At 46.3% G+C, this 56,331-nt stretch carries 37 protein-coding genes and 3 pseudogenes; 12 read left to right on the top strand and 28 right to left on the bottom strand.

Translation table 11 applies throughout. From position 1 onward, the window contains the following. The first annotated feature begins 242 nt into the window (after positions 1-242). Positions 243-2,828, top strand: a complete 2,586-nt coding sequence (gene priA, locus AACV78_RS21185) for a primosomal protein N' (protein WP_194009583.1) — start codon at positions 243-245, stop codon at positions 2,826-2,828. Between the two features lie 363 nt (positions 2,829-3,191). On the opposite strand, the gene AACV78_RS21180 is transcribed toward priA, so the two are convergent. Continuing rightward, positions 3,192-4,652: a 16S rRNA (cytosine(967)-C(5))-methyltransferase gene (locus AACV78_RS21180; protein WP_194009582.1), complete on the bottom strand. Its 1,461-nt coding sequence runs from the start codon at positions 4,650-4,652 to the stop codon at positions 3,192-3,194. 161 nt (positions 4,653-4,813) lie between these two features. Between AACV78_RS21180 and AACV78_RS21175 the strand changes: the two genes are divergently transcribed. Next, positions 4,814-5,548, top strand: a complete 735-nt coding sequence (locus AACV78_RS21175; protein ID WP_194009581.1) for a Uma2 family endonuclease — start codon at positions 4,814-4,816, stop codon at positions 5,546-5,548. 39 nt (positions 5,549-5,587) lie between these two features. On the opposite strand, the gene AACV78_RS21170 is transcribed toward AACV78_RS21175, so the two are convergent. Together AACV78_RS21170 and AACV78_RS21165 are read right to left on the bottom strand one after the other, a co-directional pair. Continuing rightward, positions 5,588-6,304, bottom strand: a complete 717-nt coding sequence (locus AACV78_RS21170; protein ID WP_194009580.1) for a Uma2 family endonuclease — start codon at positions 6,302-6,304, stop codon at positions 5,588-5,590. A gap of 285 nt (positions 6,305-6,589) precedes the next feature. Continuing rightward, the gene (locus AACV78_RS21165; protein WP_194009579.1) at positions 6,590-7,699 is read right to left on the bottom strand and encodes a putative bifunctional lysylphosphatidylglycerol flippase/synthetase; all 1,110 of its coding nucleotides are present in this window, start codon (positions 7,697-7,699) and stop codon (positions 6,590-6,592) included. Positions 7,700-7,802: 103 nt separating this feature from the next. Here AACV78_RS21165 and AACV78_RS21160 point away from each other — a divergent pair, with 103 nt between their 5' ends. After that, positions 7,803-9,848, top strand: coding sequence for a S8 family serine peptidase (locus tag AACV78_RS21160; RefSeq protein WP_194009578.1), 2,046 nt, complete (start codon positions 7,803-7,805; stop codon positions 9,846-9,848). A gap of 152 nt (positions 9,849-10,000) precedes the next feature. Here AACV78_RS21160 and AACV78_RS21155 read toward each other — a convergent pair whose 3' ends face one another. The 10 genes and pseudogenes from AACV78_RS21155 to AACV78_RS21110 all read right to left on the bottom strand — a co-directional run bounded on the left by AACV78_RS21155 (position 10,001) and on the right by AACV78_RS21110 (position 25,534). Next, complete coding sequence (locus tag AACV78_RS21155) at positions 10,001-10,480, bottom strand: hypothetical protein (RefSeq protein WP_194009577.1); 480 nt, start codon at positions 10,478-10,480, stop codon at positions 10,001-10,003. Between the two features lie 150 nt (positions 10,481-10,630). Beyond that, on the bottom strand, positions 10,631-12,271 hold the full coding sequence (locus AACV78_RS21150; protein WP_194009576.1) for a glycosyltransferase family 39 protein: 1,641 nt from the start codon (positions 12,269-12,271) through the stop codon (positions 10,631-10,633). Positions 12,272-12,285: 14 nt separating this feature from the next. Further along, the gene (locus tag AACV78_RS21145; RefSeq protein ID WP_194009575.1) at positions 12,286-13,905 is read right to left on the bottom strand and encodes a glycosyltransferase family 39 protein; all 1,620 of its coding nucleotides are present in this window, start codon (positions 13,903-13,905) and stop codon (positions 12,286-12,288) included. A gap of 470 nt (positions 13,906-14,375) precedes the next feature. Beyond that, complete coding sequence (gene pruA / locus AACV78_RS21140; RefSeq protein ID WP_194009574.1) at positions 14,376-17,351, bottom strand: L-glutamate gamma-semialdehyde dehydrogenase; 2,976 nt, start codon at positions 17,349-17,351, stop codon at positions 14,376-14,378. An 81-nt stretch (positions 17,352-17,432) separates the two neighbouring features. Further along, positions 17,433-18,344: a hypothetical protein gene (locus AACV78_RS21135; RefSeq protein ID WP_194009573.1), complete on the bottom strand. Its 912-nt coding sequence runs from the start codon at positions 18,342-18,344 to the stop codon at positions 17,433-17,435. A gap of 432 nt (positions 18,345-18,776) precedes the next feature. Further along, positions 18,777-21,389 (bottom strand): protein-arginine deiminase family protein, encoded by a 2,613-nt coding sequence (locus AACV78_RS21130; RefSeq protein WP_194009572.1) that lies wholly within the window; start codon positions 21,387-21,389, stop codon positions 18,777-18,779. A gap of 209 nt (positions 21,390-21,598) precedes the next feature. Beyond that, positions 21,599-21,924, bottom strand: a pseudogene (locus AACV78_RS21125) (DUF433 domain-containing protein). A 350-nt stretch (positions 21,925-22,274) separates the two neighbouring features. Beyond that, the gene (locus AACV78_RS21120; RefSeq protein ID WP_194009571.1) at positions 22,275-23,684 is read right to left on the bottom strand and encodes an NAD(P)(+) transhydrogenase (Re/Si-specific) subunit beta; all 1,410 of its coding nucleotides are present in this window, start codon (positions 23,682-23,684) and stop codon (positions 22,275-22,277) included. Next, positions 23,681-23,974, bottom strand: a complete 294-nt coding sequence (locus AACV78_RS21115; RefSeq protein ID WP_106150865.1) for an NAD(P) transhydrogenase subunit alpha part 2 — start codon at positions 23,972-23,974, stop codon at positions 23,681-23,683. Before AACV78_RS21115 ends, AACV78_RS21120 begins: the two co-directional genes overlap by 4 nt. A gap of 405 nt (positions 23,975-24,379) precedes the next feature. Further along, positions 24,380-25,534: a Re/Si-specific NAD(P)(+) transhydrogenase subunit alpha gene (locus tag AACV78_RS21110; RefSeq protein WP_194009570.1), complete on the bottom strand. Its 1,155-nt coding sequence runs from the start codon at positions 25,532-25,534 to the stop codon at positions 24,380-24,382. 546 nt (positions 25,535-26,080) lie between these two features. Here AACV78_RS21110 and AACV78_RS21105 point away from each other — a divergent pair. The 3 genes from AACV78_RS21105 to AACV78_RS21095 all read left to right on the top strand — a co-directional run bounded on the left by AACV78_RS21105 (position 26,081) and on the right by AACV78_RS21095 (position 30,009). Then, complete coding sequence (locus AACV78_RS21105) at positions 26,081-26,593, top strand: DUF2808 domain-containing protein (protein ID WP_194009569.1); 513 nt, start codon at positions 26,081-26,083, stop codon at positions 26,591-26,593. 451 nt (positions 26,594-27,044) lie between these two features. Beyond that, positions 27,045-28,313: an MFS transporter gene (locus AACV78_RS21100; RefSeq protein WP_194009568.1), complete on the top strand. Its 1,269-nt coding sequence runs from the start codon at positions 27,045-27,047 to the stop codon at positions 28,311-28,313. 109 nt (positions 28,314-28,422) lie between these two features. Beyond that, positions 28,423-30,009, top strand: coding sequence for a DHA2 family efflux MFS transporter permease subunit (locus AACV78_RS21095; RefSeq protein ID WP_194009567.1), 1,587 nt, complete (start codon positions 28,423-28,425; stop codon positions 30,007-30,009). 32 nt (positions 30,010-30,041) lie between these two features. On the opposite strand, the gene AACV78_RS21090 is transcribed toward AACV78_RS21095, so the two are convergent. From AACV78_RS21090 to AACV78_RS21080, 3 genes are all read right to left on the bottom strand, one after another. After that, positions 30,042-30,809: an ABC transporter ATP-binding protein gene (locus AACV78_RS21090; RefSeq protein WP_194009566.1), complete on the bottom strand. Its 768-nt coding sequence runs from the start codon at positions 30,807-30,809 to the stop codon at positions 30,042-30,044. A 186-nt stretch (positions 30,810-30,995) separates the two neighbouring features. After that, entirely contained in the window at positions 30,996-31,874 is an 879-nt protein-coding gene (glyQ, locus tag AACV78_RS21085) for a glycine--tRNA ligase subunit alpha (RefSeq protein WP_194009565.1), read from the bottom strand. A 366-nt stretch (positions 31,875-32,240) separates the two neighbouring features. Further along, a complete protein-coding gene (locus AACV78_RS21080; protein ID WP_194009564.1) occupies positions 32,241-32,510 on the bottom strand; it encodes a helix-turn-helix domain-containing protein in 270 nt (89 codons plus the stop codon). A 52-nt stretch (positions 32,511-32,562) separates the two neighbouring features. On the opposite strand from AACV78_RS21080, the pseudogene AACV78_RS21075 reads away from it, so the two are divergent. Further along, positions 32,563-33,471: pseudogene (locus tag AACV78_RS21075) on the top strand (Rpn family recombination-promoting nuclease/putative transposase); the annotation flags it as partial. Between the two features lie 526 nt (positions 33,472-33,997). Here the strand turns inward: AACV78_RS21075 and AACV78_RS21070 are convergent. The 7 genes and pseudogenes from AACV78_RS21070 to purM all read right to left on the bottom strand — a co-directional run bounded on the left by AACV78_RS21070 (position 33,998) and on the right by purM (position 40,526). Continuing rightward, positions 33,998-34,285: an NfeD family protein gene (locus AACV78_RS21070; protein ID WP_194009561.1), complete on the bottom strand. Its 288-nt coding sequence runs from the start codon at positions 34,283-34,285 to the stop codon at positions 33,998-34,000. A 94-nt stretch (positions 34,286-34,379) separates the two neighbouring features. Further along, a complete protein-coding gene (locus AACV78_RS21065; protein ID WP_194009560.1) occupies positions 34,380-34,667 on the bottom strand; it encodes an NfeD family protein in 288 nt (95 codons plus the stop codon). Between the two features lie 926 nt (positions 34,668-35,593). Then, positions 35,594-36,064 carry a GNAT family N-acetyltransferase gene (locus AACV78_RS21060; protein WP_194009559.1) on the bottom strand — a complete coding sequence of 157 codons (471 nt, stop codon included), beginning with the start codon at positions 36,062-36,064 and terminating at the stop codon, positions 35,594-35,596. Then, positions 36,064-36,696, bottom strand: coding sequence for a type I restriction endonuclease (locus AACV78_RS21055; RefSeq protein WP_194009558.1), 633 nt, complete (start codon positions 36,694-36,696; stop codon positions 36,064-36,066). The genes AACV78_RS21060 and AACV78_RS21055 overlap by 1 nt, the downstream gene beginning before the upstream one ends. 19 nt (positions 36,697-36,715) lie before the next feature. Further along, positions 36,716-36,862 (bottom strand): annotated as a pseudogene (locus AACV78_RS21050) (hypothetical protein); the annotation flags it as partial. 1,029 nt (positions 36,863-37,891) lie between these two features. Then, positions 37,892-38,596 carry a hypothetical protein gene (locus tag AACV78_RS21045; RefSeq protein ID WP_194009557.1) on the bottom strand — a complete coding sequence of 235 codons (705 nt, stop codon included), beginning with the start codon at positions 38,594-38,596 and terminating at the stop codon, positions 37,892-37,894. A 901-nt stretch (positions 38,597-39,497) separates the two neighbouring features. Next, positions 39,498-40,526 carry a phosphoribosylformylglycinamidine cyclo-ligase gene (purM, locus tag AACV78_RS21040; RefSeq protein WP_194009556.1) on the bottom strand — a complete coding sequence of 343 codons (1,029 nt, stop codon included), beginning with the start codon at positions 40,524-40,526 and terminating at the stop codon, positions 39,498-39,500. Between the two features lie 582 nt (positions 40,527-41,108). On the opposite strand from purM, the gene AACV78_RS21035 reads away from it, so the two are divergent. The 3 genes from AACV78_RS21035 to AACV78_RS21025 all read left to right on the top strand — a co-directional run bounded on the left by AACV78_RS21035 (position 41,109) and on the right by AACV78_RS21025 (position 46,098). Then, on the top strand, positions 41,109-42,182 hold the full coding sequence (locus AACV78_RS21035) for a septal ring lytic transglycosylase RlpA family protein (protein WP_194009555.1): 1,074 nt from the start codon (positions 41,109-41,111) through the stop codon (positions 42,180-42,182). A gap of 410 nt (positions 42,183-42,592) precedes the next feature. After that, positions 42,593-44,221 carry a bifunctional pantoate--beta-alanine ligase/(d)CMP kinase gene (locus tag AACV78_RS21030; RefSeq protein ID WP_194009554.1) on the top strand — a complete coding sequence of 543 codons (1,629 nt, stop codon included), beginning with the start codon at positions 42,593-42,595 and terminating at the stop codon, positions 44,219-44,221. 941 nt (positions 44,222-45,162) lie between these two features. Then, complete coding sequence (locus AACV78_RS21025; protein WP_194009553.1) at positions 45,163-46,098, top strand: polysaccharide deacetylase family protein; 936 nt, start codon at positions 45,163-45,165, stop codon at positions 46,096-46,098. 228 nt (positions 46,099-46,326) lie between these two features. Here AACV78_RS21025 and AACV78_RS21020 read toward each other — a convergent pair whose 3' ends face one another. Beyond that, positions 46,327-47,391 carry an NAD(P)/FAD-dependent oxidoreductase gene (locus AACV78_RS21020; RefSeq protein ID WP_194009552.1) on the bottom strand — a complete coding sequence of 355 codons (1,065 nt, stop codon included), beginning with the start codon at positions 47,389-47,391 and terminating at the stop codon, positions 46,327-46,329. A 340-nt stretch (positions 47,392-47,731) separates the two neighbouring features. On the opposite strand from AACV78_RS21020, the gene AACV78_RS21015 reads away from it, so the two are divergent. Both AACV78_RS21015 and AACV78_RS21010 read left to right on the top strand, forming a co-directional pair. Next, positions 47,732-48,577 carry a YaaW family protein gene (locus AACV78_RS21015; protein ID WP_194009551.1) on the top strand — a complete coding sequence of 282 codons (846 nt, stop codon included), beginning with the start codon at positions 47,732-47,734 and terminating at the stop codon, positions 48,575-48,577. Between the two features lie 151 nt (positions 48,578-48,728). Beyond that, positions 48,729-50,312, top strand: coding sequence for an O-antigen ligase family protein (locus tag AACV78_RS21010; RefSeq protein ID WP_194012848.1), 1,584 nt, complete (start codon positions 48,729-48,731; stop codon positions 50,310-50,312). A gap of 196 nt (positions 50,313-50,508) precedes the next feature. Here AACV78_RS21010 and glmS read toward each other — a convergent pair whose 3' ends face one another. The 4 genes from glmS to AACV78_RS20990 all read right to left on the bottom strand — a co-directional run bounded on the left by glmS (position 50,509) and on the right by AACV78_RS20990 (position 55,918). Then, positions 50,509-52,452: a glutamine--fructose-6-phosphate transaminase (isomerizing) gene (gene glmS / locus AACV78_RS21005; protein ID WP_194012847.1), complete on the bottom strand. Its 1,944-nt coding sequence runs from the start codon at positions 52,450-52,452 to the stop codon at positions 50,509-50,511. A 161-nt stretch (positions 52,453-52,613) separates the two neighbouring features. After that, positions 52,614-52,859 (bottom strand): photosystem I iron-sulfur center protein PsaC, encoded by a 246-nt coding sequence (gene psaC / locus AACV78_RS21000; RefSeq protein ID WP_015175986.1) that lies wholly within the window; start codon positions 52,857-52,859, stop codon positions 52,614-52,616. A 599-nt stretch (positions 52,860-53,458) separates the two neighbouring features. Beyond that, on the bottom strand, positions 53,459-54,673 hold the full coding sequence (locus AACV78_RS20995) for a chloride channel protein (RefSeq protein ID WP_194012846.1): 1,215 nt from the start codon (positions 54,671-54,673) through the stop codon (positions 53,459-53,461). A 339-nt stretch (positions 54,674-55,012) separates the two neighbouring features. Then, entirely contained in the window at positions 55,013-55,918 is a 906-nt protein-coding gene (locus AACV78_RS20990) for a CoB--CoM heterodisulfide reductase iron-sulfur subunit B family protein (RefSeq protein ID WP_194012845.1), read from the bottom strand. Positions 55,919-56,331 lie beyond the last annotated feature (413 nt).

The raw sequence follows: 56,331 nt of genomic DNA, 5'->3' as shown, positions 1-56,331 counted from the left end.
AGATGGGGAGATGGGGAGTTCACTGGTTCTCTGGCTCTGCTTGGGAACCTATATCTAGAGGCTCTGGCTCGACACAGAGTTAGGGAGACAGAGCCTGCGGATCTGCGTTACCAGGAAGAGCTTGGTAACGAGTAAAACGAGTAAAATATAGGTTCTGCCTAAGTCTCGATCGACTGCGGTAAACTGAGGGATAATCAAAACGCCCTTTGATTGCGGCTCCTCCTAGTTTGATGTACAACCCTATGTCTACTGTCACTTTTGGTTTATCAACCCCTGCAGCCGCAGAGCCGGGGGCCTCCTACGATAGCAACCAAGCGCCCCAGCGCCCCAGCGCGCCTGCAGAGTGGATCGAGGTGTTGGTGGACTCTCCTTTCAGGGGTGCGGGGGACTTGCCGGGGGAGGAAAACAAACTATTTACCTATCGCTTACCAGCCCAATTGAACGTGCAGCCGGGGGATATTTTGAGCGTACCCTTTGGCAGCCAACAGGTAGGGGCGATCGCCATTCGGTTCATCTCTCAACTGCCAACCGACTTAGATCCGGGGCGGGTTAAAGATGTCGAAGATGTTGTCTGTACGGGCTTTTTTCCGCCTACTTACTGGGAATTGCTCGATCGAGTATCCGCCTATTACTGCACGCCATTAATTCAAGTAATTAGAGCTTCGCTGCCGCCCGGTTTATTAAGCCGTTCTGTGCGCCGCATTCGCTTAATTAAAGAAGCTATTTCTCCCAATGCCGAAACATTTCTCAATCCCGCCGCCAGTCAAATATTGCAATTGCTGCAAGCTCAAAAAAACGGCGATTACACTTGGAAATATCTCCAGGGACAAGTCAAGGGAAGCTATCGGGGATTGCGAGATTTGTTGAAACGGGGTTGGGTAGAAAGTTATATAGAACCGCCCAATCCTCCCAAAGCACAATTCAAACCGGCAGTGACATTAATTCCTAGCGCCTTTGTTGTAGATTTAACCAAGCGACAACAAGAAGTATTAGAAGTTTTGCGGCTGGGCGGCGGTGAAATGTGGATGAACGATTTGCTGAGAATTTGCAGTACGAGTTCTTCTGTTGTCAAAAAATTGGCAGAAAAAGGCTGTATTGTGATCGATCAAAGGGAAGTGCTCAGGGCCGATCGCGCAATTGCTCAATTACCGGATACACCGAAAAATTTAACTCATTTTCAAGCTGAGGCTTTAGCGTTTATTAACAGTTTTTCGGGATTCCGTCAAGTGCTGCTGCACGGCGTTACGGGTTCTGGTAAGACTGAAGTGTATTTGCAGGCGATCGCCCCAATCTTGGCCAGCGGCAAATCCGCCCTCGTGCTCGTCCCCGAAATCGGGTTGACACCGCAACTTACAGACAGATTCCGCGCCCGTTTTGGCGAGCAAATTTGCGTGTACCACAGCGCCCTATCCGACGGCGAACGTTACGATACATGGCGGCAGATGCTGACAGGAACCCCGCAAATTGTCATCGGCACGCGATCGGCCATTTTTGCACCATTGCCTCACCTCGGCTTAATTATCCTCGACGAAGAACACGACAGCAGCTTCAAACAAGACCAACCAGCGCCCTGTTACCACGCCCGCACTGTTGCCAAATGGCGCGCGGAATTAGAAAATTGTCCCTTAATTTTAGGTTCTGCAACGCCAGCCTTAGAGACATTAGTGGGGACGCGCCGAGATTATCACTCGTTACCAACTATCCATTATTTATCATTACCAACTCGCATTTATTCCCGCCCGATGCCGCCCGTGGAAGTAGTCGATATGCGGCAAGAATTGCGGCAAGGAAATCGTTCAATTTTCAGCACTTCCCTGCAAAACGCCCTGGAACAATTGCAAGCAAGACAACAGCAAGGCATCCTGTTTATTCACCGCCGAGGACACAGTACCTTTGTCTCTTGTCGGAGTTGCGGCTACGTGATGGAATGCCCGAATTGCGATGTTTCGCTTTCCTATCACCACGTCGGCGAAGGAAGTGCCGAAATTTTGCGCTGTCACTACTGCAACCACACGGAACGACACCCTCAAAACTGTCCAGATTGCAGTTCTCCTTACTTCAAAAACTTCGGCAGCGGCACCCAGCGAGTGGAACAGGAATTAACCAGATTGTTTCCCGAATTGCGGGCGATTCGGTTTGATAGCGACACTACTAGAAATAAGGGCGACCACCGCAGATTGTTAACTCAATTTGCGAATGGGGAAGCTGATATTTTGTTGGGGACGCAAATGCTGACGAAAGGGTTAGATTTAGCAGGAGTCACGTTGGTAGGAGTTGTGTCTGCTGATGGGTTGCTGAATTTATCGGATTATCGGGCCAGCGAACGGGCTTTTCAAACATTAACTCAAGTGGCGGGACGTGCCGGGAGAGGTGACGATCCGGGGCGGGTAATTATCCAAACTTACACTCCCGAACATCGGGTAATTCAAGCGGTGAGGCGGCATGAATATGCGGGTTTTGTGGAGACGGAATTAGCAGAAAGGGCGCTGTTGAATTATCCACCTTCGGGGCGGTTGGTTTTGTTGCGGTTGAGTAGTGTTGATGCGGCGGAAGTTGCGGTGACTGCGGTACAGTTGGCGTCTGTTTGTCAACAGTATATCGATCGACTTTCGGTGACTGGCTGCGAGATGTTGGGGCCTGCACCGGCGGCGATTATGCGGGTGGCGAATCGCTATCGGTGGCAGATTTTGCTGAAGTTACCTGTGGATGAGTCTGTGGATTTGTCGGATTTGATCGGGTTGCGCGATTCCCTTCGGGATAGCTTCGCTTCACGCACGCCGCGTTCTGTTAGTCTAACTATTGATGTCGATCCGTTGAATTTTGGTTGATTGGTGGTGGAAAAAATAAGACGGCGGTTGAAACCTGAAGAAAACAACGTAATTTAAACTGCCGGGTATTCAACCCGCGCACCATCCGGGTTTTGTCTGTATAGATGCGGTTTCAACCGCCCGGTCTTCTTTGCAATACCAGTGCGATCGCCCCTTCATCAAAAATACACGATCTCACAATCCTTCCGGGCAGGGTTCACCAACAATCCTTCATTCCCACCAACAATTGAAAAAAAACGCCCGACCCAACCAACAATTTAAATGTACATTGGATTTATGGCAACAATCTAAATTGTGAATGGTGAACCGCAGATTAACACTGATTAACGCCGATGCAATTGCGAATTTCAATCGTCTTGCAAGTTAATTTTGCTTGAGTTTAACCATAAAGAAGCCGTCCATTTGATATTTGTGCGGCCAAACTTTCACCCATCCTTCGGGTGATGGTTGTACAGGTAAATCAATGGTTGGCGGTTCGATTTGCCAGTGAGGATTGTTGTCTAAGAACGATCGCACAACTTGTTCGTTTTCTAAGGGATGAATCGTGCAAGTTGCATAAACTAATACGCCGCCGGGCTTGACAAATTTCGCTGCATTTGCTAATAATTCTGATTGCAGTTGGGATTGTTGTTGAATGTTTTCAGGTGTGTGCCGCCAGCGGGCGTCGGCGCGGCGGTGGAGGGTTCCGAGGCCGGAACAAGGTGCGTCTAATAAAACTCTGTCTGCTAGGTTGATAAATTCTGGGAATTGGCGGCTGTCTCCGGTATGAATTTTGATAGATTTCATCTGGAGTCTGTCTGCATTTTCTTTAAGTTTTTTGAGTCTGCTGGCGGTTTTGTCGCAGGCGTAAATAGTGCCTGTATCCTGCATTAATTCGGCGCTGTGGGTGGTTTTCCCTCCTGGGGCCGCGCAGGCATCGATGATGATTTCTCCAGGCTGCGGATCGAGTAAATGGGTGACTAATTGAGCGCTGCTGTCTTGGATTGTCCACCAACCTTCTCTATATCCGGGGAGGTTTTTAATTGCGCCGGTGCTGCTATTTAGTCTTAATGCTTGGGGTAAGTTGGGGATTCTGCTAGTTGAGATGTTGCAGGCTGTGAAGGCGGCTTCGATTTGGGCGATCGAGCTTTTTAAGGGATTTATTCTCAGGTCAATTTTGGGGGATTTGTTGAACCATCCACAGAGTTGTTCGGTTTCGGTTTCGCCTATTTGTTCGATCCACAATTTGACAATCCAGTCGGGGAAGCTGTGTAGAATTCCGAGGCGTTCGATTTGATTTTCCGGTAATGTTAGGAAATTCAAACCCCCCCTAGCCCCTTCTTGGTAAGGGGGGGGATTTGATGTGGTTTCAGTCTCTGGTTGCTGAGGGGAATTCGGAGCACTCTTAGCCCCTTCTTGTAGGGGTAATGGATGGTGCGTGCGGGCCCCGCTTGGGGGGGTTAAACGGATGTATTGTCGCAGCAAACCGTTGACAAAACTGCTGAGCCCTGAAAATCCGTTTTCTTTTGCTAGTTGAACGGTGGTGTTGACGGCGGCGGAGGGGGGGATGTGGTTGAGATATTGCAGTTGATATAAGCCTAAATGTAGGATGGTGCGGATGTCTGGCGGTTGTTGGGAGGATTTTTTTGTTGCTAGTTTGTCGATGATAAAGTCGATCGACCGCATTCTCCTGACGCTACCGTAAACTAACTCTGTGACTAAACGCCGATCGAGGTCGTTGAGTTGAGAATTGCCTAAAGTGCGATCGAGGGCGGCATCTGCAAACGCACCTCGGCGGTGGACTTCGCGGAGTGCGAGAAAGGCTATTTGGCGCGGATTTTGCATGGCTGGTTGGTTGATATGTCAAGTTATTATAGGTTGTCTGAGGATTGAAAGCGTTGTTTTCACAAGATAAAACGAGGTTGATGTTAAGTGTATAATGTAAATAACTGCTTATTTATTTGACTATTTCGAGTTTCTATACCTGTAGTAAAAGGTGATTTCTGATGACTCAAATATCTGTAAAAAGTACAAGAAATATTGAGCAACCAACTCCTGCTGATGACGATGCGAGTATTCTGCCGCTGGAAAATGGCGATCGGCTTTCACGACCTGAATTTCACGATCGCTATCTCGCCATGCCGCAGGTCAAGAAAGCCGAATTAATTGAAGGAATTGTGTATATGCCATCCCCAGTACGTCACAGAAGCCACGGTAAACCCCATGCTGCGATTACCGGATTGTTGTTGAATTACCAAGTGGCAACACCAGGGGTAGATTTAGGGATTGAAACTACTGTATTTTTAGATTTAGAAAATGAACCGCAGCCCGACGCTTTGCTGCGAATTGAGAATCGAGGAAATTCGCGAATTACTGATGATGATTACGTGCAAGGTGCGCCAGAATTGATTGTAGAAATAGCTGCAAGTACAGCATCTAAGGATTTGCATGACAAGAAAAATGCTTATCGGCGAAATGGGGTGCAGGAGTATATGGTTTGGCAGATTAACAAACAACGTTTGCATTGGTTTAGGTTGGAAAAAGGCAACTATGTTTCTATCCAACCGGATGATAATGGTGTTATTTGCAGTAGAGTTTTTCCGGGTTTGTGGTTGGCTGTACCGGCTTTGTTGTCGGGAGATTTGGCGCAGGTGATGGCGGTTTTGCAGGAGGGGATTAATTCACCGGAACACGCGGAGTTGGTTGGGATTTTGTCGGGAGAGTCGGGAAAGGGCGATTGAAATCAGTATAGACGTGGTTTCAACCGCTGTCTTGTTTGTTCAAATTTGGTCGGGATTGATGCCCATTTCTCGCAATTTGTCGGAAAGGCGATCGGCTTTTTGCTGTGCTAATTCTTTCTCCTGTCGTTCTTGTTCCATTTGTTGCTGTGTCAGTTCCATTTGTCGTTGTGCTGATTCCATTTGATTTGACAACTCCACATAAGACAAAAACTTTTTTCCATCAGGCCGATAAATTTCTAAATCTCCCGATGCAGTTTGAAAACGGATCTGCAAACGCGGACTCACCCAACCATCAATTAATTCAATATAGTTGAGTTTTCCATCACTTCGCAGCCAACCCATTAATTCATTATCCTCTGGATTGTAGACATAATATTCTTCTACTCCATAATTCTGATAGAAATTAAACAGCTTAAACAGCGATCCCATTCGGTTTCCCGGTGATAGGATTTCAAAGACAACTTGCGGGGCGATATTGTCTTCCAGCCACTGTTGGTAGGAACCTCTGTAACCTTTCGGTCTGCCAAATACTACCATCGTATCAGGTGCTTGGCGAGTTTTGTTATCTCCTTCGACTGGATACCACAGCAAGTCACCTGCTACAAAAATATTTTCGTCTTCTTTGTATAGGGCATCTATTCCGCCTTGAATGGTGACAATTAGTTCAAACTGTTTGGTGTTGTCAGACATGGGTTGGCCGTCGCTGTCTGGGTAGATGATTTCGGCTGAGGTTTTTGTGGGAATTGTTGCCGTCATGGGGATGAGTCCTTTGCTAGTATCATCAATTTCTATTTTACGCTAAAGGCCGAGAAACCGGGTTTTTCGGAAAATACTTCATTATAACTCACAGATTAGGTAAAAACCCGGTTTCTTTGTCGGAGTGCATAAGTCTGCTAGGGTTTAAACCTCTAGTGTTTTTTTGGGTGAAGTTGACACCAACGGTTCTAATCGGTTCCCTACTATATGGCATTATTCCTATTACCTGCAATCTACAGATTCTCCGATATTTTCAGGGGGTAACTGATGCCGAAACAGTTAAATTTACCTTCTTTTAACCTGTCTGCGCTGCCGATCGATCTTTGCCACCGCAGCACCCGCAACATCCGCCAAAATGCTCACTATCCGATACAACGCCACCGCACTCAAGATTATAGCTACAGAAAAGCGATCGGACAGCAGGGCGATCGCCGTTGCTTCAAATACTCCCATCCCTCCGGGCGCACCCGGTACAACTAAACCCACAACAAACGCAAAACAAAAAGCACCGAACAAGTTCGGAATATCAATCAAATTCACCGGATTTAAAGCCATTACCGTTAGCAAAAAACCGCAGCCCCGCAATCCGATAAAACACATTTGTCCGATTAACGGCACTAAAGGATAGCGTTTAATTGGTAAATTAATTGCCGGCGAAGACTTGACACCAGATGTGTTTTTAGCTAGATTGGAGCTAGACCCCAAACGCCAAGTTGGTCGATCGCCCGCAACCTCCTCAATTTCCTCCCCAATCTTCCCAATCTCCTCCCCAATCTCCTCCCCAATTTCCTCCCCAATCTCAGAATTTTCCCCGTTCTTCTTAGATAACTTCAACCGCTCCACAAATAGGACGATCGGATTTAAAATTCGGGGCTGAATCGCCGTTAAAATCGCAGCACAACCGAAAGTCCGCAGAAAACCGTTGAATTTGTCAAAACAAATCAAACCAATCAGCACCCCCGCCGAAGCCATCAGCAGCGGTTCCAACAACACGCTGAGAATAGAAACTTTCGGCGAAATACCAGCCTTTTTTGCCTCCGAAATTCGACCCCAAAAATGCCAAATATTCCCCGGCAAATACTTGGCAATATTAGTTTTGAGAAAAATTTGAATCGCCCACCGGACACTTACAACTTGATTGAATTCCCGCAAAATTAACATCCACACCCAGCCGACAAAAATCAGAGACATTAAAGTAATGCCGAGGGCGATCGCCAGCAAGGGAAAACTTTCGGCTCGAATTTGGATGTTCGCAACTTCTCGCCAGTGAGTGAAAAAAGCTTTCGCAATAAATAAAAACGTCCCGCCCAGAATCACATAGCGAACATAAGGCTTTAAACGCGATTTCGCCAGCTTGAAAAAATTCTGAAGTCGATGCAAGTGTTGTTTTCCCATTTTCCGATCCTGATTAGTGAATTTGGGATTGTAGATTTCTTAACCACAATTTCATGTTTTATATCTAAAATTTAGATCGATCGTACATAAGGAGTAAATTTCTATGGCCAGCCCGAGTCCAGACGGTCTTTCCTATCTTTTAGATGATAGTCCCAACAGTTTCGCATTAACTCCGGGCTTTTTGACTCCTTATCCTAACGGACTTTTTGCCCTCGGAGGTAACGATTTGATTGTCGGTTCCTCGGATGCCGATCGCCTCAACGGTGACAGCGGTAACGACAGACTCCTCGGCGGCAGCAATTCCGATACACTATTCGGTGGTGTCGGAAATGACTTGCTCAACGGCGGTACCGGCAATGACTTCTTATTTGGCAATTCTGGCAGCGATACCCTGCAGGGAGGTAGGGGAGATGATGACCTCTACGGCGGCCGCGGTAACGACGTTTTAGTAGGCGATGGAGGCACAGATACCCTGACAGGGGGTTTGGGCTCCGATACCTTCGTCCTCCGCAGCGACACGGCAGCCTCCGATCCCGCAGCCGCTGACATCATTACAGACTTTAACAGTTTTGTCGATGCGATCGGACTGACTGACAATCTTACCGAAGCTGACTTGATTCTCGAAGAAATCGCGATCGCCCCCGGCATTTCCAATACATTAATTAAAATTCGCCAATCCAATGCTATTTTAGGCTTGGTAGCCAACGCATCTCCACAAGACCTCGCCGATAAATTTATCTCTGCAAGCACCCTATTAGGAAACCAACTCAGCCAAGCCCGCGATTTAGGCGTTTTGGACAGCACTCAAACCATCACCGACTCCGTTAGCAGCGCTCAACCAGACGACATTTACCGCTTTACTTTGCCTGCAACTAGCGACTTTAAATTAACAGTCAACAATTTCACCGGCGATGTTGGCGTTGCGCTGATTAAAGATATTAATGGCGACAATTCTATTGACTTTACCGATATTATTGCTGCTTCTCAAGAACCTGGTTTATCGCCGGAGTCAATCGACCTCAAAATTTTGGCAGCAGGAACTTACTTTATCCGAGTTTCTCAATACCAAGGCAATACAAACTTTACCCTAAATCTGTCTGCAACCCCTCCAACTATTTCTGATAACAATCCAAGCAACGTGCCTGGTTTTGACAGTCGTTTCGGGTTCGGTTTGGTGAATGCGGCGGCAGCAGTTGCTAAGGCTGCGGGTGTTCCAACTTTTCCTGACGTTCCCGACTTGGGCGGCGACGAGTGGGGCCGAGATTTAATCAAAGCTCCAGAAGTTTGGGCCCAAGGCTTGACTGGAGACGGCATTGTAGTAGCAGTTATCGACAGCGGAATTGACTACAATCACCCGGATTTGACCGGGAATGTTTGGAGCAATCCGGGGGAAAGCGGCGTTGATGCGGGTGGTCGCAATAAAGCTAGCAACGGCGTTGATGATGATGGCAATGGCTTTGTGGACGATTTCCGGGGATGGGATTTTGTCAACGGCGATAATGACCCGATGGATGATAACAGTCACGGCACTCATATATCGGGTTTAGTTGCTGCGAAAAAAGATGGAGTGGGAATTACTGGAACGGCTCCGACTGCGAAAATTATGCCTTTAAAAATACTCGATAGCGCCGGAGTGGGGACAATTAACGATGAAATTGAGGCGATTTATTATGCGGTAGCAAATGGAGCAAAAGTGATTAATGTTAGTTTGGGCGGCCAACAGTTGAACGATCGAGAATTGACTGCAATTCAAGCCGCCGAAGCTCGCGGCATACTCGTAGTTTCAGCAGCGGGAAATGATGCTCGCCCGCAGGTAGATTATCCGGCTCGGTTTGCAAACGAGGTAGGAATTGCTGTCGGTGCGGTTAACCGCAACGGCTTGTTTGCAGATTTTTCTAACCGGGCGGGATCGGAGCTAATTAATTACTTTGTTGCTCCGGGTGGTGATGGCGGCAGGGCAGATTCTGGTGATGTTTATTCAACTGTACCGCTTTCTGAACCGGGGATTCCCTATCGATATTTTGCGGGTACTTCAATGGGAGTGCCGCACGTAGCTGGGGTGATAGCTTTGATGTTGCAGGCAAATCCGAGTCTGACTCCTGCTCAAATTAAGCAGATTCTGGCGGAAACTGCCAATCGATCGGTTTAAATTAAATCCGGTTTGTACTGAGGATTGTAGTTCTTTCTCGTTACAATATCAAGAAGGAATAAAGTCATCAATACAAACTTGATCGTAGGTTTGTATTGATGACTTTAATCCTAATTTTGTATAGTTGCAGCGTCAACCATCAACTCCGATCCTTAATAATTGGCGGCGTAAATTAAGTCAAATTTGCGGCACAGAGTGATGCAGCAGTGATTTGGTCGATCGAATACTAAATCGTATTTCATCTCGCCCTCAATTTTGGTAATCGGCTGCTTTAAGGGGATGCCGTGAATGTCGTATTGGCGGCGTTCTAAGGCACTCCAGTCGATAATTTTGATGTCGATTTGGTTCTGCAAGTCACTTGCAATCAGAAATAAGTGCATCTTGTCTTCAGCTTTCCCTGTCAAGGGAATTTTGATTAACACTGACTGAGTGACGATCAGTCTTTGGTCGTTGGGATGCTTCTGGGTGTCGCAGCTTTGGAGTTCGATATCATAAGGTTCTACCTTAAATTTCTCTCCGCTGGCGATCGCCGACGAGTGCAAGTCTTTCAGGCACTTTTCTAGATGAGGGATCAGTCCTAACTCTGGATCGCACAGCAGTTTGCGAATATTGGAGGTTTCAGTTACTGTCATTGTAGATTTTTTATGTTATTTTTAGATGCTTAATTTCTAGCTTACCGCGAAAAGCAGCCATATTCTACTCTACTTGCGACATATAGCAATCCTAAATGATTTTCATTTGTACCTGTAGGGACACGGCACTGCCGTGTCCCTACTTTTAGATTATTTCTTGGTAATTTTCCAGAGATTGAGATCGACATTACTAACCGCCGGATTTATTTGATAGTTTTGTTGGCCAATTGCCGATCGCAAATTTGAGGACGGTCTGTATAAAAACAACTCGCTGAAACCGCCGGGAATTGTCGGGGGTTCAGGTTTTTTTCGTGCCAATTCTTGATTTTTGTAGCAAGAAGTATAACAGCGCGGTTCTATTAGCAGTTTGACTTGTGGTTGCAAGCGATAACTCAAAGCCATAATGTATGCGATATTCGCATCGCTGATTATTAAGGGATTGCTGGCAGAATTGACAATCGCCGCTACTTCCAATTCGGCGCGCAGCCAGCCGCTGCCTTTGTTCCACCAACTATCGGCCCCAGAACTAACTCCACCGGATATGATGCCTGCACAAAACAGTGAAACTATAACTATTTTCCACAATCTTTGCTGTTTTAAATTATCAAATTTGTTGCTAATTTTTGTAGACAGCAGGTAAGCAACTGCTAGCTGAATTCCCACATAACAAGGAACTAAATATCGCGGATTTGCCGATCGCCTGCCGCCTTTAAGTACATCGGGTAAGGCTAAAAATATTGCGGTTGTGGCAATTAATAACAATACCATCAACCACACCCGCTTTGGTGTTTGCCGGCACAGAAAATAAATCGCATAGCCGACTAAAGCTAGAATCGCGATACCAGCGGGAATTATCAAGGCTAGTTGTGTGGCGCTGGCACTTCCATCAATGCCAATATCAAAAAATGCTATGCTGAGGGAACCCACCCACCTGCTAACTAATCTTAAGAGATTTGTCTGTTCTGCCCATACTGTTGTGCTTCTAATTTGATTTAAATTTTCTACAGTATTTACGAGGGTAGGCATGAAGCCGATTAAAGCAATTAAAGCTGCTACATAATAGGCAATAAATGTTTTAATATCGCGCCAGTTGGCAATCAAGGCGACGTAGATTGCATGGGCGGCGGCGACGCAGACAAATAACAAGTGGGTGTAAAATCCCATTGCTGCTGTGACTGCGTAAAGCGCCCAGTGAGAAACCAGCCAAATTGGATTTTGATTTGCTTCGGGGCGCATTGCTCGCAGCAAGGCGGCACTCGATAAAATAGTAGTTAATGTCCACAAACTGTACTGTCTGGCTTCTTGGGCAAATAAGATTTGGTAGGGAGAAATCGCGAAAATTGCGATCGCCATCCAAGCCACAGCAGAGGATTCAAATAACTCCCAAGCCAGCCAATAAATGGCGGGAAATACTAGCAAGCTAATCACCGCGGCCAAACTTCTCATTGCTGTAACTGAAGTGCCGAACCATTGCGCCCAAAATCGCGCTAGTACATAATACAGCGGCGGGTGTTGCGGGTCTTCGGTTGCTAAGGAATTCAGGCTATCGCTTAAGGTTTTTTCGGAATTTACCTGCTGGTATTTTTGTAAATCCGAGGGCGAGTTTATTTTATTGTAGGAAATTTCTTTGAGCATTTCCGCTTCCGTGTAGCCGGAAACTCTTAAAGAAGTATAGGTTTCGTCTATCCAATAAAATTTTCCATCGAGATTGACAAATCGAAATAAAATGCCGATTGCTAATACGGCGATTATCAGAAAACCCAACCAATTTCTAGGTAAATTAAAACGCATTTTTTAAATATTTTTTACTTGGTTCGCAACTTACTCAAAATGGTATCTCCACCTTTTAGAGAATAAATTTTTTCGATTTCATAGGGAGTCGTTTTTTCGATTTCTGCTTTTACTTCAGGGGAAATTCCGTATAAAAATATCTCCTTAAAATTTGGGGGAATTTCCACGGTTTGAGGCGGGAATACGATAAATTTAGTTTGGGGAACCAGCAGGGAACTCAGACTGAGTAAATTAGCGATTTTCTCTACACTATACACCCACAAATCTGCAACCAGTAAAGGGCCAGAAGCTGAGTTAACCGTGCGGGCGATCGGGATGTTAATATAAGAACGGTCTTTATTCCACCAAGTGTCTGCCGGCAAATAGATGCAGCAAGAGATAATCCCAACAGATAGCACAGCAGCAAAAGCCAGCCTCCACAGCTTTTGCAACTGCACTGTAACTTGAGGAGATGTGATTTTGGAAGCAAAAAGATAGGCAACAGCTATTTGCATTCCTAGATAACAGGGAATCATGTAGCGCGTGTTGAGCGATCGAATTCCCCCAAAAATTATATCTGCGGGTAAAAAAATCACGACTATCACGCAGGTTAATGTCATAACAAACAACCAAACACGCTGTTCTGTATACTTCAGGAGTAAATAAAAAGAATATGCAACAATTATTAAAGTCAAAAGTAGGAGCAATCTCGAATATAATCGCGGTACATTGGAGTCTATTCCTAGATCGAAAAATTGCTTAGCAATGTTATACACCCAATTGACAGCTAAGTCTGGAAGGGGAATCTTTAAAGACTGCCAAGATGTTTTTTGATTTACATTTTGGGAGTTGATTATAAAAACCAAAATCCAAGGAAAAAAAGCAATAATTCCGGTTATAGATGCTAGTAAATAGCCAATTATATTTTTTTGAAATCGCAGTTTTTCCGAAATAGCTACATATATTCCATGTCCTAGTGCTACCAGTGCAAATAATAGGTGAGAATAAAATCCCAGCGCTACTGTTACGGCATAAATTGCCCAACTGCTGTTAGTTTTTAGACGCATTGCCCGCAGCAAAGCAGCGCCCGACAGCAAAATTACTAAGATAAATAAACTGTAAGGTCGAGCTTCTTGAGCGTAAACTATTTGAAAAGGCGATACAGCGAGTAAAGAAACTCCCAACCAAGCTGTTAGGGATGATTCAAATAATTCTAAGCACAACCAATACATAGAAGGCAAGGCCAGCAGGCTAAAAACTGCCGACATACTTCTAGTTACAGCTATTGAATCGCCGAACAGTTGCACCCAAAATCTGGTTGTGATAAAATACAGGGGAGCGAGTTGAGGTTCTTCTAATGCCAGACCTTTGACAGTATCGACTACGCTTTTTTCTGAATTAATCCGCTGGTATTTTTGTAAGTATTGAATTTCTCGAATTTTTCCGTCAACTACTTGCTCAATAAACTCTGATTCTGTATAACCAGACATCCGCAAGGAGGTATAAGCTTCATCTATCCAGTATACTTTTCCTCCGAGATTGCCGAAGCGAAAAAATATGCCTAAAAGTAATAAAACAACGATTAAATATCGCAGCCATTGTGGGGGAATCGCAGGGGAAAGTTTCGCGCTCTCGCTGTTTTTAGAAAGTTCCATAAATCAATAATTAGTTAAATTTTAATGGCGACGATGGATTTATTTAACAATATATACCCTTTCAAGCGAAAGATGAGGTGCTAGGAGTGGGAATAGGCCAAACCGGGCATAGGCCAAACCGGGCCTAGGCCAAACCGGGCCTAGGGCATTGCAACCAACAAATAACAAATAACAAATAACAACAGTTAACAGTCAACAGTCAACAGTCAACAGTCAACAGTCAACAGTCAACAGTGAATTTACTATTCCGATGAAGAGAGGATTTGATATAACCCCTCGAAACATTCCGCCACAGGTTAAATTCAATAAATTATGAATTTTTAGGTTGGTGGGGCGGGTTTTTAAGATACCTCGTTAGGTGTCAAAAATTTTGGCGAACCCACCCCTACAAATTCTGGTTTTTACGATTTATGGTTGTTACGAACTTCTATTGAGAGGACACAAATCCGAACCATCGAATCCAAGAATGATTAATCGTCTACTCCTTCAATCGGCGCAAAACCTTGTCGCTGAATATTTTCGGTTATTGTGCGCGGTTCGAGGAATTGCAGCAAGTAATCCGGGCCGCCGGCTTTGGAACCAACTCCCGAAAGTTTGAATCCTCCGAAGGGTTGCCGCGATACCACAGCGCCGGTGATTCCGCGATTTATGTACAGGTTTCCGACTTCAAAATCGGCTTGGGCGCGATCGATATGCGAAGGCGTGCGAGAATACAATCCGCCGGTTAAAGCGAAATTCGTACCGTTAGCAATAGCAATCGCTTCGCTGAAATTTTTTGCCCGAATCACCGACAACACCGGGCCAAAAATTTCTTCTTGGGCGATAGTTGCAGTCGGCGATACTTCCGTAACAATCACTGGGCCGACAAAATAACCTGTTTCGGGTGCCGCCATTTCTAAGGCTATCTTAGCTTCGGCGCGACCTTTTTCGATGTATTCGCGGATGCGCGACTGGGCGGTGGCATCGATGACTGGGCCGACTTGAGTGCCGGGATTTTCGGCTGCACCGACATTGAGCGATCGCGCAGCTTCTATCAATCTTTCCACAAAAGTATCGTACACCGATTCGATCGCAATTACTCGCGAACAAGCAGAACATTTTTGGCCGCTGTATCCAAATGCCGAATAAACCACCCCCGCCACGGCTTGGTCTAAATCCGCACTTTCATCGACAATAATTGCATTCTTGCCGCCCATTTCCGCAATTACTCGCTTCAGGTGTTTTTGGCCCGGTTGCAAAATCGCAGCATCCGCATAAATCTGACAGCCAACTTCCTGAGAACCGGTGAAGGTAATCATGTGAACATCTGGGTGTTTCACCATGTACGCCCCCACGGTTGAACCTTTGCACGGCACGTATTGAAATACGCCTTTGGGAATCCCGGCTTCTAGCAAAATCTCGGCTATTTTAGCCGCAATTACTGAGGAAAACTCCGCTGGTTTTAGTAAAGTGCAGTTACCTGCTACTAGCGATGCAACTGTCATGCCGACGGGAATTGCCAGGGGGAAATTCCAAGGGGAAATAATCAAAGAAATGCCGCGCGGCCCATAGGTGTAGCGGTTGTTTTCTCCGGCTACATCGTAATTTTGCCCTTGTTCCAACCGTTCCATTTCATCGGCGTAGTAGCGACAAAAATCGATAGCTTCGGAAACTTCGGCATCGCATTCTCTGACTGGTTTCCCGACTTCAAATACCATCCAAGCTGACAGTTCGTGCCGCCGCTGTTCCATCAATTCTGCTGCTTTTCGCAAAACTCCGGCGCGCTGGCGGACGGGGGTTTTGCGCCAGCCGGTAAAGGCTGCTTTTGCTGCTTCTAGGGATTGTTTTGCCTGTTCTTCGGAAATCAATCCGATTTTGCCGACTATTTCTGCGGGGTTGGAAGGGTTGAGGGAATTAACTGTGGTTTCGGTATTTTGGTACTCGCCATCGATTAGGGGTAAATAGGTTTTTCCTAGGTTGGCGCGCACTGATTTGATGGCTGTTTCTGCTTGTTGGCGCAATTTGGTATTGGCGTAGTCGGTATCGGCGACGTTGGGGAATACTTTGCTGTAAACTAGCTGGTCGTTGCCGTTGGCTACTGGTGCGGCTAATAATTGTTCGATCGGCATTTCTTCGGAACTTTGCCGGATAAACGAACTGTTGGCGGTATTTTCCAGCAAGCGGCGGATTAAATAAGCCATTCCCGGCAACAAATCGCCGTAGGGACAGTAGACTCGGACGCGATAACCCCGATCGACCAAAAGCTTAGCCAATTTGTCGCCCATGCCGTACAATACCTGCATTTCAAAGTGGCGGCGCGGTATGTTGAGAGTTTCGGCAATCGCGATCGCCCTGGCTTGCGATCGCACGTTGTGACTGCCAATTGCTGCATACAAAAAATCGTGATTTTCTAGCAGCAACTGCGTCATTGCTTCAAAATTAGCATCCGTAGCAACTTTGTCATTGTAGACAGGCTGCGGCCAATCTTTCTGCATTGCTTTAATAGTTTCCTGATCCCAATAAGCACCTTTCACCAGCCGTACAGTTATGGGATTGCCGCGTTTCTTAGCCCAGGCAATAATGTCTCGCAAATCTTGTTTGCTGTCGCGCAAATATGCCTGCAATGTGATACCAATATCCGTGCGGCTGCGAAACTCTTCCTCTAACAATAAGTCTTTGAGAATGCTGAGAGTTAAACTCTTATAAGCATACTGTTCCATGTCGAAGTGAACGGCAGTTCCCAACTCCTGGGCGCGGCGCAATAACAGGCGAATTCTCTCGCTGACTTTCTCCTCGCTGCCTTTAGCATCCAGCGGGTCAAACTGAGAATAAAAAGCCGTTAACTTGACAGATACTTGCACTCGCGGCAAAGTTTCGCCATCAGCTTTATCAATAGCATCTACCTGCGGCCAATTATTCGCTGCCTTCGCCAGTTCCGCCATCAATTCCAAATAGCGGTTGAGATAACTTTCCGCCTCAGCTTCTGTAATCACAGCTTCCCCCAAAAGGTCAACTGTAAAACCCATTTTATCTTTGCGAAGTCGTTCTAAGGTTTTAATTACCTGCTTGATATTTTCCCCAGAAATATACTTGTGCGCCAAAGTTTCCACCGCAGGCGCAACAGTCGTCGCCGCCAATTGACCGGGGACAGAATCAGCGTTAGCAAAGCTGAGCAATTTTTTCAAAGCTTCGGGCAATTCTACCTCTTCCACAGTCAGGTATTCTTGCAAGTGGCGGGCAATTTCCGGCTTGCTGCGGAGGGCGGGCAAACAGTCAATAAATCGAAACAATTGGACGCGCAGTCCGGGGCTGGCCATTGCCCAATCCATCAGTTTGTCGTCCCAGCGCATTTGGTCTTGCAGTTGGCCAAAAAACGATCGCTTTTTGTCTTGAGTGGCCTTCAGGATTTCTCGAGCTATTTCCTGAGTCTTGGCTTCGTAGATGGTTGGAGATACTTGTGCGACCATTGCTAATTAGTAATTGGTAATTGGTAATTGGCGCGGCGGGCTGATATATTTGGCAACTCTCGCCCGATACGATTATACTTACTAATTGACTTCAATTTTAACTCCGTAGTTTGCTTGGCGATCGCCCGAAATTTCAATAGTATAATCGCCGCTGGTGGCTAATTGACCTTGCCACTCACCTGTGCTATCAGCAGTCCCTAATTTTTCACCGTTAGGAGCAATAATTGCTGCGCTAACATCACCTTCTTGAACTTTTACTGTCATGGTTTGGCCGCTATTGCAGTCGAGCAAGTAGCGCTTGGATATGTTCGCCCGCAAACTATTTCTCAGAGTAACTCCGGTAGCGCCGGCTTGAAAGTTAACTCGCTCAGTTACAGGGGTTTCCACCGCAGCGGGAGAAGGAGAAGGAGAAGAGTTCGGCAACGGCGAAGCAAGTGGCGGAACGCCTGAGAGCGAGGGAATTGGAGTCTGACTGGCCGACGGCGGGATGGTGAGGGGCAGTGTCTGCTGGGGTGCTGGGGGAAGTCCGGGCCGGCGGTTGAGGCGCGCTGCTGGGACAGGCGGAGGGCTTTCCTGCAGGGGTACGTCAGCGGGCAGTCTGATTTGAATGTTCGCTCTTTCCTGATACATTCTCCACGCCAGCAAACTGCCGAGACTGAGCACGGAACCGACTAAAATTCCGCTGAGAAAAATTGCCCAAATTTGCCACTTTTGAGCTGGTTTCGGTTCGGAACTTGCTGTGTAAGTTGTGGGATAGGAATCACTGACAAGTTGACTGGTTTCCGGCGGATATTCTGCGGAAATTGGAATTGTTTCTAGTTCGTTGATTGTTGTTGGAATATCTTCGTTTGCCACAATTTCAGCGGGAGTTTCTGTCGGTTCTGCTGTTGAATTGGCACTAACCATTTCTGCATTCGGGAACTCATCGCTGGCCGTGGAAACTGTTTCTGGTTGCTGGGTCAAAATTTGATTTTTTTCCTGTTCGTCGTTCATGGTGCTAAATTTTTTGTACAAATACTGCTTTTAAACATTTTACGCGATCGCGACTTGCCTATTAAGGTCAAAGAAACCGGGTTTTTTTCGCTCATCTGTAAACTGCAACGCTCGTATTTTCTCCAAAAACCCGGTTTCTGACCACCGATGCGTCATTCCTAGCGCTGAGGACTAAAGTCCTTAGTACAAACTAGGGCGCGCGAGTGACCAGAAACCGGGTTTTTTGTCAAATACCTGCTCAAAATCATCAATCTCGGTAAAAACCCGGTCTTTGTTCGGAGTGCGCCCTGAAATATAAATATTGAGCGCAAACATAAATCAAAACTTTTTGATGAGAAAAATGTAGGCGTAAATTTATCGTTTGGTGGGGGCGGGTTTATGAGATTGTTGGTGTTTGGTTAGGATTTTTGGCGAACCCGCCCTACAAAATACTCAATTATTAGGCAAAGACTGCCAAAAAGGCTGCAGTTCGGGCTTCCTCACAGTATTCGTTGCCGACTGAACGTTTCCTTTCAATTCTTGATAATAGCGATCGTTTAGAAAACTCACACTAACACCAGCCGGAAGTAGCAGTTGGCGCAATCTTTCTTGAGTGTAATCTCTGCCGTCAATCATCGGCCCGCGGGGATTAGAAACTAACAAATTGCCGTTGACTGGTACCGAATTGACCATATTCGGCCACCAAGCATAACCGCTGTAGCCAAACATCGCTGGAACTTGAACGATTTGGTCGTCTGTCAGTGAAAACTCTCTTTTCAATTTGTCTAAAATCGGGTTGATTTTCTGCTTTTGCAAATTGAGATTGTGTTGAATTAAAGCTTGATTTTGCAAAGCAGCGCTGACAGTAGTTTCATTGCTCAAACCGCGATTGATAGTAACATCGCCGTAACCTGTTTTTGACAATTCTTCTAACAGTCTGACTCCTGCTTCTGGACTGACGATCGCCATTACATATTTTCCGGGAGTTTGACTCGGAATAAAATTGATAATTTCATCGACTTGGCGAGTCAAAAGCCATGAAGTATCAATATCAACTGGGGGCCCTTGAATTCTTTGAGCTTGAATAAAATCAAGTACCTCTGGATTAAAACTAGCATTTCCCGAATTTCCGTAATAAGCTCGACCCATTGGATATCCGGGAATCGGCGGTGTCACCTGCAAATTTCCGTAACCATTTGACCACTGACTTACGGGGTTATCGTCGCGAGAGTTACCAATTTTAATTACTCTCAAGTTCCGCTCTTCACTTGATTTATCCGGCGGGTTTTTATTGGGTTCGTCAGTGCTTTTGAGAGCCACATTCAATTGGCGTAGATCAGATTTTTCGGGAAGTTGAATGTAGCCGTTTTTCTGAATATTTTGCATCCAAGCATTACCGCCCTGGATAATTTTTAATTGAGCGCCAGTGGGTTCTACTGCTTGTTTGAGTTGCGAGATAAATTCACTGTTGGCGGCCCCCCTGTCGCTGACTTGAACTTCTGTTACTGGTGCGGTATTGGCTGGTATTATCCAAGGACTGACACCCATTTGGATGGTTGTGGCGGCGATTTGTTGACCGTTGTTTTCGGCAGTTGCTTTGAGATTGACTTTGCCGCTCCAGTTGCGATCGGCAAATTGTTTTGCTTCGACACCTAAAACAATATTCGTGCTGAAAACTAGGGGTTTTGTACCGGATATATCTACAGCTTGCCATCCATCGCCTATTTTCTGAAAAACGTTGATATAAGGGCTGGCGATGCTATCAGCAGTGATAAATAATTGAGAGGTTTTGAAGTTTTCAGACAAAGTTAAGTTAACTTGAGAAAGCATGGCTGCGCGGCGGGGGACGCTAACTTTGGTTTGTTTCCAAGGGGCTATTTTTGTGCGATCGTTCTTGGGATCGTTAAACACAATTAGCGCGCCGCTAGACAATGACCATTGTTCTTTTCCGGCTTCGTCTAGTTGATTAATTTCGCCGTCTCTGTTAGTGTCTCCCGCAAAGAAGAAGTTGGTCGGCGAGGCTGCGAGGTCTACAGGGGCGGGAGTTGCAGTTGCGGTTGACTCAGGAGTTGGTTGAGGAGTTGCTTGCTGATTTATTTCTAATTCTTGGCGGGCGAGTTCTTGGCGGGCTAATTCTTGTCTTTCTAATTCTTGGCGGGCGAGTTCTTGGCGGGCTAATTCCTGCTTTTCCAATTCTTGGCGGGCTAATTCCTGCTTTTCTTGTTCTTGGCGGGCTAATTCCTGCTTTTCCAATTCTTGGCGGGCTAATTCCTGCTTTTCTTGTTCTTGGCGGGCGAGTTCTTGGCGGGCTAATTCTTGTTTTTCTCGTTCTTGGCGGATTAATTCTTGTCGGGCAAATTCTTGTCTTTCTATTTCTTGGCGGGCGAGTTCTTTTTTCTCTTGTTCTTTTCTTTCTATTTCTCGGCGGGCCAATTCTTTTTTCTCTTGCTGTTTTCTGGCTAGCTCTCTTACCTGTTCTTCCTCGGCTCTAATTTTCTCTTGAGAACGTGCTACTTGCCATTCGTAGGTAGCGACAGTGAGGTTTCCTTGATATTCGATGGTTTTGTCGATCGCCCGCTCAGCCAAAAAAGAACCGTGAGGGATGAGTCGCAGGTGGTTGAGCGCCATTTGCCACAGGCGTTGTGACTCTTCCCAAGTAGCAGGGTCGGCTTTAGAAGTGCGTCCAATTACAACAGCTCTGGCGGCTATTTTAGCAGCATCGTCCCAATTATTTTTAGCTCTTTCTTCTGTTTGAATCTGACTTTGAGCGTTTTGGAGTTCCTCGCTCAGATTTTTGGATTGCTGGCGGTTCCAATGTTCTGGGGAAAATAGGTTGTTGTCGGGATTTTTGGTGCTGTTATCTAATTCTACCTTAAGGCGATCGCGCAATTTGTATAATTCCGGGAGCGATTGCGGAGTGTCGCCGTCTGACTCTCGCCCTGAGAGTGCGAGTTGGTAATTGAGGGAAGGTTGAGCCACTGTTGCGGGCACAGCAACCCAAATAATACCGATGACGACACCGAAAGTATTGACAATCGCGATCGTAATATAGTTAACCCAACGCATATAGTTTATCCTCTGACACCCAAATTATTTTACCTAATCTTGGTGCCTTTGGTAAGATTTTACGGTGATTTGGGCGAATAGGACTTAGCATGGGGCCGAGAAACCGGGTTTTTCGCGAAAATACTTTGTTGCTACCGACAGATTAGATAAAAAACCCGGTTTCTTTGTCGGATTCGGTAAGTTCTGTTATGGGATATTTGCGCCATATTTTAGGCTTCCTCATTTTCTCTGATTGCTGTTTCAATTTCCTCTCGATCAGCATCAGCATAAGCCCAAGCATTTACCAAATCAGCGACGGTTAAATCGGGAAATCATTATAGGATGATACCATCGGAAGCACCTAAACGGCGATCGCACACCAGCGACCAAACGGGTATGCGAGTATTGCTAACACCAGCATCACCGCCGCACCAGCCGGGAGTTTTTTTATGCCTAGCAAACCGTTGGTTAAAGTTTGAAGTAAAATTTCTATAGCTGCTGCTTTATCTGCGATCGTTAAGGAAGCAAGATTGACTTTTAATTCGGTTATTGTCATAGCTTAAGCTTCGGTTATGCCATAAATATATGCTAAAAATTGGAGCTCAAAAATTTTAGGAAATATTTTTGCAAAAAACCCGGTTTGTGGCCGCGCACTCAAACTAAAGAAACCGGGTTTTTCCAGTAATCTCTGGCTGTGTAGGAAATGTTTTTGCAAAAAACCCGGTTTCTGCCTTCCCACAAGTTAGAAGACTCGGCGATTGAAATCGCGACTAGACAAACGAAGTCAGCCTCCGCCGACTGAAGAGTATTGATATCAAAACCAAATCAAAACAAAAACCCGGTTTCTTGGAGAAACCGGGTTTAATTATCTGCGTTAATTCGCGTTAATGTGCGATCGCAAAAATCCTACAACTGCTTCACCTCAGCAACTAATTTCGCAACCACATCCTTAGCGCTACCAAACAACATCATCGTCTTATCCTTGTAAAACAACTCATTGTCAACACCGGAAAAACCAGCACTCATCCCGCGCTTGATCACGATCGTATGCTTAGCCTTATCAACCTCCAAAATCGGCATCCCGTAAATCGGGCTCGCCGTATCGTGGCGCGCCGCCGGATTCACCACATCATTCGCCCCGATTACCAAAGCAACATCGGTTTCGTCAAATTGCGGGTTGATATCGTCCATATCGTACAACTGCGGATAAGGCACGTTTGCTTCCGCCAACAACACATTCATGTGCCCCGGCATCCGCCCAGCCACCGGGTGAATCGCGTATTTCACGTCAACACCCATTTTTTCCAAACCGTCGGCTAACTCGCGTACCGAATGCTGGGCTTGCGCTACAGCCATTCCGTAACCGGGAATAATTACCACCGATCGCGCATAGCCTAACATCATCGCACTTTCTTCGAGATTGATGCTGCGAACAGTTTTGTCGATCGCCCCACCAGTAACAGCCCCAGCAGTCGCACCACCGCCGCCGCCACCAAACGCGCCAAACAACACGTTAGAGATCGATCGATTCATCGCCTTACACATGATCTGCGTCAAAATAATTCCAGACGCGCCCACAAGTGCCCCAGCAATAATCAGCATATTGTTCATCAAAATGAACCCAGCCACACTCGCCGCAATCCCCGAATAGGAGTTAAGCAGCGACACCACCACCGGCATATCACCACCGCCAATCGGCAGTACAAACATGATCCCCAAAATATTGGAAATCGCCACCAAAGCCAGGAATACCGGCACATCCTCCGGGTGAAACACCATATAACCGCTGCCGGCCAAAAGTGCGATCGCCAGCATCGCATTAAACGGCTGTTGAAACGGAAACGAAATCGGAGCGCCCGGCAGCAATTCTTGCAGTTTTGCAAACGCCACAAGGCTACCAGTAAAGGTAATTCCGCCGATTAACACGCCCAAAAGAATCGTAATTGTCGTGTCAGGTGCCGGCGATTGCGGGATGCTGAGATAGCGCCAGAATTCGCCCACAGCAACAAGTGCAGAAGCCGCGCCCCCGAAACCGTTAAGCAAACCCACCATCTGCGGCATATCCGTCATTGCAACGGTTTTCGCCATAATTGTCCCCACAATGGAACCGATGATGATGCCGACAGCAATCAATTCGTAGCTGATAACTTGCCTTTCGAGTAAAGTACCGACGATCGCAATAAACATCCCGATCGCAGCTAACACGTTTCCTTGACGCGCAGTAGCCGGCGAGCCCAATTGTTTCAAACCGACGATAAATAAAGATGCGGCCACTAGATAGCCTAGCTGAATGCCACTGGGTAGAAAATCGCTCACGCTTTAACCTCTTTTTTCTTGAACATTTGCAGCATTCGATCGGTTACTAAGAAACCGGCGACAACGTTAATTGTGGCCAGGGCGATCGCGATCGTCCCCAAAATCGAAGTAACAGTCACATTTCCCTGGCCCGAAATCAGAATTGCCCCTAAAACCGCAATTCCCGAAATCGCATTCGAGCCCGACATCAAAGGTGTGTGCAGCGTCGGCGGGACTTTATTAATTACTTCAAATCCCACAAACGACGCTAGCGTAAACACTACTAAACCTGCAATCAATCCTTCTGCCATAACAATTGGTAATTAGTAATTGGTAATTGGTAATTAGTCAGTAGTCAGTAGTCAGTAGTCAGTAGTCAGTAGTCAGTAGTCAGTAGTCAGTAGTCATTCGTTATCAACTGTAAAAGCTTTACCGTTTCCAAATCTGGTCAAACCTATTCACAGACTCCTGTTTACTGCCGAGGCCAGATTACCCCTTAGCTTGCCCCCTACTCCCCCTTAATAAGGGGAGGACAAGAAGCTTTCAAAGTCCCCCGACTATCCGGGGGATTTAGGGGCATCTGGCCTTGGCTAAAAACGAGATTTATCAATGGTTTCAGATTTAAGTTGACACTAATGATTAATGACTACTAAGAGGGCCCGCACGCACCATCCACCGCCCCTACTAACTAATGACTATTGACCAATAACTGTTGACTATTGACTGTTGACTGCTGAAGCCTCAGCCGTCAAAGCATCGCGAACTCGCTGGTTGCTAATCTCACCGTCGCGGGCGACGCAAGCACCAGCAATGATATCGTCTTCAAAATTCAAATTGAGTTCCTTATCTTTCAGCATCAACTGAACCAAAGCCGAGATATTTTTCGAGTAAGTTTCGCTAGCGTGTACCGGCATCGAGGACGGCAAATTAATCGGCCCGATGACATTAACGCCGTTCCATTCAACATCTTTCCCTGCTTCCGAACACTCGCAATTGCCGCCTTGTTCCGCCGCGAGGTCAACAATTACCGATCCCGGTTTCATTTGAGAAACCATTTCTCTGGTAACTAAAATAGGTGCTTTTCTGCCGGGAACTTGAGCGGTGGTAATCACTGCATCGGAGGTGCTGACGTGTTGGGTTAGCACTTGGCGGGTGTATTCTTTAGCGGCTTCTGATAGCTCTTTTGCATAGCCACCGGCGGCGACGGTTTCTTCTTTTAGTTCGACATCAACGAATTTAGCACCCAAGCTTTGCACTTGTTCTTTGGTTTCCGGGCGGATGTCGAAGGCTTCGACAACTGCACCCAAACGGCGCGCTGTGGCGATCGCCTGCAAGCCGGCAACGCCCACACCCATTACCAATATTTTCGCGGGGCGAATTGTACCCGCCGCCGTTGTCAGCATCGGGAAATATTTTGGCAATGCACAGGCTGCGATCAGTACGGCTTTGTAACCGGCGACGTTGGCTTGGGATGACAGTGCGTCCATGCTTTGGGCGCGGCTGGTGCGCGGGATCATTTCCATGCTGAATGCCGTTACTTTGCGATCGGCCAACCGCTGCACTAAAGCCGGATTTCCCAAAGGATTCAAAAATCCGATGAAAACGCCTCCTTCGCGAAGTTGATGAACTTCAGATTCTTGGATCTCCCCGATTTTGACGACGACATCGGCTTCGCCCCACAGCGTAGCGGTATCACCGATAACACGAGCTCCGGCTTCTTCGTAAGCAAGATCCGAGAAAAACGATTTTTCCCCGGCACCGGCCTCAACCCAAACTTCTACGCCCTGTTTGACTAATCGGGCTACAGCGTCGGGCACTAAGGCCACCCGGCGTTCCTCTGCTTTAAATTCTTTGGCGATCGCTAATTTCATTAACTCTCCTTTACTCTAGACATAGACAGGGCGGTTAAAACCGCACGCATACATGGCGGTTGAAACCGCGCTTGGACGAGACAGGGCGGTTGAAACCGCCAGAAAGTCAGACAAAACCTGCAGACGCAGGTTGAAATTCAAATTTCCCAGTCCGCAGAGGTGTTCGGCGAGGGAAGCCGAGTCGCGGACATCGTTTGACAAGAAGCGATTTCAATTGCTGGCCCGGTGGCGGTGGAAATCTATTCTGCTGGCTTCTCACGTTGATAGTAAAGCCGATCGCCAAAAATACGCTCGCTTCTTTAACTTGTCTTATAGATTCAATTTCGTTAAACTATTCAATTTGCAGCCGAGTATGGTATAATAGAACGCTGCCTAATTCTGTAGTTTAAATGTCTGTTGTCAGTATTACGCAAAAAAAAATTGATTGAATTCGGGCGATCGCACTCATCAAATTGCCAAAACAATCGCTATATTAAAGGCATTCATTGCAAATTGCCCGCAGTAAATATTTAAGGTTCCATTCTAATTTTGGTCAGAGGAGCGATTATGAGACGATTATTTTCAGCACTAGCAGTTACAGGTTGTTTGCTGACAGGCTTACCCGCCATCAGTTTAGCCCAAGGAATGCCGGGATTCACAATTTTCGGTGGCCCAGAGCGCGCCAACCAATTAAACTATCGCTTGGATTACGGGAAAGCAGGGATGAACGGTGACAGATACCGGCTGCGAATTCCTTCCAAAAAAGTAAGTTTGGCGATCGCCCAACTGAACATATCCTATCCAGACTACTACAAAGGCGAATTCGACCAGAAAGATATTAAAGTGCGCGTCAAAGACAAAACAATACAATTGCAAGAAGTAATCTGGGACAAAGAAAATCGATTCATAGAAATTTATCCCGCAGAACCAATTCCAGCAGGTAGCAACGTTGAAGTTGTGCTCTCCAACGTCCAGAACCCGAGTCCCGGCGGGATGTACAATTTCAACCTCCGCATCCGCACCCCAGGGGACGTTCCATTGATGCGTTACCTGGGGACTTGGCTGTTAAGCATTCAGTGAGGAAAAGGGCAGAAACCGAGTTTGTTTCGACAAAATACGCGGTAACAGCCCGCAAATTCCCCAAAAAACCCGGTTTCTGAGCAACCCGCGATCGGCCAGAAACCGGGCTTTTTGTCGAAAAATACGCGGTAACAGCCCGCAAATTCCCCAAAAAACCCGGTTTCTGTGATGGGATTGCATAAATCCTGAATACTCAAATGTCCACAAATACGTCAAAAGTATTATTTTTGGGCGATCGGACTCCCAAATCAACGAGCATCCTCTATACCTTAAGAAGGAGTCAACAACACAGTTAAATTCCCCATTCGATTGGGGGATGCGAGGCGGAGGGAGACTCCGCTATAAACAATAAATACAAAGGTTTTTAGGCGATTGTGGAAATCAATAGCCCAAGGGCGCTAGCTACAAAATATTTACCAATCAAATAGGATTGCTCGATCCGTACTGATACATGAATCTACAAGCAAAAATCAAATCCATAAAACTTCCTCCCGCCCTCAAATCTCGAAATTATCGCCTGTTTTTTGCAGGACAAGGCATCTCACTCATTGGCAATTGGATGACCCAAGTCGCTACTATTTGGCTGGTCTACCATTTGAGCGATTCACCTTGGATGCTGGGCGTAGTGGGATTTACCAGTCAAATTCCCACATTAATTTTATTGCCTTTTGCAGGAGTTTTCATCGATCGCTGGAACCGGCACAGAGTCATAATTGCCACTCAAGTATTAGCAATGGTTCAATCCTTAGCCCTAGCATTTTTAGCGCTAACAGGAGTCGTGAACATCTGGCAAATCCTGGTATTGAGTTTCTTTCAAGGGGCAATTAATGCGTTTGACGCACCAGCACGACAAGCTTTCGTGCCGGAAATCGTAGACAAAAAAGAAGACTTAGCAAATGCGATCGCCCTCAACGCTTCCATGTTCAACGGAGCCAGATTGATCGGGCCGGCAATTGCAGGTTTGCTGATAGCAACAATAGGCTCTAGTTATTGTTTTCTGATTGACGGACTAAGCTACATCGCCGTAATTGCAGGCTTATTAGCGATGAAAATCAAGCCGCGCCAAATTGCCGCAACTAATACAAAACCCTTACACAGATTAAAAGAAGGATTCGTTTATGCCTTCGGCTTTCCGCCGATTAGAGCAATTCTCATCTTATTATCATTAGTCAGCTTCGCCGGAATGTCACACACAATATTAGTCCCAATTTTTGCTACAAAAATACTCCACGGCGACGCAGAAACCCTCGGCTTTTTGATGGCAGCTTCTGGAGTCGGAGCATTTTCAGGCGCGATTTATTTAATTGGACGAAAAAGTGTCCTCGGTATCGGCCAATTAATTGCTATTTCCCCCGCCGTCATGGGATTCGGACTGATCGGTTTTGGTTTATCCCGCGTCTTGTGGCTGTCATTAATCATGATGTTATTCGTGGGGTGGGGTTTCATCATCCAATTTGCAGCAGGAAACACATTCTTACAAACAATTGTAGAAGACGACAAACGCGGCAGAGTGATGAGCATCTACACAATGGCATTTTTTGGAGTCACACCATTTGGCAATTTAGTAGCCGGCGGATTGGCCAATTATATCGGCTCTCCCAACACAGTCATACTAGGCGGTATAATTTGTATTTTAGCAGCGATAGTTTTCAGCAAACAGTTGCCCGCTTTAAAACACTTAGTCCGACCAATTTATCAAAAAATGGGTTTAATTTCCTAAGCAACCTGTAAACTTCTATCCTTCCCTCTTCCCATCTCTTTCTCAGCGCCCTCAGCGCCCTCTGCGGTAAAAAAAATCCAAATTAAATACGCAACCAGAGGTTAAACCAATGGCAAATACCAGTGCAATTCCCCAACAGCAAAGCGACGATCACGTTCCCTTAAAAACCTGGATCGGCGTGATGGGAACAATTCTCGGCGCTTTCATGGCAGTTTTGGACATCCAAATCACCAACGCATCCCTCAGAGATATCCAAGCAGCTTTAGGCGCAACTTTAGAAGAAGGTTCTTGGATTTCCACCTCCTATCTAGTCGCCGAAATAGTCGTTATTCCGATTACGGGGTGGCTGTCGCAGGTGTTCTCTGTTCGCCGCTACATCTTGGTAAATGCAAGTTTTTTTGTATTCTTTTCCATGTGCTGCGCTTGGGCGTGGAATTTGAGTTCAATGATTGTATTTCGAGCGCTGCAGGGGTTGACGGGCGGCATTTTGATTCCGATGTCTTTTGCGTTTTTGCTGACCAATTTACCGCCAAAAAAGCAGCCGATAGGGATGGCGATGTTTGCCCTGACAGCTACTTTTGCACCATCCATCGGGCCGACATTGGGAGGTTGGCTGACGGAGAATTACGGCTGGGAATATGTCTTTTATTTGAACTTGGTTCCGGGGCTGATGCTGCTGAGTGCTGTGTGGTATGCAGTTGACCCTAAGCCGATGCAGCTAGAACTGCTCAAAGGCGGCGACTGGTGGGGAATTGCCTCAATGGCGATCGGCTTAGGTTCCCTGCAAGTCGTGTTAGAAGAAGGCAGCCGCAAAGACTGGTTTAGTTCTGATTTGGTTTTGCGTTTAACCATAGTCTCTGCCATATTTCTCAGCGCTTTTTTCTGGATTGAACTAACTCGAAAAAAGCCGTTTATCAACCTGCGATTGCTGACTCGCCGCAATTTCGGCTTAGCAACTATTGTAAATATTTCATTGGGGGTAGGATTGTACGGTTCGGTGTTCATTCTGCCCCTGTATTTAAGTCAGATTCAGCAATACAATGCCATGCAAATTGGCGAGGTAATTATGTGGGCTGGCGTACCGCAATTATTCATCGTGCCAATCGTGCCGAAATTGATGCAGCGAATTGATATACGGGTGATGATTGCTACAGGTGTGAGTTTGTTTGCGGTGAGTTGTTTTATGAATGCCAACATGAGTCACGATACGGGTATCGATCAGTTGCGTTGGTCGCAATTAGTGCGAGCATTGGGACAGCCTTTAATTATGGTACCGCTGTCAACTATTGCCACGGCTGGTATGGAGAAACACGAGGCTGGTTCGGCTTCTGGTTTGTTTAATATGATGCGAAATATGGGAGGTTCGATGGGGATTGCGGCGCTAGCAACTTTGGTGACGCAGCGGGAACAATTTCACTCTAATCGATTGGGGGAATCTATTTCTTTGTATAATCCCGCAACGCAGGAAAGAATTAATCAAATGACTCAGTATTTTGTGAGTCGCGGTGCAGATGTAAGCGTGGCGAAAGATCGGGCAATTCAGGCAATTGATAATATTGTCCGCCGCGAAGCTTATGTGATGGCTTTTAATGATTGTTTTTATTTTGTGGGAATTGCATTGCTGGTAAGCGGGATTGCTATTTTGGGTTTTAAAAAGGTGAAACCGGGTGCGGGTGGTGGAGGGGGCGCTCATTGATTCTGTAGCGCCTCGGCGCACCCTACAAATGTTCACCATTCTTGTTCTGCTTCTGCTTCTGCTTGGATTAAATTTTGTCGCAGTTGCACCCAATTTATTTGATGAGATGGGGAATATTCGAGGAGTTTTCCGCGCTGTAAATGCAGGACTCGCGTGCTAAACTGTTGGGCTAATTCTAATTGGTGATTGACCATTAAAATTGTGGTTTGATTGTTAGTTAGCTGTGTCAATACTTGCAAAATGTGGGCGGCTTTTCCTGCGTCTAGGGCGGATGTTGGTTCGTCTAAAAGCAAGATTTTGGGTTCCAAAATGATGCCGCGGGCGATCGCCACTAACTGTTTTTGGCCTGTGGAAAGCTGCAATTCGGTGCGATCGAGCCATTCTTGGGGGATATGAAGTTGTTCAATAACTCCGCTAATTCTCTGTGCAATGTTTGATGGAGTCACGCCCCGTAACTTCAAAGGATAAGCCAACGCCTCCCGCACCGACATCCCCAAAAGCTTGGATTCTTGCAGGATGAGGGTGATTTGTCTGCGGAGTTCGATCGCCCCTATTTGTCGGTAATCCCGATTTTCCAGATAAATCGAGCCGCTGGTGGGGCTGCTGAGTCGGTTTAACAACCGCAACAGCGTTGTTTTCCCCGCCCCCGAAGGGCCGACAATTGCGACGCGAGATCCCGTGTGCACATCAAACGAGATATTGTCTAATAAGTAGCTAGAGGCGATCGGTGTTTTCAAACTTACATCATCAACGCGCAATTGAGGAATTATTTCTGTATTATTTTCTGAATAATTAGGCATTTAATTTATTTAAAATAGGGAATAATTAGTTTTATTGAACCGCGAAGACGCAAAGGACACGAAGTCAGAATCAGGAAGAAGACAGGAAAAATAATAGCCAGATTTCCAACTTCTTAAAAAAGTCGGAAATCTAATAAATTCATCCGTGTATCCGTGTCCGCATCCGTGTCGTGCCGCTCTTCCTTCTCAAACTTTTACTGCTTTTTCCAAAGGAAAACCCAAATGTTCGCGCTGTTCCAAATAAAGCTGAGCCACCCGTCGCGCCAAATTGCGAATTTTGGTAATGTAGCGAGTTCTTTCCGTCACCGAAATCACGCCTCTAGCATCGAGTAAATTGAAAGTGTGAGAACATTTTAACACATAATCAAGACTGGGCAAAACCAATCCTTTTTTTGTCAGTTGTGCCGCCTCTTGTTCGTACAGCCCAAACAAAGTAAACAGCAATTCAGGATTGGAAGCTTCAAAGTTATAAGTACACTGTTCTATTTCTCCTTGCAGGTGAACGTCGCCGTAAGTTACGCCATCTTTCCACTGAATTTTGGTCATCGCATCGACTTCTTGCAGATACATCGCGAGGCGTTCGAGTCCGTAGGTAATTTCAATAGATACGGGGCGACAATCAATGCTACCGCACTGTTGAAAGTAGGTAAATTGGGTAATTTCCATGCCGTCAAGCCAGACTTCCCAGCCCACACCCCAAGCTCCGAGGGTAGGTGATTCCCAGTTGTCTTCTACAAAGCGAATGTCGTGGTCTTCTGGGCGAATTCCTAATGCTCTGAGGGAGTCTAAATAGATGTCTTGGATGTTGGGAGGAGATGGTTTAATCAGGACTTGATATTGATAGTAATGTTGGAAGCGGTTGGGGTTTTCGCCGTAGCGTCCGTCGGTGGGGCGGCGACAGGGTTCGACATAGGCGACAGACCAAGGTTCGGGGCCAATTGCTCTGAGGAAGGTGTGGGGATTCATGGTTCCTGCACCTTTTTCTGTGTCGTAGGATTGGGCGATCAGGCAACCGCGATCGCTCCAGAATTTGTTTAAAGTTGCAATGATTGATTGAAAGTTCACTGGTTTAAATATGGTTGGTGAGTGTCTAAGCTTATTTAAGCATACTCAAGGTAGGGTTGATTGAAATGGCGTTACTCGATCGGGGTATGAAAAAAATAACTTGAAAATCCCGAAGTTTTGTGGATACTGGTTTCTATGACTTGCGTATTTAGCCTTTCTTACCCTAAATCAGCAACGCCAAAATTCAATCAGGCGCTCGGTTCCCCAAGTCCTAAGCTGTCGGACATTTAAATTGTATGTTCAGGGCGGGCGAGACACCCCACAAGACGGCGAATTGTTTATTGACATATAATTTATATGCAAAACAGCTTATAGCAATATCAAAGTTTCAGCCGATTGATTTTCCCCATTACGAAGGGGAAAATGTCAAGTAATTTCCGTATCGAGTCGCTTCAGGAAAATCCGTAGTTGGCCCTCGCTAAACCGTTGAAACTCTCCGTTCATTAAATGAGAGACTTCTGGTTGTGGAATCCCAATAAGTTGACGAACTTCGCGTTCTTTCAAGTTGCGTTGTTTCAGGATACGGATTAGTTGAATCCCTATTTTGCCCCGCGCAAAAAGTTCATCTGCATCCTCCAGTCCAAGGTCAGCAAAGACATTACCGCTGCTTTCTTCACAAATTGGTTCAGGTATCATAGTTCTCTCCTGACATGGTAAACTACCCATCTTCGATTCCCATCGACAACTCATGAAAACAGACACCATTTTCTACAGCCTGTTTCAAGAATTTCCCAGATTCTTCTTTGAACTGATCGATCGCCCTCCAGACGAAGCCGCCGCCTATGAATTCACCTCCCGCGAAATCAAACAACTCGCATTCCGCATCGACGGGTTATTTCTACCCACAACCGAAGAACCGGAAAAACCATTTTACTTGGCGGAAGTTCAGTTTCAACCCGATGCCGACTTGTACTACCGCATCTTTGGCGAACTCTTTCTCTATCTGCGACAATACAAACCCCTCAATCCTTGGCGCGTCGTTGTCATCTATCCCAGCCGCCGCATCGAACACGAACAGATGCTGCAATTTCAGGAATTGTTAACCAGTCAATCGATTTTAGATTTTAGATTTTAGATTTTAGATTAAAGAATTGAAGAATTGAAGAATAGACCCCAGTGATAAATCCAGGGGCTGATGATAAGAACTCGGAGCTTTTTTATCCCTCCAGGGATTTACCTCGATGAATTGCCAGAAGCCGCAGATCGATCGCTCGGAGTGAAAGTTGTTAAACTGGTAATCGAGCCAGCAGAGACAGCGGCAGAACAAGCACGGCAGTCGATCGCAATGGCCCGCCAACAGTTATCCGATCCGATCGTTCTACGCGATTTAATTAACCTCATCGAAACAATTATCGTCTACAAACTCCCCCAAAAAAGCCGCGAGGAAATTGCCGCCATGTTGAATTTAAGCGAACTCAGAAACACTCGTTTTTATCAGGAAGTCAAGCAAGAAGGTTTAGAAGAAGGACTCGAACAAGGACTCGAACAAGGACTCGAACAAGGTGAGCGGCAGGCGAAATTAGAAGCCATTCGTCGGATGATAGCGTTTGGAATGAATTTAGAGACGATCGCACAATTATTAGATTTGTCTCTCGAATTTGTGCGGCAAACAATTAACAAAATCCAACGGGAATCGATGTCAGTCCCCGAACAAAATATCGACTCGTCGATCGAACTCTTAACTCAGCAGCGATCGCTCTTTTCTGCGGAACAATTAACCGAACTAGCGCAGCTAATCGAACCCTTACCTGATGATATCGATGTGCTTTCACAAGCAATTTCATCCTGGGCTGAAAATTACCCTTCAATTGAGGAAGCTCGATCCAAACTGCTCGAACCACTACCACCGATCGCTAAAACATCAGAAAAAGCAGAAAGTCCAGAAAATAGCGAATCTCAAATTGGCGATCGCCTCAACAAACAAGCTCTCCAAAATGCCATTTTATTGTAGCTATAATTCGGCGGTTGAAACCGCTACTGCAGAAATAAAGCCCGCCGACGCGGGTTAAGAAATAAAAGGGGTATTTCAGCCAAATTGCCACTACAAAACAAAATAGTCAGAGCCCCGACTTATTCAAGAAGTCGGGGCTCTGACAGTGAAAAAGTTTAGATTACTTTCTCGTTTAGTCTGCGGGAGTGAGGGAAACTAATAGGGTGATGTTGTCAACGCCGATGACATAAACGGTGTCTCCTGGTGTGAGGGTGATTTGGCGATCGCACCGTGCGGGCCACCAGCTACCTTGAAAGCGGACGCGACCTGTTTGATTCGGATAAATCGATTCATCGACGATTGCTTCTTCGTTGAAGTAGTGAAAGTTGGTATTGATGTAGTTGTCGATTAACATATTATTGGCTGTGCTGTAGGTGTTGACAGAAAAAATAGAACCGAAAGCTTTTGCTAAATTGAACATTTTACGAACTCCTTTTGTGTTAAAATATAGGAAATTTTTAGATCCTGTTTCTGCTATTTAAAAGGCTGCATTTCCTGATTTTCGATGCTGTGATTTAGTCGGCGGGAGCGAGGGAAACTAACAGAGTGATGCTGTCAACGCCGATGACATAAACGGTGTCTCCCGGTGTGAGGGTGATTTGGCGATCGCACCGTGCGGGCCACCAGCTACCTTGAAAGCGGACGCGACCTGTTTGGTTCGGGTAAATCGATTCATCGACCACGGCTTCTTCGTTGAAGTAGTGAAAATTGGTGTTGACGTAATTTTTGATTAACATATTGTTGGCGGTGTTGTATCCTTGAATAGAAAAGATTGAGCCGAAAGCTTTTAGTACGTTGAACATGATATTTACTCCGGTTGTGTTAAAATATATGGATGTGTAATTGTCTGTTTCTGCTATTTGAGAGGCTGCATTTCCTAGTTAAAATTGATTAATTGCCCAGATATTTCATTGTTCTTGTCTGGGGTGCTTCCATCCGGATCAAAAATAAAAATTTTTTGATTTTTTTGGGGATTTGAGCGACGGTTGCGGGGAGTCTAAATTGAGTAATTCCAAGGTATTGAATTAAGGATTTAGCTGTCGCTTAGTTGCTGGTATTTGTCTCACTGGTAGATGTTGTTAGCTACATTAGCGCTTGGCTGATTCCGCATTACTACTGCTGTGAAGATGTTTTGTTTTTGGATTTGAGGATTTTTTGAATCGGTTGTGACTCGCTTGCTTTACACTTACTAATTTATAAAAAGTCGAAGGTATGTGGTGCGATCGGTCTGACACTTTCCGTCTCTGGTACTGGCACAGGACAGTAAGCAACGGTAAAACAACGATTAATCAATGGTTTGAGGCTAATTCTCTGGCTGCGGGCTGTGCCAATTTAGCAAAGTGGACTACCGCAGGCGGTGAATTCTAAGTTTACGCAATGTCGATGGGCCAATCCGGAACATCCGTACATATCTAGCCCGTAACTCATAGGTGCGATCGTTCGGACTTCAGCCCCCTTTCATCTGATCGGGACTGAAGTGCGATGCTGCGAACCGATTTTAAGTTCGATCGTTCGGACTTCAGTCGTCTCTCGTCTAAAGCCCGATCGGGACTAAAGTGCGATGCTGCGAACCGATTTTAAGTTCGATCCTTCGGACTTCAGCCCTCTCTCGTCTGATGATGAGCACTAAAGTCATCACTACGAACCGAGGCTGTAATCGCAATTATTCAACAAATCGAACTTAAAATCAATTCATAAATTCAGAATTTTATATTCATAAAAGTCATAATTAGATAAAATTTTCTTGATACTGCATAATTGTTACAGGAATTCTGAATAAAATTTTAGCTAACTGAGACAAACCGAACTTAAATTTCAGGGACTGCGGCAAATCTTGCACAGAAACTGCTACGAAGCCAAAGCGACTGTAAAATGCTGCGAGTCGCTTTCCCAAACATTCTAAATATAGCGGTTCCGTAGCCTGTTGAATTAAATATTGTGTGAGATAAGTGCCCAAACTGCGATCGCGCCAATCCTTCGCCACCACCAAACTACCCAACTCTTGCGCCCCGGAAAAGTTCCGCAACTGTCCGCAAGCAGCCAACTTTCCCTCACATTCGATGACCCAGAATTGCTCCCAGCGCAACTGAGTAGGATCGAGTTTAGCGCTCCACACCAACCTTCTAATTGATTTGATATCTTGTTTCAACGCTGGTCGGATTGTGCATTTTGGGGGTAAGGAAACAGCAATCTCAGTCATTAGTTATAGCTGGAAACTACAGCGGCGATTCGTTTAAAAATGCAAAAAACTTCGTAAAGTTCGTTTCCGGGATTCTGAATATCAAACAACTTAGATAAAGCATACTGTGGTGTATCTTGTTTAGTCACTTTAATGAATCGGAAACTGCTACCATTAGTCAGAAGCCCAAACGTGGGTTGTTCGGAATTTGGATCGTTCAGCATATAAAATAGCAATTGAGGAAGTCCAGCTTCAACGGAATATTGGGATCGCTTGGCTTCGATCGCCACAACCCAAAAAGATTGCAGCAATAATAGGACATCTATGCTGCCCCTAACAATTATATCTTCATCTTCGACAATCAGTTCAACAGATTTTTCACATTCTATGTGAAAGGGAGTCAGGAAAAAATCTGCTACAAATAGCAAAGGAGCTAGTACCACCATTTTTACAGTATCTTCTAGGAAAGGGTATGAGGTACTATTGATATAGCCTGCTTTTACCTTGTCGAGCGATCGCTTTTCTGCGTCTGTGATTTCTGGCAAATCATCAATCCATTCTCTGAAAAATTGCTCGTCTTCAGACAATTGTAGATTAAATTTTGTTTGGACATCACCGAGTGTCAGTGCTTTTGCTTGAATGCTTTGTGTCATAATTTTCTGTAGCTCTTAGCTAGTTGTAACTGATTGTAGCAGATCGATTGTCGATCGCCCCCAGCAACACCTCCGCGCCAAACCGCACCGGATCGGTACAAGATAATCCCGTTTCTGCTTGAATTTCAGCTATGGCTAACAGCGCATCTGCCTCATTTAAGTGCTCGGTGTTAAGGGCGGATCGCGCTCACTTTTGCCCAGACTAAAATACCCGCCGCCGCAGCCACCATTCGTACAATTCCACCACTTTCAACAAACTCAGAATCGATACCTGCAGGTGATGCGGCAAGCCTGCTTTTTTACCCAGCTAGTTGTGGATTGCCATGTCGATGGCGGCGCGGGCTGCGGTATATTGTGGCATAATTATAGTTAGGTAAAGCGCCCTGCAGCGCGCTATATTAACAGATAATCAGGTCAGCAAGTAATACCAATTTTCCAAATTAATGTAACAGTATATGTAGGGTGTGGATACATCGAAAATTTCTCAAAAAGAGTGACAATCTAATAGCGACGAACCTTACACATTGGGCGAACAAAACAACCCTTCGTTTCACTCCGCCCAACAATTTTATTGTTGCAACATTTTTTCTAAATGGTATAAATTCAAGAGAGAGGACTAAATTCCTTACTACGAACCTATGATAAAGCAGGACTTATTTAATTGTAAGTCCTGCTAGGCTGCTAAGCGAGCATTTTCTAAATTTTATTAAACAGGCTGACTCAAAAATCCGCCTGACCAATTGTCAAATTCTGTGCCAATCTCCTCAGACTGTTCTAGTAGAGGGTTTAGCCTCTCCTCGGAGACTGCAAAGCAGGGGAAACGGTAAAAACCCTGCACCACTTTTTTGTTTTAACCACGAAGGTCAACCAGAATTAGCTTTTATCGCCGCAGTTACAGCATTGTTCGCCAGTCGCTTCCCGGACACCGTTCTCCTATGGTTGGCGATTTACAGGTCAAACAGCAAAACACCTGTTCTGGCTAAAGTTGGTTGTTTATTTATGCTGTATTGTTCTATTCTGTACGATTTTGGAAAAATGTTAGCGATCGTACAAAAAACTTTACATTTTTCAGCTATTAGACTTTGCCAGAACAGCGAATCAAAGGCAAGATATATGCCTACCCACAATAATTATTGTTTATGTCTCATGCACCTTTTGCTAAAAGTCGAAGAAAATTCAGTGGTTTGTTTTTGACCTATTTGTTGACTGTGGAGCTTATTTGTCGCAGTTGATGTTGAATTCGGTTAAATTCTTTCTGTTCTTCGCTTAGCAAAGTATTGTCGATCGGCGATCGCATATCCCACTGCAATTCAGACAATAACAGCAAACAACCGGCCATAATTATACCTGTGGTTAGATATTGCCAAGGTGCGACAAAAGGCAATAATCCGATCGCAAATAGATGAGCTAATCCGATCGCGATAAAAGTGCGCGATCGCAAACCGAGTCCAGTACAAAAATAGCCGATCGCGCTCAACCCCAACCACAAATCGCACAGGTGCAGCAACAAACCACCCCAACCGAGAAAAATACTGCAATCCGTCAGCACCAAACCAGTTATCATCAGCATCGCCCAACAATAAAGAATCCAGCTAACTCGCTCGACTTTTACCCAAAACAAAGTTAACACAGCCATCCCAGCAGTGCCAATAATCGTCAGTGTTGACCACAGAATCGCCTGAAAGCTCCAACTAAGCGGCACAAATTGAGCCGTGAAAAAAATCCCCGCCGTCACCAAACCCCAAAGCAGAAAAGTTTGGTCAATCCGGGTATAAAATCCTGAGAAAAGAGTAATATTTCCAATTTGCCAGTTTAGTTGCAACAAGCCCGATCGGTCTTGTACGTCGAGATGTTCCTGTTTGCTGCGGATTAGGGGTTCGGAGACGTTGAAAAAGGTCATCCAGTGTGGTTTAAAATATTAGGTTTTACCTATTGTAACAAAACTACATAAATATTTTAAAAATTTTATTGCATTTTTTCTCATTCCCCGGATCTGCCTGGGGAGGTAGATCCCGAAGAACAGCCTCCCCAGAGTCTAAAGCTGGCGACGAAGCTGCGTTAAGTTTAGACTGACACAGCTTAGAATTTTGAGTTTAAGCAAGCCTTCAATACTAATTTTTGAGAGAAAAAATGAAGGCAACATTCACAAGCATTGAGCCATTTTAATTGTCGAGTAAATTTGTCACGTACCTGTGGCAGTTTTCTGCAGATAAAGTTTATTTTTCGTGGCGTTGCTGATTTACGGTAGGACAGGCTAAATATGTAATTCATAAAAACTAGCAGAAAGCTTCTGGATTTTGAGATTATTTGTTTCTCGCCCAGCGAGCAAAGTCTCTGCACAATTTAAGGCGGAGTTGCACTGGTTTTTAAGCCGATCGATAAATTATATCAAATCCTCTCTTCATCGGAATAGTAAATTCACTGTTAACCGTTAACATCATGAGTGCAACCGGAATTGATATTAGACTGCAATTGCATTGATGCGATCGATCTGCTCAAAATAATTTGCGTCAATCAGTGTTAATCTGCCTGAAATCTGCGATCGCTCCATCGGACAAAAATTTATCTTGTAAAATAAACCAACTTTCCTAAAATTTTGTGAAAAAAAATCGGCTTAAAAAAGAGGTATTACCTATTGACTTTTCCAGAATTGCTGTGGTATATTTTAAATAATGGGAGTGGTAACTTAAATTTTAAAAATGTCACCACTTCCATCATTTAATAATACTCCATCGATTACTCAAAGTCAAGCATTAAGCCGAAAAAAAAAGGCGATTTTTTTTTAATTTCTTCAACTAAAATTAATCTGCGTTGATTACCAATTCCCCATTTCCGTCAATCACTTCGCCGATCGCCCAAGCAGCAATTTCCTGAGACTCAAACCATTGAACGGTGGCTGCGACTTCAGCGCGATCGACCAACAGGACAAACCCAACACCCATATTAAAAGTATTGAACATATCTGCGATCGCAACTTGCCCAGCTTCAGCAATCCAGTCAAAAATCGGCAAACTCGGCCAGCTATTAATGTCAATTTTCACAGATTGATTTGCGCCCAAACAGCGGGGCAAATTTTCCGGCAAACCGCCACCAGTAATGTGAGCCATCCCGTGAATTTTTAAACCGCTGTTAATGGCTGCGAGGACAGGCTTAACATAAATCGCAGTCGGAGTGAGAAGAACCTCTCCCAAACTTTGGCCGCCCAACTCAGAGGGTTGGGAATGCCAATCAAAACCCCTCACGCCCGCAATTTTCCTTACCAAACTAAAACCGTTGCTGTGGACGCCAGAGCTAGCGAGCCCCACAGCCACATCTCCCACCCGCACCTGCGAACCATCAAGCAACTTGCTTTTTTCGACAATTCCCACACAAAAACCAGCCAAATCGTACTCACCCGCTTGATAAAAACCGGGCATTTCTGCGGTTTCACCTCCGAGCAAAGCACAGCCTGCTTGCTTGCAACCCTCAGCAATCCCTGTCACCACAGCAGCTAATTGTTCAGAATTTAACTTTCCCGTGGCTAAATAATCGAGAAAAAAGAGGGGTTCCGCCCCGGATGTCAGCACGTCGTTGACGCACATCGCCACCAAGTCGATACCTACCGTGTCGTGGCGCGAGAGCTCGCTGGCCAACTTCAACTTAGTCCCAACGCCGTCAGTGCCCGAAACCATCACCGGCTCTTTTAAACCCTCCGGGACGCTGAAAAACCCGCTAAATCCGCCGAATCCGCCCAAAACTCCCGCTCTGTGGGTGCTTTTGACCGTATTTTTGATGCGCGAGACAAAAGCTCTGCCCGCCTCAACATCCACACCTGCTTCTCGATAATCCATAAATCCGCCAAATCGATTTCTAAGTTTTAGTGTATGCCCATAACGGTTAACGCTTAACAGTGGACAAACAGCTTTTTTCAGGCTAAGCATTAGACCCTTCCTCCAAAGGCCTGTCTAGAACAGGCTCGAAAAGCCTCTTCCAGAATAATTATGGGAGAGGTCTAGTACGCAGCAATAAAATCCGGTAAACTTTTGTAAATTTTTGTAAAGTTTTCAGGAATTGCGAAAACCTCTGCAAACACTGGAATCAAAGCATTATCTGAGACATAAATTTGTGAAAAATCCCTCAATTTTTGGTAAATTTCGTGCTGTGAGCGATCCCCAAGCGCAAAAGTTTGTGGTAGTCTGTTGCAGTTCGTTACCAAAACACAAATTGCGGATCGAGTATGAGTTGTCAAGTATCGGGAAAGTTTCGACCAAAATTTTTGGGTCAGAAGCAAAAAAGCACTCAAAGCAGCCCGATACTCTGCTGTGACTCTAGGAGGAATCGCGAAAAGCCAACAGAAAAATCTGTAGCGCCCGATCGCATCTTGGCAAATTCTCCAATCTCGCTTGGCAATGGCTCTTCACAAAAATGGACGTATGAAGGAAAAATTTGTTGGTGGTCTACTCGCTGTCCTGTTAGTTCCTGTCGTAGGAACGGCCTCTTCTTGTCACGCACAAGCAACAGATGCCGTCAAGCAAAACTCTCAGTCCCAGCAAGTAATTGCCACCCAACCGTCCCCGCAGTTAAACGCGAAGCGGGTCGAAGCACAAAAAGTCGGACAGTATCAGTATCAAGCAAGAGCTGAGATTAACCGAGACTCGATCGCCAAAATTCAGTCCCACGACTTAGGCGGGCGACAAGCAGCGACAGTCTACGTGCGAAACATTCCAGTCATCACCTTTCTGAACGCCAGTCCGGAAAAAAATGCCAAAATCGGAGAAACAGGCGACAGCCAAGCCGATGCCCGCAGTCAGTTAAAAGTAGCAGACCAAAAAGACAATCCCAAAGTAGGAAACATCGCCAGCAACGCAATCAGCGTCCAAGCAGATCCTGTGTCGCGGGCATCGAGCTTAGCAGCAAGACTCAACCAGCTAGCCCGCAACAACATCGATCCCAACAGCATTACAGTGAAGTGGGAAGAACGAGACCGCTACCTGATCCAGGCAAACGGCGAGGACTTGGTAAACATCAACGCCGAAACCATCCTCCCCGACACCACCAGCGACTTTAGTCGAGACGCCCTGCAAGTAACCAATCGCCTCCGCCGACTGCTGGGGAACGCTCCACCCCTGGCAGCAGTAGCAGGCCAACCCCAACCAGAACGCCCCCTGCTATCTGTGGGCCCCGTTCAAGTGCGGCTCAACGGCTGGGCTTCCTGGTACGGCCCGGGCTTTAACGGCAACCTCAGCGCCAGCGGCGAGCGTTTCAACCAAAATGATTTAACCGCAGCCCACCGCAACTTGCCCTTCGGAACTAGAGTGATGGTGCGAAATCTCGACAACGGCCGCACCGTAGTCGTCCGTATTAATGACCGCGGCCCCTATGTGGGCGATCGGCTGATTGACTTGTCCGCAGGTGCCGCCAGCGTCCTGGGAATGATCGGCAGCGGTGTGGCGAGAGTGGAAATCGAAGTAATGGAACCGCAGCAGCCAACAACTGTGGGACAGTAAACGGTAGACAGACAGTACAATAAAAGGCCAGATATTGCAGCATTCTTCCTCGCAAAGGGTTTCTGGCCTGCTGCACAAAGAATTAATTTTCTTGTGGAACCCGCATGAGAGTCCGTTCATCAAAAGCCGATCGAGAATAGACTTGGATTGCACAAGTCCTCGATCTTTCAACCGCAGATTTCAGGTAGATCAACACTGATTGACGCAGATAATTTCAGATAACTTGTGAATGAATGCCAGAGGTATAGTGATGCCAGATATCCGATCGACACTAATATCTGGCTCTCGCGGCCAAAATCGCGCTCTCTTGGGGGCGAACTTGTTGCTAACATCGGTGCAAGATATCAGATGGAACAAATTCTGAGTTAACAAATCTGGCTTCTGTCAAAGGCCTTCAGGAGAAAATAACGGTGCGTCTGTTTACTGCGATTGCAGCACTTCGCTGCTACTTAAATTCACAAAAATCTGCTGCACCTCATTTGACAGTCGGTTTAGTTCCGACGATGGGAGCTTTGCACCGAGGACATCTGAGCTTGATCCAGCGAGCAAGACAAGAAAATGCGATCGTCGTGGTGAGCATTTTTGTCAACCCGCTGCAATTTGGGCCGAGAGAAGATTTTCAAGATTATCCCCGGAATTTGGAGCAAGACCGATTGCTGTGCTCGGAAGCTGGGGTTGATGTCATTTTTGCTCCCCCAGCAACGGAAATGTTCGGCAACTCAGGGGTCAATTCCCTACGGGATAGCTTCGCCGCGCGTGCAGAAACACACAAAACCGCCCAAACACAAATTCAGCTTTCATCCTTAACTCAAGTAGTACCGCCACCGGCGATGACATCAGTATTGTGCGGCCTAGTTCGGCCCGGTCATTTTCAGGGCGTCGCGACAATTGTGACTAAACTTTTGAGTTTAGTGCAGCCGACAAAAGCTTATTTCGGTCAGAAAGATGCTCAGCAGCTAGCAATTATCCGCCAACTGGCTGTTGATTTTAATTTGCCTGTAGAGATTGTTGCTTGCCCGATCGCCCGCGAAGAGTCGGGACTGGCGATGAGTTCTCGCAATCAGTATTTAACAGCAGAGCAAAAACAGCAAGCCTGCGCCCTCTACCGCGCGCTGCAACAAGCCTCAAAAACTTTTGCTTCAGGCGACCGCACTGCCTCCGCCGCACTTGCTGCCGCGCGCGCCGAAGTCGCCACAGAGCCTGCTGTCAAGCTCGAATACGCCGAACTCGTCGATCCCGAAACTCTCGCGCCGTTGCAGGTTGTGGAAACAGCAGGACTTTTAGCCGTAGCAGCCAGAGTAGGCTCTACTCGGTTGATTGACAATATAATTCTGCTGAACCGGCGGCCGATTGTGGCGATCGACGGCCCGGCGGGCGCTGGCAAATCCACCGTAACTCGCCAAGCAGCAAAAGCTCTCTCGCTGTTTTATCTGGATACCGGGGCGATGTATCGGGCGCTGACTTGGCTGGCTTTGAAAACGGGGACGCCGATTTCTGACGCATGCGCGATCGCCGAATTAGTCAGTTACAGCTATTTAGAATACAACCTCGATCCCGGAGCTTTGACACTAAAGATTAACGGGGAAGACGTAACCGAAGCAATTCGCAGTTTGGAAGTGACATCCCGCGTCTCAGAAATGGCAGCGATTCCCGCCGTGCGGCAGTTTCTGGTGGAGGAACAGCGGCGCTGTGGCAAAAAAGGCGGAATTGTGGCAGAAGGCAGGGATATCGGCACTAATGTGTTTCCCGATGCGGAGTTGAAGATTTTTTTGACGGCTTCGGTACAAGAGCGATCGCGCCGGCGGCTGTTACAACTTAAAGAGAGCGATCGGGCTAATATCAGTTTGGCGCAGTTGGAACAAGACATCGCCCTGCGGGACGAAATGGACAGCACCAGGGAGGTTGCACCTTTGCGAAAAGCTGCCGATGCTGTGGAAATTCAAACAGACAATCTGAATGCTGACGAAGTGATCGATCGGATTGTCGGCTTGTACAAACAGAGAATTGGCCCGTCCCACCCACAAAAAGACTTTGATTGATATATAGCCTTTCTGTGCTCTGGTATGAGGCACTATCGGGTATTGGGCATAGCGCATTGGCCAAACAGGGCATAGCGCATTGGCCAAACAGGGCATAGCGCATTGGCCAAACAGGGCAAGACTTCCGTGGGCATACCTCACCACGCGATCGAACCGCTATAGGTGCAATATTTGAAGTTGAATCAACTTGTAGCGTCAGGAAAAGAGAAGAGTCCGGCTCGTGAGTCCCCCAGAATAGAACGAAGACAGTCCAGGATACTAGTGTCACCTTGAAATCAACTTGTAGGGTGCGTCAGGTGCAACGATCGATAGAATTTCGGCTTTCGTGTCTGACGCACCCTAGTAATTGTGCTTAGGAATGAAAATTTAATAACTTAAGCGATTGGCTCGTTAGCAGGAAGAGCCTGGTAATGCAGATAGGCGAGGCTCTGCCTCTCTTTACCCCTGAGCTTCTGGAGAGAGAGAAGTGTGGCAGATGTTTAAGTTATTAAGTTTTCGATCCTTATTTGATGTCGGGTCAGATTACCATAAAAAAAGCGGTTCGTAGTGCGGACTTAAGTCGGCAACATGAGATCGTACTACATGGGACACGCGCGATCGAATCTTATCGCTGTAAATCGTTGATTGGACACGAGATTACGCATGAGGACTCTTAAAGCGGGTTTAAATCTAGTTTTTTAGTTGAGAAACCCAGATTTTTCAAATAAACCCGGTTTAAGAGCGTAAATCCTATTGAAATTTCGCCGATTTTCATCGGTTTGGCGGTTTTTTGTACACAAGTCTTAAATTTTTTTATCCTGTCGGAGTTCTGCGCGATCGGTTATTTGCAGTATTAGCATTTTTAGACGCAATCCGATTTAAGATAATTCTCTTAAGTGGATTACTAGGACATAGACATAAAATCTCAAATTAACTGTGCAAGGTGCGAAGGAGAGAATGACGTGACAAAATTGAAACGGCTGTTGAGGCGGCGCAAAAATTTAATCGTTGCTTTTACGGCCGCGGCCGCCAGTTTTTTACTGGGCGTGACGTTGCCAATGAACTTGCGGGCCACTGGGCCAGTGACGCCGATGCAGTCGCAAGTTTTGGCGGTATCCGAACCCTCAGAACAAAAGCCGATCGCCAACGTTAATGGAATCAAAGGGGCGATCGCCAGTCGAGTTGAGTTTTCCCAAAAGGCGATCGCCTCTTTGGAGGAAAAGCGCTTTCAATCAAGCCTGCCCTCCGAGTTGAAAGGTGTAACCATCCGTCAGGCGAAACTCGACTCGCGGCACAAAGCGATCGCCCTGACATTTGACGACGGCCCCTGGCCGACAACAACTACACAAATCCTAGATATTCTCAAGAAAAACAATATTAAAGCTACATTCTTTTGGGTAGGAAGGTATCTGCACACTTATCCCGAACTTGGCAAACAAGTAGTGGCTGCAGGTCACGCGATCGGCAACCACACTTGGAACCACCAATACATTAAGTATAACGAAAACAGTGCAGCTCGGGAGATCGATCGCACGTCATCGTTAATTGCAGAATTAACCGGGGTAAAAACATCGCTTTTCCGCCCGCCGGGAGGCATTTTAAACAATGGATTAGCAGCTTACGCACAGAAGAAAAATTATACAATTGTGATGTGGTCTGCCGATTCTTTAGATTGGCGGAGTGCTACGCAATCGTTGATGGACAACGTGTTTCGGCAAGCAAGTTCCGGCGGCATTGTGTTGATGCACGACGGCGGAGGCAATCGCTCCAAGACTGTACAAGCTTTGCCCAATATTATTGCTAGATTGAGAAAAGAAGGGTACAAATTTGTAACGGTTCCTGAGTTATTGCAGATGCAAGAACAAGAGTTAAAACAGGAAAAAACAGCAAAGAAATAAAAAATGGGGAAAGTGGAATTAAACGCCATTTTCCCATTTTTTTTTAAGTAGTACGATCGATTTTTCACAAGGATGGCTATCCTGTACCCCACAAATCGATCGACAATCGCTATGCTGTAACAGAGCATCAGTTCGATCGCCTACCAACCATGACTGCACAACCCAACCTAACATCAAGCTTAATTTTGATTTCCCTCCCCGACGCACCTTAATTTCGGTGTTAATTACCTATTGAAAGCTTGCATCTAACGGCAAATTCTGTAACTGAGAATTCACCCAATTAGCCGCCGCAAAACCCGATCGCAAAGCAGCATCAATTTGACCTTCGCCGCACAAATCCCCCGCACAAACCAGCGGCAAAGTCCCTGCCGCAGGCAAACAAGAAACAGGCAAAGGATTTCGACAAAAAGCATAGCGCCAGCGGTGAACTTGCAACCATTCCGGCTGATTCAGCCAAGGCATTAAATATTCAGAAGTGCGATCGAGCAATTCCCCACCGACAGTATTCAAATCACTAGCTTCTAAATAACGTTCCGCAAAATTAGCGCTGCTGTGAACCACAAACACAGGCTGCTGCGGATTGATTCGCTTGCTGCTGTCGAGGCCAACCCAAGCTAAATCAGAATTATCGGGAAAAGAAACAGATTTCCACTGCGGATTGAGATCGCTCAACTCTAAATTTCGTGCTGCAGGATAGCCAGCCATAACTGCAATGCAAGGGTCGTACTCCACAGAACGCAATTTGTCAATAAAATCCGGCGACAAACCGATTTCCGAATCCAAAAACATTAAAGCTTGAGGAGCAGGAATTGCTACAACTACAGCCTTCGCAAACAATTCTTGAGGTGTCTCTAAATTGTCGTCCGTAACTTCCAGAGAAAGACGCCACATTTGGCGGTGAGTACGAGCAATAGCTTTGACTCGGCGGCCGTACCAAATGTGTAAACCCTCTGCGATATACTTGCCGACAGCATTCATCCCAGCAGGTGCGACATAACAATCACTAGGAATAGAGAACATTTCTCCTTGTCGGAATTCTGTCGCACTATCCGTCCAGAGTTTCAGGATTTGCCGATCGACCAAAACATCAATCAACGCCTGCACCGCCTCTCCCTGCGGCTCCAGATAGCGAGCCCCGTGATCGGCCCTGGTGCCCTGCACGCGGCGAGTAGCGACTCGCCCGCCGGGGCCGCGAGATTTCTCAACAACAGCCACAGAATAGCCAGCGAGGCACAACTGCCGAGCGCAAATCAGTCCCGCCATCCCCGCACCGATCGCCACAACATCGAACATAGTTAGTCAGTAGTCAGTAGTCAGTTGTCAGTTGTCAGTTGTCAGTTGTCATTAATAATTAGTCAACAGTCAACACTCAACAGTCAATAGTTATCAGTTTAAAGCTGCGGGGGAAGTTTCTGTGCAGTGTTTCAGTTTGCGGCCAAACCCTGAGAGCCGTAGTACAGGTTGCAAACCCAACGCCATCGCCCTGCAGCACGTAGTAGAATAGGGGACAGCACGAATGGACAGGTAAGATTAGTTTAAAAAAAATGTAGCGGCAAATTCCACAGCCCGCTACTGGGGAAAATCTAAAATCTAAAATCTAAAATCTAAAATAACCCTAGCGGAGGGCAAAATCTTGGACGAACTCAGAGCAGCATTAGAATTGACAACAGAAGAAGAATTGCAGCAACTAACCGAACTTCTGTTCAGCCGCAAGTTTAACCCTTTAGATTACGTGCAAACCCCCGCACCCACAGACGTACAAAGCCGCGATCGCCAAGCGTGGCTAGACGCGGTAGAACAGCGGTTTCGGTATCTTGCGGCCGACGGGGTGACGGTACTCAGAGGGCGAACCGAACAAGTAACCTACAGACAAGCACTAATTCAAGTTTGTCGCTATCTCAAAATTCCTTATCCCAAACAGTTGTCAACCACCGACTTAGAAGCCGAAGTATTTCTGCATTTAATGGGCCGCGCCTGGAAGCGCTTACCCGCCGACGAACAGCAAGCGCTAACACTGCGCGTACAGCGAGCAATTGTTGATTCTAAACTCTCCAAACCCCTGCCAATTTCTGCAGAAAAAGACCCGCTGGGTTTGCTGTTCAAAGGCGGCAGCGCTTTAGCTGTGAGTTCTATCTTAAAACCCATGTTGCTCAAACTGATGGCCAATCAATTTGCGCTGCATTTTGCCACCTATCAAATGGCCAGACAAGGAGTGCTTGCAGGGAGTGCAACCGCAGCCACCCAGTTTCAAAATTATGTCGCAATTCAAGCGGCGCGGCGCGGGATGGCCGTGAGTGCTGCTCGTTATGGTGCGGCGCGGAGCGTGTTTTCGCTGCTCGGCCCGGTGATGTGGACTTGGTTTGTGGCGGATTTGGGTTGGCGATCGATTTCCACGAACTACGGGCGGATTATCCCGACCATTTTTGCCTTAGCTCAAATTCGATTAACGCGATCGGAATGCGCTTGGGAACTAGCCTAACTATAGACTTTCTGTACTCTCATATGAGGTACTATCTGGGATTGGGCATTGGGCATTGGGCATTGGGCATAGGGCATAGGGCATTGGGCATACCTCACTTTTTTGAGAACCGCTATATTTTGGATTGAATAATTGAAGAATTGGAGTGTGAGTGAATATAAAAAATCGGTACAAATTAGCTGTTAAACAGACAGCAAAAAATCTCAAATCTCGCCTCCAAAAACATCCCGACAGCCGCCTGGTAATTCCTTGGAATTTCGCTCAAATCGGGATGCTGATTTTTCCCTTAATTCCAATATTGGGAGGTTTAGGAATATTCTTAGGATTGGCCGGTACTTGCAAACAAAAGTATCATCAAATTAGCCGCCGCCCGCTGAACCGAGGATTCGCCATCCTCTTTGCGGTGCTAGTCATCACAACGATTTTTGCTAACAACCGCATCGATGCTGTTTTAGGCTTGTGCAATTTTTGGCCTTACTTTATACTTTTTGCCGTTTTCAGCAGTTTAATTCAAACTCCTGCTCAGTTGCGACAAATGTCTTGGACGATCGCAATTAGTGCAGTACCCGTAATAATTTTAGGTTTGGGACAGCAATTTTTAGGTTGGAGTGGCATCGATTTATTGCAGCCTGTTTTTGGCTGGGTACTCGAACCCAAAGGCAATCCCCCTGGCCGTATGGCTTCTGTATTTATGTACGCTAATATTTTAGCTTGCTATCTGACAATTGCTCTTATTTTAACACTCGGATTGTGGATGGAAGAAGTCAGTTGGCAGTTGTCAGTTGGCAGTTGTCAGTCGTCAGTTGTCAGTCGTCATCACTTACCAATGCCCAATGCCCAATTCCCAATTCCCAATTCCCAATTCGCGATGCCCAATTCGCGATTCCCAATGCCCAATGCCCAATTCCTATTTTTAAGTTTGGCTGTGCTGGGAAATGCTGTTGCTTTGATTTTTACTAATTCTCGAAATGCGTGGGGATTGGCTGTTTTGGCTGTTTTGAGCTTTGCATTTTATGCGGGTTATAAAAAAATATTAGCTGCGGTATTTAGTGGGGTTGGTGCAGTGTTTTTGTCGGCGTTTGGCCCGGAACCGCTGCGACAATATTTACGAAGAATTATCCCGGCTTTTTTCTGGGCGAGACTTACCGATGAGATGTTTCCAAATCGGCCTACTGGTACTTTGAGAACTACTCAGTGGGAGTTTGCTTGGTCGATGACTCAGCAGCGTCCTTGGACTGGTTGGGGACTGCGAAATTTTACTCCTCTCTACGAAGCTCAAATGCACGAATGGCTCGGTCATCCTCACAGTTTGATATTGATGCTGACTGCGGAAACGGGAATACCGGCAACGCTTTTATTTTTGGGTTTAGTTGGCTGGGTTTTGGCTAGAGGTGTTTTGTTGTTGATGAATTGGCCTGTTTCTGCGGCGGACATCCAACAAGAGCAAATAGCAACAGAGGAAGTAGGGGAAAATGCTTTATTGCTCAATCAAAACTCTAACTTTAGTATCACAAATCGGCTATTTTGTCAAGAAGAAAGAGGGGACGATCGCCTAATTTTCTTCAGTTATTTATTAGCCTTCGCCGCCTGTACGCTGTTTAACACTGTAGACGTGACGCTGTTTGATTTCCGAGTCAATACAATAAGCTGGTTGCTGTTAGCGGCGATTTGCGGAGTTGGGCATTGGGAATTGGGCATTGGGCATCGGGCATTGGGAATTGGGCATCGGGAATAGGGCATTGGGAATTGGGAATTGGGAATTGGGAATTGGGCTCTAGCGTTGCGGAGGGATTGGGCATTGGACTCTAGCGTTGCGGAGGGATTGGGCATAGGGAATAGGGCATTGGTAACAGCCAACAGCCAACAGCCAACAGTCAACAGCCAACAGTCAACAGTCAACTGCCAACTGCTTTCCTGCCAACTAAATTCCCTTATTCCACCGTCACCGACTTCGCCAAATTGCGCGGCTGATCCACATCCAAACCGCGACGTGCCGCAATGTGATAGGCCAACAATTGCAGCGGAATTACTGTCACAATCGGCGACAACAATTCATCCACCAAAGGTACCGGCAAAACGTGGTCAAAAATATCGGCTTCCGCTGCGCCCTGCTTCGGGGTAACGCCAATTAAACGTGCGTCGCGCGCCTTGGCTTCCTGAGCGTTGGAAAGGACTTTTTCGTAGACGCTTCCGGGCATGGCGATCGCCACTACAGGCACTTTAGCATCCAAAAGGGCGATCGGGCCGTGTTTCATTTCTCCCGCCGGATATCCTTCCGCGTGAATGTAGCTAATTTCTTTTAGTTTCAGCGCGCCTTCCAAAGCAATCGGAAAGTTAATTCCCCGCCCCAAAAATATAAAATCCTGGGTATCGGTAAACTGGTGGGACAATTCCTCTACATACTGTTCTTGAATCTCCAAAAACTTCTCAATTTGCCCTGGCAAATGGCGCAAACCAGCAATAATTTCTGTCAATCTCTCCGTGCTGATTGTTTGTCGCTGGTGCGCTAAATCCAAAGCTAATAAATAGAATGCCATCAACTGAGTGACAAAAGTTTTAGTAGCAGCCACACCAATTTCAATACCGGCGTGGGTGCTGATTACGTGTGGCATCATGTGGGCGATCGAGCTTTCTGTTCCGTTAGTAATGCCCAACATTCTCGCGCGAAATTTATCGGTAAAACCCGCACGGCGCTGCTGTTCCATCCCCAAAGCAGCCAGGGTGTCCGCCGTTTCTCCCGACTGCGTTACCCCAATAATTAAAGTATTTGCTGTCAGCGGTGCCGGTGCGTAACGGTACTCAGAAGCGTACTGCACCGCAGTAGGAATATTCGCTAACTGTTCCAACAAATATTTGCCAATTAGCGAGGCGTGCCAGCTCGTTCCGCAGGCGAGAATTGAAATTTGTTCGACATCGGCACAAAGTTCTTCGGGCAAGTTGAGATTGATGGGAGAGCGGTGATTTCCCGGCTGCCAATCGCTGTCTAAATAAGCATCCAAACAAGCTCGAACTACGGCCGGCTGTTCGTAAATCTCCTTGTGCATGAAGTGTTTGAAGCCTTGTTTTTCGACTAAAACCGGACTCCAACCAAGGATGCGCGGGCTTTTTTTGAGCCTTTCCCCTGTAAAGTTGTAAACTTCGACTCCCATCGGAGTTAGCCTGGCCAATTCGCCATTTTCCAAGGACAAAACGGTGCGGGTGTGAGATATTAAGGCCGGCGTGTCGGAAGCGCAGAAAAATTCGCCAGCACCAAAGCCAATTACCAAAGGAGCTTGCTGTCTGGCAACAATTATTTCGTCTGGAAAGTCGGCGCAAATAGCAGCGATCGCAAAAGCTCCTTCTAACCGATTGACAACCTTGGAAACCACTTCCAAAAACGACAAATCAGCAATTTCCTCTGCTGTGGGATCTTTTTCTTCTTCCTTCTTCCTTCTTCCTTCTGCCTTCTGCCTTCTTTCTTCCTCAAAAAAATCAGCTATTAAATGAGGAATAACTTCTGTATCGGTATCCGAGACAAATTTATGTCCCTTCGCTGTCAATTCTTGTCGCAACTCGCGATAATTTTCGACAATGCCATTTTGAACAACGGCAATTCGCCCGCTATTGTCCATGTGAGGGTGAGCGTTATATTCCTCTGGTTTGCCGTGAGTTGCCCAGCGGGTGTGTCCGATGCCGATGGTAGCCGGAGAGTCTATCTCTGCTAGCTTTTCCCGGAGGTTGTGCAACTTGCCCTTTGCTCGGATGCAGGTAATTTCTCCTTCGGAGATGGTAGCCAGGCCCGCTGAATCGTAGCCCCGGTATTCTAGTTTCTCCAATCCTGCTAGCAAAATCTCGCTTGCTGTTTGCGTGCCGATATAGCCAACGATTCCGCACATTTAAGGTAAAACTCCTGCTTAGCGATCGCCATAAAACCCAAGTTTTATCATTTTTAGCTTCTTCGTGCCACAAAATGCAGATTTTGCGACTAAAAGAGAGGGGGCAATTTAATCGCCCCCTCTATACGTGCCCGTAATTCGATCGGCGTGTCGATCGATATTTAGTAGGCCAGACCCATACTGCGAGTAGTTTCTGCTCCCAGGTAAACCCGGATGCTTAGAAAATCGGTAGGGCAAGCAGTTTCGCAACGCTTGCAACCTACACAGTCTTCTGTGCGCGGAGATGAGGCAATCTGAGCCGCTTTGCAGCCATCCCAGGGCACCATCTCCAAAACATCAGTCGGACAAGCGCGGACGCATTGAGTGCAGCCGATGCAGGTATCGTAAATTTTGACTGAATGAGACATTGAATAAAGGCTCCCAACGAGTCACTAAAAATTTGCTAGCTCTGCGGATTAACAGGTTTGACGGCGAGGTGCCACCGCTATAGCCTGCACAGAGAGTTAAAGGTTAGTCTACCGCAGTGGCTGGAAGCACTTCCCCAAAAAGCGACAAAACTTCACAGTTATTCACGCTTCCAGTCCCATAGAAGTAGCTTGAAGAGCGCCCTGGGGAGCTTGCGTGCCCGAGTTCCCCAGGGCACTAGGGTATGATTGCGATCGCCGGATTCGGTCTTAACGCTACCGGAGACAGCACTACGGTATGATTTCGATCCGTCGGATTGAATCAGAGCAAAAACTCCAATTCTGACTGCCAAACCGTGCCAATCGATCGACTCAAAGCCGAATTCGTCGAAACTTGTATCCGTTTTTAGGCGGACTCGGCGGAAACAGTGGCTTTTGTGAAGATAAAAAACCGCAAATTGACGAATATCAACGGCGAGATGTTGTTTGATGCAAACAGTCCATTTGTAATGGCATAAACCTTGAAGCCTTGAGACTCTAAACTCGCAATTTGCAAGCATTGCTTACCGCTACACGAGCTATTGAAAATTTTTACCCGTTTGTCACTCTACTTTACGCTGTGAGGCAATGAAGGGAGATCGGGGAGCTAAGAAGAAACCCACGAGACTAGCAAATAGAATCGGCGTAAAAGTGCTTAACCCTGTCAACTTCGCGAGGAGCAGAGTTGTACTAATTGGAGTGCGAGTGACCGTTGAATTCAGAGCAGCCATTACACAAATCATTGCCAAAGTCTCATTCGACCCGATGGGATTCATAATGGTGATTGCCTTTCCTAAACAGGCTCCTATAAAAAATAGCGGAATGATTATTCCCCCTCGCCAGCCCCCATTGATAGTCACACTAATAGCAAATACTTTAGCAACAACTAAAGTCAATAGAAATGTCAGAGAAAAGTTCCCCTCAACAATTTTTTCTATTTGATGTTCTCCAAAGAAACGAGTGAGCGGAAAGAAAGCGGATAAACCACCAAGTGCTAGTCCGGCTAAAGTAGTTCGCACATAAATGGGACTGTGTATCGAATCAAACAAGCGACCAACACTGCGAAATACAGCGATAAAAAACCACCCCATAATCGCCCCTACGATTCCATAAGCAATCGCTGCGCCAAAGTCATAAAGGCTGTCCACATTGTAATGAGGAAAATGCCAGGTAGGCCCAAGTCCAAGCTGGGTAATTGCGACAAAGATGGTGTAACTTGCACAACTTGCCACTACCGCAGGCAATATTGCTTCAAAATACTCTACAACATTCTGATGATGCAGGATTTCTAAAGCAAAAAAAGTACCGCCTAAAGGAGCGCCGAACAAAACTGTAAAACCAGATGCCATACCAGCAAGACTCAAAGTTCGCAGTGCTTCTCCGCTTAATTTAAAGCGATCGGCTAACCAGGTACCAATTGAACCTGTGACTTGCACCATTGGCGATTCTGGGCCAGCACTTCCTCCACTGGCAATACTGAGTAGCGATGACAGAATCATCGAAGGATTTTCATTCATTGGTAATCGCCCACCCTTGAGATGAATATTGTCAATAATCAACCCAATTTCTCCAGGATTTCCCAGCCAATGAATGAGCAAACCGATGAGCAAACCAGTCAGGGGCATGACGATTAGTAGATAACCTCCACTAAAATTTTCAAATCCCCGCATCATGTAAGACAAACATATCCAATAACTTGCAGCAAATAAACCACAAATTATTCCTAGCATTGCCCATATTAATACCGAACGTGTGAGATTTATTGGGTTTCGTTTCATTGCTTGTTCCTTGTCTCTAACTAGGAAGTTAGGAAGTCTTAAAACTATTTTGTATAATAGTATACTGTTTTTTTGTCTGTATCTTGTATTGACTCAAAAATGTATGAGTCCGATCGGGCTTTCGGCTCGCGGGCTCTGTATAATTCCGATCTAACCGGATTTGATTTGAGTAAAAACTCAAGTTTTTATGCTGATTTCCCCAACTGGTGCAACAGTTGTAAGGGCTTGTTGTTTGAGATTATGGCTTTTAGAAAAGATTTGGGTGAACTGTCTTCTATACCAACTGTTGCAAATTTTTTTATAATTAGGGCTTGCTGCAAACTGGTGCAAATCGATCGACTAAAAGCCTAATTTGTCTAACACAGGCTTAGTGGAAACAATATGCCGATCGAGTCCCAGTTGTTTCGGATTCACGCCCAAAGCCAAAGCCACCAATTGCGGCAAATGCAGCACCGGCAAACCCAATTTGCGATCGATCGCTTTTTCCACTTCCGGCTGTCGCGAATCCAAATTTAAATGACAAAGCGGACAAGGAGTTACCATACAATCAGCGCCATTGTCAAGAGCATCTTGAATGTGTTTTCCAGCCATCGCAAAAGATTGGTTAGTGGCATAACTCGCCAGCGGCCAGCCACAGCACTGCGTCCGCCCTCGATAGTAAACGGGAGTTGCGCCGATCGCCCGAAACACATTTTCCATCGATTCGGGTTGGTGCGGGTCATCGTAAGCCAAATGTTCCTGAGCTCGCAGCAGATAGCACCCGTAAAAAGACGCGCACTTCAAACCGGACAGCTTGCGGGTGACTCGCTTCTGCACTTCCTCCAGGCCGTAATCTGCAACGATCGCCCACAACAGATGTTTTACCTCGGTACTGCCTTGGTAGGGCGAACAGCCTTGTTTTTCGAGCAAACCGTTGACTTTTTCGAGGTAAGGTCGATCGGTCTTTTGGGATTCCTTGAGGCGATCGTCCACATGACCGATTACCCCTTGACAAGTGCTGCAATGGGTGAGTAAAGGCAGATTCAGTTGCTCGGCCAAAGCAATATTCCGGGCGTTGACGGTATCTTCCAGCAACTGCGAATCTTCCTTAAAAGTGCCAGAACCGCAGCAGGAAGCTTTCTTGAGTTCCACCAGTTCAATGCCCAAGGCTTGAGTCAGCGCTTGGGTAGACTGGTAAAGTTCGCGGGCGGCCCCTTGGGCTACGCAACCGGGAAAGTAAGCATATTTGAGAGTTGGGGATGGCATAATTGTTTCTGCTGGGGAGACAAGGCAAGGGACAAGGGATAAGGGATAAGGGCGATCCTCTTCGAGGGCTGCGCTAACGGATTTCCTCTCCACAATTACCGCATCAGAGTCTAGCTAGGGGTGAATTGTCAGCTTTTCTCAAGAATTTTCAGACCGATTTACCCAAAAGATGCAACTTTAGAAAAACTTAAAACCCCTATCCAGTCAGTAATCCCAATCTCAAATCTCAAATCTCAAATGGTATGAGTAAGTTGCTACTATAGCCTTTCGACCTCTGGTATGAGGTACTATCCGGCATGGGGCATCGGCCCGCGCAGGGCCTAAAAGCATCGGCCCGCGCAGGGCCTAAAAGCATCGGGCATGGCACCACGCGATCGCACCGCTATAGATTGAAATTGTATATTTCGATGACT

It is taken from the genome of Tychonema sp. LEGE 07196 (assembly GCF_963890365.1).
In the GTDB taxonomy this organism is placed as follows: domain Bacteria; phylum Cyanobacteriota; class Cyanobacteriia; order Cyanobacteriales; family Microcoleaceae; genus Microcoleus.
The sequence above is the reverse complement of the archived record's forward strand: the minus strand, read 5'-3'. Positions and strand labels throughout refer to the sequence as shown.

Excerpts from the sequence above, each read along its gene's own strand:
- priA (WP_194009583.1), top strand. The coding sequence starts at position 243 with ATGTCTACTGTCACTTTTGGTTTATCAACCCCTGCAGCCGCAGAGCCG.
- AACV78_RS21180 (WP_194009582.1), bottom strand. The coding sequence starts at position 4,652 with ATGCAAAATCCGCGCCAAATAGCCTTTCTCGCACTCCGCGAAGTCCAC.
- AACV78_RS21175 (WP_194009581.1), top strand. The coding sequence starts at position 4,814 with ATGACTCAAATATCTGTAAAAAGTACAAGAAATATTGAGCAACCAACT.
- AACV78_RS21170 (WP_194009580.1), bottom strand. The coding sequence starts at position 6,304 with ATGACGGCAACAATTCCCACAAAAACCTCAGCCGAAATCATCTACCCA.
- AACV78_RS21165 (WP_194009579.1), bottom strand. The coding sequence starts at position 7,699 with ATGGGAAAACAACACTTGCATCGACTTCAGAATTTTTTCAAGCTGGCG.
- AACV78_RS21160 (WP_194009578.1), top strand. The coding sequence starts at position 7,803 with ATGGCCAGCCCGAGTCCAGACGGTCTTTCCTATCTTTTAGATGATAGT.
- AACV78_RS21155 (WP_194009577.1), bottom strand. The coding sequence starts at position 10,480 with ATGACAGTAACTGAAACCTCCAATATTCGCAAACTGCTGTGCGATCCA.
- AACV78_RS21150 (WP_194009576.1), bottom strand. The coding sequence starts at position 12,271 with ATGCGTTTTAATTTACCTAGAAATTGGTTGGGTTTTCTGATAATCGCC.
- AACV78_RS21145 (WP_194009575.1), bottom strand. The coding sequence starts at position 13,905 with ATGGAACTTTCTAAAAACAGCGAGAGCGCGAAACTTTCCCCTGCGATT.
- pruA (WP_194009574.1), bottom strand. The coding sequence starts at position 17,351 with ATGGTCGCACAAGTATCTCCAACCATCTACGAAGCCAAGACTCAGGAA.
- AACV78_RS21135 (WP_194009573.1), bottom strand. The coding sequence starts at position 18,344 with ATGAACGACGAACAGGAAAAAAATCAAATTTTGACCCAGCAACCAGAA.
- AACV78_RS21130 (WP_194009572.1), bottom strand. The coding sequence starts at position 21,389 with ATGCGTTGGGTTAACTATATTACGATCGCGATTGTCAATACTTTCGGT.
- AACV78_RS21115 (WP_106150865.1), bottom strand. The coding sequence starts at position 23,974 with ATGGCAGAAGGATTGATTGCAGGTTTAGTAGTGTTTACGCTAGCGTCG.
- AACV78_RS21110 (WP_194009570.1), bottom strand. The coding sequence starts at position 25,534 with ATGAAATTAGCGATCGCCAAAGAATTTAAAGCAGAGGAACGCCGGGTG.
- AACV78_RS21105 (WP_194009569.1), top strand. The coding sequence starts at position 26,081 with ATGAGACGATTATTTTCAGCACTAGCAGTTACAGGTTGTTTGCTGACA.
- AACV78_RS21100 (WP_194009568.1), top strand. The coding sequence starts at position 27,045 with ATGAATCTACAAGCAAAAATCAAATCCATAAAACTTCCTCCCGCCCTC.
- AACV78_RS21095 (WP_194009567.1), top strand. The coding sequence starts at position 28,423 with ATGGCAAATACCAGTGCAATTCCCCAACAGCAAAGCGACGATCACGTT.
- AACV78_RS21090 (WP_194009566.1), bottom strand. The coding sequence starts at position 30,809 with ATGCCTAATTATTCAGAAAATAATACAGAAATAATTCCTCAATTGCGC.
- AACV78_RS21080 (WP_194009564.1), bottom strand. The coding sequence starts at position 32,510 with ATGATACCTGAACCAATTTGTGAAGAAAGCAGCGGTAATGTCTTTGCT.
- AACV78_RS21070 (WP_194009561.1), bottom strand. The coding sequence starts at position 34,285 with ATGTTCAATTTAGCAAAAGCTTTCGGTTCTATTTTTTCTGTCAACACC.
- AACV78_RS21065 (WP_194009560.1), bottom strand. The coding sequence starts at position 34,667 with ATGTTCAACGTACTAAAAGCTTTCGGCTCAATCTTTTCTATTCAAGGA.
- AACV78_RS21060 (WP_194009559.1), bottom strand. The coding sequence starts at position 36,064 with ATGACTGAGATTGCTGTTTCCTTACCCCCAAAATGCACAATCCGACCA.
- AACV78_RS21055 (WP_194009558.1), bottom strand. The coding sequence starts at position 36,696 with ATGACACAAAGCATTCAAGCAAAAGCACTGACACTCGGTGATGTCCAA.
- AACV78_RS21045 (WP_194009557.1), bottom strand. The coding sequence starts at position 38,596 with ATGACCTTTTTCAACGTCTCCGAACCCCTAATCCGCAGCAAACAGGAA.
- purM (WP_194009556.1), bottom strand. The coding sequence starts at position 40,526 with ATGGATTATCGAGAAGCAGGTGTGGATGTTGAGGCGGGCAGAGCTTTT.
- AACV78_RS21035 (WP_194009555.1), top strand. The coding sequence starts at position 41,109 with ATGAAGGAAAAATTTGTTGGTGGTCTACTCGCTGTCCTGTTAGTTCCT.
- AACV78_RS21020 (WP_194009552.1), bottom strand. The coding sequence starts at position 47,391 with ATGTTCGATGTTGTGGCGATCGGTGCGGGGATGGCGGGACTGATTTGC.
- glmS (WP_194012847.1), bottom strand. The coding sequence starts at position 52,452 with ATGTGCGGAATCGTTGGCTATATCGGCACGCAAACAGCAAGCGAGATT.
- psaC (WP_015175986.1), bottom strand. The coding sequence starts at position 52,859 with ATGTCTCATTCAGTCAAAATTTACGATACCTGCATCGGCTGCACTCAA.
- AACV78_RS20995 (WP_194012846.1), bottom strand. The coding sequence starts at position 54,673 with ATGAAACGAAACCCAATAAATCTCACACGTTCGGTATTAATATGGGCA.
- AACV78_RS20990 (WP_194012845.1), bottom strand. The coding sequence starts at position 55,918 with ATGCCATCCCCAACTCTCAAATATGCTTACTTTCCCGGTTGCGTAGCC.